This is a genomic window from Vibrio sp. PID23_8, assembly GCF_003584965.1.
In the GTDB taxonomy this organism is placed as follows: domain Bacteria; phylum Pseudomonadota; class Gammaproteobacteria; order Enterobacterales; family Vibrionaceae; genus Vibrio.
Genome location: NZ_LIXE01000007.1, coordinates 114,449 through 172,119 on the forward strand (window position 1 = coordinate 114,449; position 57,671 = coordinate 172,119).

Annotated in this window: 47 protein-coding genes and 9 pseudogenes (2 of these 56 running past the window's edge); 28 read left to right on the top strand and 28 right to left on the bottom strand. The window is 45.5% G+C overall.

Annotated elements, in window-relative coordinates:
• The 8 genes in view from AK966_RS13245 to AK966_RS13280 are tightly spaced (at most 30 nt apart) and all read right to left on the bottom strand, a layout consistent with a single transcriptional unit that may run on beyond the window.
• A protein-coding gene (locus tag AK966_RS13245) for an EAL domain-containing protein (protein WP_172438061.1) crosses the window boundary here: on the bottom strand, positions 1-584 show its 5' portion. It extends 187 nt beyond the left edge of the window; the window shows 584 of its 771 coding nt (coding positions 1-584); the start codon lies at positions 582-584; the stop codon falls past the left edge of the window.
• A gap of 19 nt (positions 585-603) precedes the next feature.
• A complete protein-coding gene (gene flhA / locus AK966_RS13250; RefSeq protein ID WP_099078242.1) occupies positions 604-2,694 on the bottom strand; it encodes a flagellar biosynthesis protein FlhA in 2,091 nt (696 codons plus the stop codon).
• A gap of 30 nt (positions 2,695-2,724) precedes the next feature.
• A complete protein-coding gene (gene flhB, locus AK966_RS13255) occupies positions 2,725-3,852 on the bottom strand; it encodes a flagellar biosynthesis protein FlhB (protein WP_119464317.1) in 1,128 nt (375 codons plus the stop codon).
• Positions 3,849-4,625 (bottom strand): flagellar biosynthetic protein FliR, encoded by a 777-nt coding sequence (fliR, locus tag AK966_RS13260; protein ID WP_099078240.1) that lies wholly within the window; start codon positions 4,623-4,625, stop codon positions 3,849-3,851. Before fliR ends, flhB begins: the two co-directional genes overlap by 4 nt.
• A complete protein-coding gene (fliQ, locus tag AK966_RS13265; RefSeq protein ID WP_099078239.1) occupies positions 4,625-4,894 on the bottom strand; it encodes a flagellar biosynthesis protein FliQ in 270 nt (89 codons plus the stop codon). Before fliQ ends, fliR begins: the two co-directional genes overlap by 1 nt.
• 12 nt (positions 4,895-4,906) lie before the next feature.
• On the bottom strand, positions 4,907-5,674 hold the full coding sequence (fliP, locus tag AK966_RS13270; RefSeq protein ID WP_099078238.1) for a flagellar type III secretion system pore protein FliP: 768 nt from the start codon (positions 5,672-5,674) through the stop codon (positions 4,907-4,909).
• Positions 5,675-5,692: 18 nt separating this feature from the next.
• A complete protein-coding gene (fliN, locus tag AK966_RS13275; RefSeq protein WP_099078237.1) occupies positions 5,693-6,061 on the bottom strand; it encodes a flagellar motor switch protein FliN in 369 nt (122 codons plus the stop codon).
• A complete protein-coding gene (locus tag AK966_RS13280; RefSeq protein WP_119464318.1) occupies positions 6,058-6,876 on the bottom strand; it encodes a FliM/FliN family flagellar motor switch protein in 819 nt (272 codons plus the stop codon). Before AK966_RS13280 ends, fliN begins: the two co-directional genes overlap by 4 nt.
• A gap of 370 nt (positions 6,877-7,246) precedes the next feature.
• On the opposite strand from AK966_RS13280, the gene AK966_RS13285 reads away from it, so the two are divergent.
• From AK966_RS13285 to fliJ, 8 genes are read left to right on the top strand one after another with little or no spacing between them, the layout of a single operon-like run.
• On the top strand, positions 7,247-8,257 hold the full coding sequence (locus AK966_RS13285; RefSeq protein WP_119464319.1) for an OmpA family protein: 1,011 nt from the start codon (positions 7,247-7,249) through the stop codon (positions 8,255-8,257).
• The gene (locus AK966_RS13290) at positions 8,257-9,588 is read left to right on the top strand and encodes a sigma-54 dependent transcriptional regulator (RefSeq protein ID WP_172438060.1); all 1,332 of its coding nucleotides are present in this window, start codon (positions 8,257-8,259) and stop codon (positions 9,586-9,588) included. Before AK966_RS13285 ends, AK966_RS13290 begins: the two co-directional genes overlap by 1 nt.
• A 15-nt stretch (positions 9,589-9,603) precedes the next feature.
• Entirely contained in the window at positions 9,604-9,960 is a 357-nt protein-coding gene (gene fliE / locus AK966_RS13295) for a flagellar hook-basal body complex protein FliE (protein WP_099078233.1), read from the top strand.
• A gap of 3 nt (positions 9,961-9,963) precedes the next feature.
• Positions 9,964-11,715, top strand: a complete 1,752-nt coding sequence (gene fliF, locus AK966_RS13300; RefSeq protein ID WP_099078232.1) for a flagellar basal-body MS-ring/collar protein FliF — start codon at positions 9,964-9,966, stop codon at positions 11,713-11,715.
• Positions 11,678-12,697 carry a flagellar motor switch protein FliG gene (locus tag AK966_RS13305; protein WP_099078231.1) on the top strand — a complete coding sequence of 340 codons (1,020 nt, stop codon included), beginning with the start codon at positions 11,678-11,680 and terminating at the stop codon, positions 12,695-12,697. The genes fliF and AK966_RS13305 overlap by 38 nt, the downstream gene beginning before the upstream one ends.
• Positions 12,698-12,701: 4 nt before the next feature.
• Positions 12,702-13,457, top strand: coding sequence for a flagellar assembly protein FliH (fliH, locus tag AK966_RS13310; RefSeq protein WP_119464320.1), 756 nt, complete (start codon positions 12,702-12,704; stop codon positions 13,455-13,457).
• Positions 13,450-14,799, top strand: coding sequence for a flagellar protein export ATPase FliI (fliI, locus tag AK966_RS13315; RefSeq protein ID WP_119464321.1), 1,350 nt, complete (start codon positions 13,450-13,452; stop codon positions 14,797-14,799). The genes fliH and fliI overlap by 8 nt, the downstream gene beginning before the upstream one ends.
• Before the next feature lie 3 nt (positions 14,800-14,802).
• Complete coding sequence (gene fliJ / locus AK966_RS13320; RefSeq protein WP_119464322.1) at positions 14,803-15,243, top strand: flagellar export protein FliJ; 441 nt, start codon at positions 14,803-14,805, stop codon at positions 15,241-15,243.
• A 53-nt stretch (positions 15,244-15,296) separates the two neighbouring features.
• Here the strand turns inward: fliJ and AK966_RS13325 are convergent, their stop codons facing one another.
• Together AK966_RS13325 and AK966_RS13330 are read right to left on the bottom strand one after the other, a co-directional pair.
• On the bottom strand, positions 15,297-17,468 hold the full coding sequence (locus AK966_RS13325) for an EAL domain-containing protein (RefSeq protein ID WP_119464323.1): 2,172 nt from the start codon (positions 17,466-17,468) through the stop codon (positions 15,297-15,299).
• A 115-nt stretch (positions 17,469-17,583) separates the two neighbouring features.
• Positions 17,584-18,621 carry a trypsin-like serine protease gene (locus AK966_RS13330; protein ID WP_119464324.1) on the bottom strand — a complete coding sequence of 346 codons (1,038 nt, stop codon included), beginning with the start codon at positions 18,619-18,621 and terminating at the stop codon, positions 17,584-17,586.
• 251 nt (positions 18,622-18,872) lie between these two features.
• On the opposite strand from AK966_RS13330, the gene AK966_RS13335 reads away from it, so the two are divergent.
• Both AK966_RS13335 and AK966_RS13340 read left to right on the top strand, forming a co-directional pair.
• On the top strand, positions 18,873-19,625 hold the full coding sequence (locus tag AK966_RS13335) for a phosphatase (protein WP_182852679.1): 753 nt from the start codon (positions 18,873-18,875) through the stop codon (positions 19,623-19,625).
• Between the two features lie 128 nt (positions 19,626-19,753).
• Positions 19,754-20,143: a cytochrome b562 gene (locus AK966_RS13340; protein ID WP_099078224.1), complete on the top strand. Its 390-nt coding sequence runs from the start codon at positions 19,754-19,756 to the stop codon at positions 20,141-20,143.
• Positions 20,144-20,283: 140 nt separating this feature from the next.
• Here AK966_RS13340 and AK966_RS13345 read toward each other — a convergent pair whose 3' ends face one another.
• Entirely contained in the window at positions 20,284-21,195 is a 912-nt protein-coding gene (locus AK966_RS13345) for a LysR family transcriptional regulator (protein ID WP_099078223.1), read from the bottom strand.
• A gap of 123 nt (positions 21,196-21,318) precedes the next feature.
• On the opposite strand from AK966_RS13345, the gene AK966_RS13350 reads away from it, so the two are divergent.
• Positions 21,319-23,337: an alkyl/aryl-sulfatase gene (locus AK966_RS13350; protein ID WP_119464326.1), complete on the top strand. Its 2,019-nt coding sequence runs from the start codon at positions 21,319-21,321 to the stop codon at positions 23,335-23,337.
• Positions 23,338-23,505: 168 nt separating this feature from the next.
• On the opposite strand, the pseudogene AK966_RS13355 reads toward AK966_RS13350, so the two are convergent.
• The 3 genes and pseudogenes from AK966_RS13355 to AK966_RS13365 all read right to left on the bottom strand — a co-directional run.
• Positions 23,506-23,679, bottom strand: a pseudogene (locus tag AK966_RS13355) (VOC family protein); the annotation flags it as partial.
• Positions 23,672-24,601: a LysR family transcriptional regulator gene (locus AK966_RS13360; protein ID WP_099078221.1), complete on the bottom strand. Its 930-nt coding sequence runs from the start codon at positions 24,599-24,601 to the stop codon at positions 23,672-23,674. The pseudogene AK966_RS13355 and the gene AK966_RS13360, both read right to left, overlap by 8 nt.
• A 77-nt stretch (positions 24,602-24,678) precedes the next feature.
• Positions 24,679-25,161: a hypothetical protein gene (locus AK966_RS13365; RefSeq protein WP_099078220.1), complete on the bottom strand. Its 483-nt coding sequence runs from the start codon at positions 25,159-25,161 to the stop codon at positions 24,679-24,681.
• Between the two features lie 213 nt (positions 25,162-25,374).
• Between AK966_RS13365 and AK966_RS20335 the strand changes: the two are divergent.
• From AK966_RS20335 to tdh (AK966_RS13395), 6 genes and pseudogenes are all read left to right on the top strand, one after another.
• Positions 25,375-25,772, top strand: a pseudogene (locus tag AK966_RS20335) (sensor histidine kinase); the annotation flags it as partial.
• Positions 25,773-26,352: 580 nt separating this feature from the next.
• Positions 26,353-27,759, top strand: a complete 1,407-nt coding sequence (locus AK966_RS13375; RefSeq protein ID WP_099078219.1) for an aminotransferase class V-fold PLP-dependent enzyme — start codon at positions 26,353-26,355, stop codon at positions 27,757-27,759.
• Positions 27,760-27,824: 65 nt separating this feature from the next.
• Positions 27,825-28,742 (top strand): transporter substrate-binding domain-containing protein, encoded by a 918-nt coding sequence (locus AK966_RS13380; protein ID WP_119464327.1) that lies wholly within the window; start codon positions 27,825-27,827, stop codon positions 28,740-28,742.
• A gap of 5 nt (positions 28,743-28,747) precedes the next feature.
• Positions 28,748-31,078 (top strand): bifunctional diguanylate cyclase/phosphodiesterase, encoded by a 2,331-nt coding sequence (locus AK966_RS13385; protein ID WP_119464328.1) that lies wholly within the window; start codon positions 28,748-28,750, stop codon positions 31,076-31,078.
• 214 nt (positions 31,079-31,292) lie between these two features.
• The gene (locus AK966_RS13390; RefSeq protein ID WP_099078216.1) at positions 31,293-32,486 is read left to right on the top strand and encodes a glycine C-acetyltransferase; all 1,194 of its coding nucleotides are present in this window, start codon (positions 31,293-31,295) and stop codon (positions 32,484-32,486) included.
• A 37-nt stretch (positions 32,487-32,523) separates the two neighbouring features.
• Positions 32,524-33,555: an L-threonine 3-dehydrogenase gene (gene tdh, locus AK966_RS13395; RefSeq protein ID WP_119464329.1), complete on the top strand. Its 1,032-nt coding sequence runs from the start codon at positions 32,524-32,526 to the stop codon at positions 33,553-33,555.
• 232 nt (positions 33,556-33,787) lie between these two features.
• Here the strand turns inward: tdh (AK966_RS13395) and AK966_RS20170 are convergent, their stop codons facing one another.
• Positions 33,788-33,919 carry a hypothetical protein gene (locus AK966_RS20170; RefSeq protein ID WP_259343771.1) on the bottom strand — a complete coding sequence of 44 codons (132 nt, stop codon included), beginning with the start codon at positions 33,917-33,919 and terminating at the stop codon, positions 33,788-33,790.
• 8 nt (positions 33,920-33,927) lie between these two features.
• On the bottom strand, positions 33,928-34,098 hold the full coding sequence (locus AK966_RS20175; protein WP_253252653.1) for a helix-turn-helix domain-containing protein: 171 nt from the start codon (positions 34,096-34,098) through the stop codon (positions 33,928-33,930).
• A 74-nt stretch (positions 34,099-34,172) separates the two neighbouring features.
• Between AK966_RS20175 and AK966_RS13405 the strand changes: the two are divergent.
• The 5 genes and pseudogenes from AK966_RS13405 to tdh (AK966_RS13420) all read left to right on the top strand — a co-directional run.
• Positions 34,173-34,565 (top strand): annotated as a pseudogene (locus AK966_RS13405) (ISAs1 family transposase); the annotation flags it as partial.
• Positions 34,566-34,586: 21 nt separating this feature from the next.
• Positions 34,587-34,790, top strand: a complete 204-nt coding sequence (locus tag AK966_RS19950; RefSeq protein ID WP_220473356.1) for a hypothetical protein — start codon at positions 34,587-34,589, stop codon at positions 34,788-34,790.
• Positions 34,791-34,840: 50 nt separating this feature from the next.
• Positions 34,841-37,078: a thiamine pyrophosphate-dependent enzyme gene (locus AK966_RS13410; protein WP_119464330.1), complete on the top strand. Its 2,238-nt coding sequence runs from the start codon at positions 34,841-34,843 to the stop codon at positions 37,076-37,078.
• A gap of 41 nt (positions 37,079-37,119) precedes the next feature.
• Positions 37,120-37,248 (top strand): annotated as a pseudogene (locus tag AK966_RS13415) (methyltransferase type 12); the annotation flags it as partial.
• Positions 37,249-37,398: 150 nt separating this feature from the next.
• Positions 37,399-37,556, top strand: a pseudogene (tdh, locus tag AK966_RS13420) (L-threonine 3-dehydrogenase); the annotation flags it as partial.
• A gap of 272 nt (positions 37,557-37,828) precedes the next feature.
• On the opposite strand, the pseudogene AK966_RS20180 reads toward tdh (AK966_RS13420), so the two are convergent.
• Positions 37,829-38,118 (bottom strand): annotated as a pseudogene (locus AK966_RS20180) (mechanosensitive ion channel family protein); the annotation flags it as partial.
• Between the two features lie 240 nt (positions 38,119-38,358).
• Between AK966_RS20180 and AK966_RS13430 the strand changes: the two are divergent.
• Entirely contained in the window at positions 38,359-38,706 is a 348-nt protein-coding gene (locus AK966_RS13430; protein ID WP_099078212.1) for a transcriptional regulator, read from the top strand.
• 73 nt (positions 38,707-38,779) lie between these two features.
• Here the strand turns inward: AK966_RS13430 and lldD are convergent, their stop codons facing one another.
• Entirely contained in the window at positions 38,780-39,919 is a 1,140-nt protein-coding gene (gene lldD, locus AK966_RS13435; RefSeq protein ID WP_099078211.1) for an FMN-dependent L-lactate dehydrogenase LldD, read from the bottom strand.
• Positions 39,920-40,106: 187 nt separating this feature from the next.
• Between lldD and AK966_RS13440 the strand changes: the two are divergent.
• From AK966_RS13440 to AK966_RS13455, 4 genes and pseudogenes are all read left to right on the top strand, one after another.
• Positions 40,107-40,502 (top strand): annotated as a pseudogene (locus tag AK966_RS13440) (LysR substrate-binding domain-containing protein); the annotation flags it as partial.
• 132 nt (positions 40,503-40,634) lie between these two features.
• Positions 40,635-42,668: a prolyl oligopeptidase family protein gene (locus tag AK966_RS13445; RefSeq protein ID WP_119464341.1), complete on the top strand. Its 2,034-nt coding sequence runs from the start codon at positions 40,635-40,637 to the stop codon at positions 42,666-42,668.
• Between the two features lie 290 nt (positions 42,669-42,958).
• Positions 42,959-45,319, top strand: a complete 2,361-nt coding sequence (locus AK966_RS13450; protein WP_119464331.1) for a Lon protease family protein — start codon at positions 42,959-42,961, stop codon at positions 45,317-45,319.
• 142 nt (positions 45,320-45,461) lie between these two features.
• Positions 45,462-45,759, top strand: a pseudogene (locus AK966_RS13455) (methyl-accepting chemotaxis protein); the annotation flags it as partial.
• Between the two features lie 89 nt (positions 45,760-45,848).
• On the opposite strand, the gene AK966_RS13460 reads toward AK966_RS13455, so the two are convergent.
• The 6 genes from AK966_RS13460 to AK966_RS13485 form a co-directional block, all read right to left on the bottom strand.
• Positions 45,849-46,610: a flagellar brake protein gene (locus tag AK966_RS13460; protein WP_099078209.1), complete on the bottom strand. Its 762-nt coding sequence runs from the start codon at positions 46,608-46,610 to the stop codon at positions 45,849-45,851.
• A 366-nt stretch (positions 46,611-46,976) separates the two neighbouring features.
• Entirely contained in the window at positions 46,977-47,816 is an 840-nt protein-coding gene (locus tag AK966_RS13465; protein WP_099078208.1) for an energy-coupling factor transporter transmembrane protein EcfT, read from the bottom strand.
• The gene (locus AK966_RS13470; RefSeq protein ID WP_119464332.1) at positions 47,813-49,567 is read right to left on the bottom strand and encodes an ABC transporter ATP-binding protein; all 1,755 of its coding nucleotides are present in this window, start codon (positions 49,565-49,567) and stop codon (positions 47,813-47,815) included. The genes AK966_RS13465 and AK966_RS13470 overlap by 4 nt, the downstream gene beginning before the upstream one ends.
• Before the next feature lie 6 nt (positions 49,568-49,573).
• Positions 49,574-50,122 carry an ECF-type riboflavin transporter substrate-binding protein gene (locus AK966_RS13475; RefSeq protein ID WP_099078206.1) on the bottom strand — a complete coding sequence of 183 codons (549 nt, stop codon included), beginning with the start codon at positions 50,120-50,122 and terminating at the stop codon, positions 49,574-49,576.
• A gap of 268 nt (positions 50,123-50,390) precedes the next feature.
• On the bottom strand, positions 50,391-51,521 hold the full coding sequence (locus tag AK966_RS13480) for an HlyD family secretion protein (RefSeq protein WP_099078205.1): 1,131 nt from the start codon (positions 51,519-51,521) through the stop codon (positions 50,391-50,393).
• The gene (locus AK966_RS13485) at positions 51,521-51,907 is read right to left on the bottom strand and encodes a DUF3302 domain-containing protein (RefSeq protein WP_099078204.1); all 387 of its coding nucleotides are present in this window, start codon (positions 51,905-51,907) and stop codon (positions 51,521-51,523) included. The genes AK966_RS13480 and AK966_RS13485 overlap by 1 nt, the downstream gene beginning before the upstream one ends.
• A 145-nt stretch (positions 51,908-52,052) precedes the next feature.
• Here AK966_RS13485 and AK966_RS13490 point away from each other — a divergent pair, with 145 nt between their 5' ends.
• The gene (locus AK966_RS13490; protein ID WP_099078203.1) at positions 52,053-52,946 is read left to right on the top strand and encodes a DMT family transporter; all 894 of its coding nucleotides are present in this window, start codon (positions 52,053-52,055) and stop codon (positions 52,944-52,946) included.
• Between the two features lie 51 nt (positions 52,947-52,997).
• Here the strand turns inward: AK966_RS13490 and AK966_RS13495 are convergent, their stop codons facing one another.
• The 4 genes and pseudogenes from AK966_RS13495 to deoD all read right to left on the bottom strand — a co-directional run.
• On the bottom strand, positions 52,998-54,581 hold the full coding sequence (locus AK966_RS13495) for a GGDEF domain-containing protein (RefSeq protein WP_119464333.1): 1,584 nt from the start codon (positions 54,579-54,581) through the stop codon (positions 52,998-53,000).
• Positions 54,562-56,049, bottom strand: a complete 1,488-nt coding sequence (locus AK966_RS13500; RefSeq protein ID WP_099078201.1) for a lipopolysaccharide assembly protein LapB — start codon at positions 56,047-56,049, stop codon at positions 54,562-54,564. The genes AK966_RS13495 and AK966_RS13500 overlap by 20 nt, the downstream gene beginning before the upstream one ends.
• A 163-nt stretch (positions 56,050-56,212) precedes the next feature.
• A pseudogene (locus AK966_RS13505) lies at positions 56,213-56,979 on the bottom strand (lactate dehydrogenase); the annotation flags it as partial.
• Between the two features lie 97 nt (positions 56,980-57,076).
• Positions 57,077-57,671, bottom strand: the 3' portion of a protein-coding gene (gene deoD, locus AK966_RS13510; RefSeq protein WP_099078200.1) for a purine-nucleoside phosphorylase. Its footprint extends 116 nt past the window's final position; only the last 595 of its 711 coding nucleotides appear in the window; its start codon lies off the right edge, out of view; the stop codon is at positions 57,077-57,079.

Below are 57,671 nucleotides of genomic sequence, written 5' to 3' on the forward strand. Positions count from 1 at the left end.
TTGTTTTCCATTGTCACGGATAGCTTAATCATATCAGGTTTAAACTCTGCTATGCGTTCGAAGTGCACTTGTCTGGTCGCGATTTCAAACCATAACGCATACGCGTTGTCTTTTAACAGCTCAACCAAAGTGGTGACTTGCTCGTGCAGGCAAAGGGATTCATCGGCTTGTAAAGAGGGCACGACATGTTGAAATGCTGCCTTGTGGAATTGAATCATCTGATTCAAAAAATGGCGGCCTGCTTGCCATAATAAGGCGTCGATCCGAATAGGCACAACGACATTGCTGATAAGATCCGGATGAAAGGTATCGAGCTGGAACTGAGTTTGGCGCAGGGCTAAATACAAGCTGTATAAATCTAAGCAATATTGCATTTGCTCAGACAATTCAAACTGATAAACACTCTGCTCGCCACGTACACCAAAGCGCAGGGTGAGGTGTTGGTATGCCACCTCACCGGTTTTGGTTTTACGGATGGCTTGACAGGCGTGTTGAATGTCATTGTGTTTGAGCGCATCAAACACCAGTTGGTCGTCGTCCGTGACAATATGTTGCAGTGCGAGGCCGCATAAATAATCGTACATCGCTGTTGTTGATATGAGATTAGCCAAGGTTTCCTACCACGTTGATCTGTTTATTTTCTGGAATTTCATTGTAAGACAGTACCGCCAATCCTTGGGTAAAGGTACGTGCGTAACGCGCCAGCAGTGGTCGCAATTGGGGCATCACCAGTAAGATGGGTGGCAAGCCTTGTTGTTTAAGTTGCTGACGAATCAAAGGCAAGTTCTGTTGGAACTGACTAAGGATGTTTGGCTCTATTGGGAAGCTATCGAGCATGACAGCGCCTGCTGTTTGGGCTTGTTGTAGAGAAGCCATCAGCATTTTCTCAAGTTCATCCGATAAAGCGTAGACATTCAGTTCGTTTTTTTGTCCTGCGACTAAGTTCACCAGAGTGCGTTTCAGCGCGCAGCGTACATCCGCCGCAAGCAAAATTGGCTCTTTGGTATTTTCAGAAGACTCCAACATGGTATTAGCGATGGTACGAATGTCTTTCAGTGGAACTTGGTCAAGCAGAAGCTGACGGTAGACCTTAAGTTGCTGTGCTGGGGTCAGTGCAGCGGCTAAGGCTTCGGCCAATTTGGGTGCTTGCGCAGTCAAACGTTGAGTCATGGCTTCAACGTCGTCATGGGTGAACAACTCAGCCAAATTGGTTTTCATGATTTTGCTGATGTGTGTCGCGATCACAGTACCATCGTCAACCACCTGATAGCCCATGTTGAGCGCTTTGGCTTTGTCTTGATGTTCAATCCAAACGGCAGGCAACTGGTAGGCAGGATCGCTGCCAAGAATACCATCGACTTCGCCATAGGTTTCACCAACGGCAATCGCCATGAGACGTTCTGGCTCGATAAAGCCTTGTTCAATAACTTCACCGTTCAACGCAATGGTGTATTGGTTTGGTTTTAAACTTAGGTTATCGCGAATACGCACTTCTGGTAGCAAGAAGCCCACTTGCTCAGAGAGGTTACGGCGCACGCCACGAATACGCTGTGCTAAAGGCGCACCTTGTTCTTTGTTGACCAAGTGAACCAAACGATAGCCCAACGCAAGAGACAGCGTGTGGACATGAGGAATATCGTCCCAAGTGAGTGCAGTTTCTTCTACCTGCATCGCATGAGAGAGCGCCTCCACTTGGTCGATTTGGGTATCTTGCACCGGCTTTTTGCTTTGTCGCCACCCTGCAAATGCCAACACGGCGGCAAAGGTGAAGAACGCAAGATGAGGCATACCCGGGACCATTCCAATGATTGCCATGATGGCCGCAACGGTATACAAGGTTGCTGATGTCGCGAGCAACTGCTTATGCATGGTTTCCGACATGCCGTCATCGCTGTCGTTAATGCGCGTCACGATAATGGCGGCCGCGGTTGCTAGCAATAGTGATGGAATTTGAGCAACTAAACCATCACCGATAGTCAACAGGGCATAAGTCTTGAAGGCTTCTGACGCTGGTAATCCGTGCTCGAACACACCAATGCTGATACCACCGATGATATTGATGAACAGGATAAGCAGACCCGCAACCGCATCACCACGAACAAATTTAGACGCACCATCCATTGAGCCATGGAAGTCGGCTTCGTTCGCGACTTCTTTACGGCGCTGACGGGCGGTTTCTTGGTCAATTAAGCCTGCGTTTAAATCGGCATCGATGGCCATTTGTTTGCCTGGTAGAGCATCCAAGGTAAAGCGTGCCGAGACTTCGGAAATACGCTCACCACCTTTGGTGATCACAACAAAGTTAATGATCATCAAGATGATGAACACCACCATACCGACCACGTAGTTACCGCCGATCACCACTTCACCGAAGGCTTGAATTACCTTACCAGCAGCATCGCTGCCGTTGTGACCTTCAAGCAATACGATACGCGTTGAAGCCACGTTTAGAGTGAGGCGAAGTAAGGTCGCGACCAGCAAAATGGTTGGGAAAATCGAAAAATCGAGAGGTCGCTTCGCTGTCGTGCTGACCAGTAATACCAAGATCGCTAACACGATATTGAAGGTGAACAGCGCGTCCAATAGCAATGGTGGTAAAGGCAAGATGACCATTGCCAATACCATCAACAAGACGATTGGAATACCAATGTAGCCTTTAGTGGAAGTTTGAAGGTGTTTTAACCGGTTAAACATACTCTGTGTCCTTGGGTAAACGCGGGTTAATCAGTGTTGCAAATGCTTTGGAATTGAAAAATGAGGCAAAGGCGTCGGTTCCTTTCCGTCCCCTTTACGAAAGGCTTTCAACTGCAAAACGTAAGTTAAAATATGGGCCACTGCGATATAGAGTTGGCTCGGAATGGCCTGCTCAATCGCTGTGGTGTGATAAATCGAACGAGTCAGCGGCGGCGAGTTGATGATCTCGACTTTGTTCTCGCGGGCGATGCGTTGAATGTGCATCGCGGTTTCATCGACGCCTTTTGCCACCACAAATGGTGCATCGGACAGCGACGGCTCGTACTTCAATGCCACGGCGTAGTGGGTCGGGTTGGTGATCACCACGTCTGCGGTTGGCACCATTTTGTCGATTTTACGGCGAGCAAACTGCTGCTGAATTTGGCGAATGCGTTGTTTAACTTCTGGTCGACCTTCGTTGTTCTTGAACTCCTCTTTGAGTTCTTGTTTGGTCATGCGCAGCTCTTTGAGGTGCTCCCAGCGTTGGTAAGGAATATCAAGTACCCCAAACAGCAATAGGGCGAACCCCATCAGCAGCAGACCTTCAAACAAAATCGACATGATCAGTGAGAAGCCTTGGCTGAGTGGTAAGTTTTGCATGCCAAGTAGCGGCTGTAGATGGTTGTCTAGGTAGCCATAAAGAATGCCGAAGATGACGAGTACTTTAAAAGTCGATTTGACCAATTCCACAAGTGAGCGAGTAGAGAAAATACGTTTAATGCCAGAGATAGGGTTCAGTTTGCTGAGTTTTGGCATGACGTTCGCAAGGCGGAACATCCACCCACCCAGCACCATGCTGCTGCCAAAGGTGACAATGATGATTACTGAGAAGAGGGGCAATAGCATCTCAATGATCACCGCCAAGCTCTGACCAAGGTGTTCCACCAATTGCTTTGGGTTTTCCAAGTCGGCTTTGGTTAGGGTCATGTTGTAACGGAATACGCCAGACATGCATTCCCAAATACTGTTGAGTTGGGAATAAAAAAACATCGCAACGGCTAGGAAGATAACGGCGGTAGTGAACTCTTTTGCGCGCGGAATTTGCCCTTCCTGACGGGCTTTTTTGACCTTCTGGGGCGAGGCTTTCTCGGTTTTGTCTTGAGACGACTGTTCGCTCATGCGCCCCCCAACATAAAGTTATTCAAGAAACGAATGGTGTCGTGAACTAACGCGGTATAGCGACTAGGCACGCCAGAGACAGAGATCAACACGCTGAACAAACCTAAGAGCATGGTCATGGGAAAGCCCAACGCATAAACGTTGAGTGATGGCGCTGCTCGGTTCATCACACCAAAGCTGATGTTGGCGAGCAGCATAGAAACGATCGCTGGTAACGCTAAGGCAAGCGCAGAAGCAAACATCCACCCAAAGATGTTCACAACGCCTTGCAAGGAAAGGGCGGAGATACCCGATCCCACAGGCCAAATGACAAAGCTTTGAATGACGATATCGATAACCAATAAATGCCCTTCAAGTGCAAGAAACAACAAGGTCGAGAAGATAAGGAACATGCGGCCTAGAATCGCCACAGACAAACCATTAACCGGATCGTTCATCATCGCCATACCCAAGCCCATTTGTAACGAGATAGTCTGGCCGAGCATGGTGAATACATTGAACAACATATGCAGGATTAAGCCGAACATCAGGCCCCATATCGCCTGTTCGAAGGCTAAGAAAAGCGAGGTCATCGAGAACAGTTCGACTTCTGGCATTGGTGGCATAAGTGGTGCGGTGATCACCACAATCGAGAGCGCAAGCAAGCTGCGAACCCAGACTGGAATCAGCGCGTCACCAAAAAATGGCATGGAAATGAATACGGCACCGATGCGAAAAAATGGCCACCACAGCTGACCTAGAATCACGGACAGTTCCGCAAACGTGATCGCCATTAGCCGATCATCCCTGGAATATTGTGGAACAAGAAATCAAACAATTCCATGATTTTACGTAGCATCCAGTGACCCGCAAAAATCACCATCAGCAGCGTGACTAACAAACGTGGCAGGAAGCTGAGGGTTTGCTCGTTAATTTGCGTGGCAGCCTGAAATACCGCAATGCAAAGACCAACAATCAACCCCGGCAAAACCAAGACGGCTACCATCAAGATGATCAGCCAGACGGCGTCAGAAAATAGTGTAACGGTGAGTTCTGGTGTCATATTGCGCTCCCATTACCCAAAGCTGGCGGATAGTGTGCCGACAGTCATCGCCCAGCCATCCACCAGAACAAACACGACAAGCTTGAATGGCAGCGAGATGATCAGTGGTGACAGCATCATCATACCCATTGCCATCAATACACTGGCAACGACAAGGTCGATGATCAGAAACGGGATAAACAACATGAAGCCGATTTGAAATGCGGTTTTCAGCTCACTGATGACGAAAGCAGGCAACACGACAGCAAATGAAATATCTTCGACGTTTTGGTCGATAGGCTCGTTGGCAATACGCAGCATTTGCTCCAACGAGCTTTGGTGGGTTTGTGCCAACATAAAGTGACGAACAGGTTTTTCTGCCACCGAAAACGCTTGCATCAAGGTAATTTCACCCTTGTCATACGGCTTGAAGGCGTTGTCGTAAATATCGGTCCAGACAGGGCGCATGATAAGCAGCGTCAACGTTAGTGCAATGCCGACCAAAACTCGGTTTGGCGGACTCTGCTGCAAGCCTAACGCCTGACGCAATATGGCTAATACTACGATAATGCGTGTAAAGCTTGTGGCCATCAAGATGAAGGCCGGCAAGAAGCTGAGTGCCGTCATTAGCAAGAGGATCTGTAGCTTAACACTGTATTCTTGCTGCGTGTCACCGTCGGAAACGGATAAGATGGTTAAGCCATTGTCTGCCGCCATGGTTGGCAGCGTAAACAACAGTAAACCAAGTAATGTAATCACCAGTAAAGGCAACCGACACTGACTGTCACTCAGAACATTCATCGCGCAACCCACCTGAATTTATCGGCCAACGCCGCTAAGCGCAGAGTCATGGACATCGATCAGGCGTAGGCCATATTTGTCGTTAATGACCACGACTTCTGCTTGTCCCATCAGAGAACCATTTACTTTCACATCAAGAGGTTCGCCATTGAGTTTGTCCAGTTCAATCACTGTGCCTTCACCCGCTTTCATCAAATCGCCTAGTGGGATTTCTTTACTCGCGACTTCTAAGGTAACGGTAACAGGAATGCTTTTAAAAAAGCTCAAATCGCGTTCTGTTACCGGTTCTGCTTGGAATGGTTGCTCTGGGGCAAAGTCTTCTAGCTGAAAATCGTCAAAGTTCAAATCATCGGCGTCGAATGCTGTGGTTGCTTGGGCTTCGCTCATCGCTGCGATTCCTTATCTGGGTTAAAAATCAAAACAAGTTGATCGTCTTGCTCGGCAATACGACCAGTGAAAAGTGACTGATTGCCAATACTGACTGGCACAGTATTGAGTAACTCTATCGGTAAAATATCATTCGGCTTCAGTCCGATAACATCACTCAATGCCATATTTTTTTTACTGAGTACGACATTGAGTCGAACAGGCGTTGACGCCAGAGAACGGCAAAATGGCTGATACAGGTCGACATCGGATTGTAATTTCAATTGATCTATTAAGGTTTGAATCAACTGACTATCCAATTTGAGATGAACCGCACCTTGGCAGTCATCGAACGCGATAGAAAGCTCGGCATGCAGTCCGATGCCTCTTGGCGTTTCGTACTCGCAGGCTTGCCACATTTCTTGAGGTGCTAGCCAGTTGATGATGATTCGACTAATACGCTCTTGAAGGCGCAAGTCACTCGCAGTCAAGCTTGTAGAGGCGCGCTCTGTTGCCGCACCGTAAAAACGGTCAGCAAGCTTGATTAATGCTTGTGCGTCTCCGTGGATATACACCATGCCGCCATCTTGATGCTGATAAATGGAGGTTTGGTCTTTATCCAAGAAAGTTGGTGAAAATCTGTGTAGCTCTACTGAAACTAAGTTTGCTTCGATTTTGTTGGTGCTGAGCCAATTTTGTAATTCATTGGTTAGGCTAGAACAAGATTCTGAAATCAAACTTTCGAGCTTTTCTCGAATGATATGAATAGGTTTGCCTAATAATTCTACATCAAGAAGTTTGATGTCGGAAATAGGCTCGTTGTCTCTGCTTTCCATTTATATTTTACCGTGCCTTAACATTCGAAGTTGTTTTAACTTAATAGCGTGTAGTCTACACAGAGTTTTTTACTAACCTTTAGTTTCAACTTTAAATAATGTGACTTTAGTTCATATGTTGATTTGCGGAGGCAATGAGGCACTTTTCATAAAAAATAAAAAGAGTTATTTTTGTCCTATAAATTCAAGATAAGAATATAAGTTCATGTGTTAATTATCTGGAATGATCGGTTAAATTCACAGCAATTCTTGAACACAAACATCATGCGTTACTTTCTGATCATGAAGCCATTCATTTATAGGTACGAGTGGAAATTCGTTCTTTGTACGCTTATTGACCACTTTCAATGTTTTAGAATAGGGAATCAATATGATTAACTATGCCAGACACCCTAATATGATGGCATATTTGAGAAATCTAACTAAGTCAAGGTTATGTAAGAAATACGTTTTAACAAAAATATCAAAACTTATATTTGTCATGATTATGACATGGTCAAAATTAACCTTGGCAGGTGAAAGTATCATTGTTCCTATGGATCTATCGAGTTGGGATTATAAAGGAAATCAACTTGAATGCAGATTAATTCATACGGACATTCCATATGGGAAGTTTTACTTCCGGGCGGAAACTGATAATCGCCTTTTTTTTATTTCAGAAGTAAAAGATGGCGATGAAAAATGGAATAGCGCTTCTCTTCAAACTCAAAGTGCCCCATGGAATGGTGAGCTGATAACGAATTTATTAGCGTCACAAACTGCTCCAGAAGCAACGCGTCGATTTGAATTCGTAAAAGGAAGTGAGTTACTTCTTGATGGTATTACTAAAGGAAGCTGGGTTACACTGTCACTTATGGGGGGTGATGCTTCCTCGCTTTCCGAGCTGACGTTGCCAACCATTCAAATTCAACCTGCTTTAGCGTCATTTAAAGCGTGTCGTGAGCGGTTACCTAAATTGTCTTTTTCGCAAGCACGTGATCTGGTCCTGCCTTTCCAATTTGGGCAAAAAACACTGACCCCATCTCAGTTAGAAACGATTGCTGCGTTATACAGTTATGTGTCTGCTGATAACCGAGTCACTAAAATCCTTGTAGATGGGCACACAGACAACGTTGGTTCCGATGTAGTTAACCTCACTATATCTCGTCAACGCGCTGAACAAGTTGCCAAAGCCCTTGTCGGCAAGGGAATCGATGCCAACCTCATTGAAGTGAGAGCGCATGGTTCTCGCTATCCGATTGCTAGTAATAACACCAGTGCAGGACAAATGAAAAATCGTCGGGTGACGTTGCGCCTTGTTCGAGACAACGAGCGCGTTATTGCTAAAAACCATAAAGAATTGAAACAACACACTCAACAAAAGAAGGTCAAGGTTCAATGATGACGAAAACGGATATTTTGTTGGTAGAGCCCAATGAAAGTCTTGCTCAACCCGTATTGGATGTACTTGAGAGTGCGGGTTATTCCGCTCGACATTCTCGTACAGGCCGAAGTGCACTATTAGAAGAGAGAGCAAGCATTACCTTGGTCAGTTCAACACTACCGGATATGTGTGTTCGTGAGTTTGTAGTGTGTCACCAGAGGCAACGAAACGTAGGTGTTGTGATTGCGATTGTCGATCAAGAACAAGGCCTTCTCGCGGCAGAAATCATGAATTCAGGGGCGACTGACTATCTATTGCGTCCATTTGAAACCAATCAACTACTGAATTTACTGAAACGTGTTGAAGCACTGGGTAAACCATTGGCTAATATAGTGGCCGAGTCTTGGCGTAGTAAGCAGGTACTTCAATTGGCACATCGCGCTGCCTGTACGAACGCGAGTGTATTGATAACGGGTGAGTCAGGCACCGGGAAAGAAGTGCTCGCACGTTATGTGCACGAGCACTCTCCGCGTTTGGATGGTCCTTTTGTTGCAGTGAACTGTGCGGCTATCCCAGAATCTATGCTTGAAGCGGTGTTGTTTGGTCATGTGAAAGGGGCATTTACTGGCGCGACTGGCTCCCAAAGCGGAAAATTTGAAGAGGCCAATGGTGGCACGATATTGCTCGATGAAATCGGTGAAATGTCTCCAGCAGTGCAGGCCAAACTATTGCGTGTTTTACAAGAGCGCGAAGTTGAGCGTGTCGGCAGCCATAAAGCGATTCAATTGGATATTCGCGTGATTACTGCGACAAACAAAGACCTACGTGAAGAAGTGCAAAAAGGCACATTCCGTGAGGACCTCTACTACCGTCTTGATGTTTTACCTTTGCACTGGCCTCCGTTGCGCGAGCGTAAAGAGGACATTCTACCTATCAGTCAATTCTTTATCGAAAAATACCAAGACAGCAGCCGTTGTCGTTTGTCTCAGGATGCGATCTCTGCGCTGTGTCAGTATCACTGGCCAGGGAACATTCGTGAACTCGAAAATGTCATTCAACGTGCGTTAGTGATGCGTCACGGTGACTACATCACTGCCCATGATCTGATGCTACCGATTGATTTTCTCGTTCGCGTGCCTTCTGCGGAGCCAACCTCAAGTTTTGGTCACGTTGAGGCAAAGAAGCAGGCGGAGTATCAATTTGTCTTGGAAAAATTACGTCAGTTTGGTGGAAACCGAACCAAAACCGCAAATGCTTTGGGCGTATCTACCCGAGCGTTGCGTTACAAGCTCGCAGCAATGCGTGAACACGGTATTGATTTACAGTCGGCGCTAGGCTCGGCTGCCTAAAAGGAGAAACAGTAAATGGCAAGTCAACCTACCAATGCGATCTCGGCAGAGCAATTAATGCTGTCGAAAATGGAGATCATGAGAACTCAGGTTCAGCAGCCAGAATTTGTCGTAAGTGCTAACCCGATCGACAAGCAATCTCTGAATGCACCGTTATCGTTTTCTCAAGCAATGACCAGTGTGTTGGATTCGGTGAACCAGCACCAATCGGTGGCCAGTCAGAAAATGACAGCGGTAGAAACGGGAAAAAGTGATGACTTGGTTGGAGCAATGGTGGCAAGTCAAAAAGCGAGCTTGTCTTTCAATGCACTGATGCAGGTACGCAACAAGGTTGTGGCCTCTTTTGACGATATTATGAAAATGCCGGTGTAATCTATGTCAGAAATTACTCCCCAAGTTGCCGGAAACACGGCAATGCCTATGAGTTCAACACAAACGCTATCCTCTTCAAAAGGGATGGATGATGTGAAATATAAAATCAGACAGTTGTGGTCAAGCAGCCAGCGTAACCTTGTGTTGTCCGCCGTATTGGCAGCCATTGTTGCCGCGATTATTGTGGTCGCGTTGTGGAGTTCTTCTCAGAGCTTCCGACCGCTATATAGTCAGCAAGAGCGTTTCGATATCGGTGAAATCATCTCAGTGCTTGAAAGCGAAGGCATTAGCTACCGCATGCAAGAACAAAACGGCCAAGTGTTGGTGTCGGAGGGTGAAGTTGCCCGCATCCGCATGCTGCTTGCTTCGAAGGGGGTGAAAGCGAAATTGCCAACGGGTCTGGATTCATTAAAAGAAGACAGCTCGCTAGGTACCAGCCAGTTTATGGAAACGGCACGTTATCGCCACGGTTTAGAAGGTGAGTTAGTGCGCACTATCATGTCGCTAAATGCAGTAGCGAATGCACGTGTCCACCTTGCGGTTCCTCGTCAAACCTTGTTTGTGCGCCAAAACACGGAAAACCCTTCGGCTTCTGTGATGTTAGAGCTTAAGCCGGGGGAAGATCTGAAGCCTGAGCAGGTCGAAGCCATCATCAACCTAGTGGTTGGCAGCGTGACAGCAATGAAGCCTGAATTTGTCTCGGTGATTGACCAATACGGTCGACTACTGAGTGCGGATGTGGCTTCTGCTGAAGCGGGCAAAGTGAATGCGAAATACCTTGAATACCAAAAGAGTGTTGAGAAGCAAATCATCCAGCGCGCGGCTGACATGCTGACGCCGATCGTGGGGCCAAGTAACTTCCGCGTACAAGTTGCGGCGGATATGAACTTTAGCCAAGTCGAAGAGACACAAGAGATCCTCGATAACGCACCGGTCGTTCGTAATGAACACACTATCCAAAACAACTCCGTTGACCAAATTGCATTAGGTATTCCGGGCTCTTTGAGCAATCAACCACCTGTAACCGGTGAAACGCCAACCAACGATAGCCAGAACACCAATGCACGTTCAGAAGTTAATCGCCAATATGCGGTAGGCAGCAGTGTGCGTCGAACTCAGTACCAACAAGGTCAAGTTGAAAAGCTCAGCGTGTCAGTTCTGCTTAACTCGCAAGCCGCACCGGATGGTGTCGCATGGAGTGAAGCGGATAAATCGCAAATCTCAACCATGATCATGGACGCGGTGGGTATCTCGAATGCACGTGGTGACAGCTTGAGTTTGATGAGCTTTAACTTCACCCCAATTGTGATCGACGCGCCGCCAGCACTGCCTTGGTGGCAAGATCCAACAGTTCAGCAGCCCTTACGTTACGTTATTGGTGGCATGTTGGGTCTGGCGATGATTATGTTCGTTCTTCGTCCACTGATCATGCACCTAACTGGCGCAGACAAGCGTTCTTCTGAGTTGGAGTTCGCCCCGCCGCAAGATGAACCAAGCTATGATAATTTACAGACTCGTGAAGAGTACGAGTATGAAGATGTACTTAATCGTCGCCTATCCGAGAAAGGTATAGCTCTGTCTTCTGGACTGGATGTCAACAGCGATATGTTGCCACCGCCAGGATCACCACTAGAGATCCAACTTAAACACCTACAGCTTATTGCAAATGAAGAGCCAGAGCGTGTAGCCGAGATATTGAAACAATGGGTAAACATCAATGAACACAGCACAGTCAACGTCGAAGCAGACGCTTAGTTATGTAGAACAAACCGCACTGGTGCTGCTCGGCATGGGTGAGGACGCGGCGGCGAAGGTGTTGCAACATTTTAGTCGAGACGAAACACAGTGTGTTACTCGTGCAATGGCGAAACTCAACGGCATCAAAAGTGAGTCTGCTCGTACGGTGATTCAGAACTTCTTTGAAGACTTTAGTGATCACAGTGGTATTCGCGGTGCTTCAAAAGAGTACTTGTCGAATACGCTGCGCAAAGCGTTGGGTAATGATTTAGCGAAAGGCTTACTTAATAACCTATACGGTGATGAAATTCGCAACAATATGAAACGTTTGCAATGGGTTGAAGCGGAAACATTGGCGCGGTTTATCGTCAATGAGCATCCGCAGATGCAGGCGATTTTCCTGGCTTACCTACCCGCGGATAGCTCTTCTGTGGTATTGAAGCATCTGCCTCAAGATTATCATGATGAGATCTTATTCCGCATTGCACAACTACAAGACATTGACCATCAAGTAGCGAATGATCTGCACGAATTGGTGGAACGTTGCATTGAGAAAGTGTCCGCTAATCAGAGCGTACCCCTGTCGGGCGTCAAACAGGCGGCCGACATCATTAACCGTTTTGAAGGTGATCGAGCGTCGTTGATGGAAATGCTTAAACTTCACGATGCCGATGTTGTCAATGAGATCGAACAGAACATGTTTGACTTCATGGTTCTCGGCCGTCAGCGCGAAGAAACGATGGATATTCTTGTGCAACAAATTCCACTCGAAATGTGGGCAGTGGCGCTAAAAGGATCTGAGATTACGTTGCTGCAAGCGATCAAACGCTCTATGCCACAGCGCATGGTAAAAGCACTAGAAGATGAGATGGAGTCACGTGGTGCGGTGGCATTAAGCCGCGTTCATCGTGCACGTAACGACATCATGCAGATGGTTCGCGAACTGGATGATGCAGGTGAAATCCAGCTGGTTCTTTATGAAGAGAAAACGGTGGAATAACACAATGGCAGAGAGAAGATCCACTATCATGCGTTTACCTCCGAATGGTTATCGTTTACATCGATTCCCTCCGTTAGCTAAGCCAGTTACGATTGAAGATGATTTTGTATCGGAAAGCCAGAACTGGCAAGAGACTCAAGTTGATATTCAGCAGCAATTAGAAGTTGGTTTTCAACAAGGCTTGCAGCAAGGTCACGAGGAAGGTCTACGTCAAGGCATTGAGCAAGGTAAGCAGAAAGGCCTTCTAGAAGGGCAGAAAGAAGGTTTTCAGAAAGGTTTCGTATCTGGAGAGCAATCGGGTAAACAAAGCTTTTTAGAGGCAGCAAAACCGGTCAACGAACTTTATCAAGCCTTGTCTCGTTGGCAAAGTGAGAAAGAGCAACAGCAGCGTCAAATGATCTGTGAACTTGTTCAGAAAGTCGCGCAACAAGTGATTCGAGCGGAACTCACACTCATGCCTCAGCAGATTTTGGCGTTGGTGGATGAAACCTTATCGGCTATGCCGGGCAAAGCAGAAACGGTGACGGTGCATTTGAATCCGCAAGATCTTGAACGGATCACGCAAATCAATAAAGAGTTGTCAGCGTCATGGAAGTTGGTTGCGAACAGCGAATTGCCGGTAGGTGGTTGTCACTTGGTGACGGATGATGCAGAGGCTGATGCGAGTTGTGATTCTCGATTACAAATTTGTATGGATAACGTAAAGCAGCATTTGCTGGACGAAGTTCCTCTCCCTTCGGTTGAAGTAGAAAATGAGTAGCACCTTAAGCCACGAACTATTGAATGAACGTTTGAGCGATGCATTAGCATCGCTCGATTCGATCCCTGTCGCCCGAGTTACCGGTCGCCTAATCAAGGTGAATGGGCTGATGCTACAAGCAGTGGGGTGCCGATTCAAACTAGAACAACGCTGTCTAGTCGAAACAGCGGAAGGCGATATGATTGAAGCGCAAGTGGTGGGCTTTGAACATACGGTTGCTTATTTGATGCCAATACGACGTTTAGGCGGGTTATTTGCTGGCGCAAAAGTGATCCCACTGGATGGCGACAGCACCGTACAACTTAGTTCGCAGTGGCTAGGGCGTGTGGTTAATGGGTTAGGCGAACCATTTGATGATGGTGCGCCACTTAAGGGCGGTGATAGAGTTTCACTTGAGCCAAAACCGATCAACCCGCTTAAGCGTAGGCCAGTTGATACGCCGCTAGACGTTGGTGTCCGTACTATTAATGGGCTACTGACTGTCGGTAAAGGCCAGCGCATTGGTCTGATGGCCGGCAGTGGTGTTGGTAAAAGTGTTTTAATGGGCATGATCACGAAAAACACCGAAGCGGATGTGATCGTCGTTGGTTTGATTGGTGAGCGAGGGCGAGAAGTTCGAGAATTTATCGAACGAAATTTAACCCCAGAAGCACGCCAAAAAGCGGTCATTATTGCGGCACCCGCCGATGAATCACCATTAATGCGTTTGCGAGCGACGTTACTTTGCCATCGCGTAGCAGAATACTTTCGTGATCAGGGCAAAGACGTTTTATTGTTGATGGACTCGCTTACTCGCTATGCCATGGCGCAACGAGAAATCGCGTTGTCACTTGGCGAGCCGCCAGCATCGCGTGGTTATCCGCCCTCGGTATTCAGTGTATTACCGCAACTTTTAGAGCGCGCAGGGAACAGTGAAAACCCTCACGGCAGTTTAACCGCAATTTATACAGTATTAGCTGAAGGGGACGACCAACAAGATCCAGTGGTGGACTCAGCTCGGGCAATATTAGATGGTCACGTTGTTCTTTCTCGTCAATTGGCAGAGCAGGGGCATTATCCCGCTATTGATATCAATGCATCGATCAGCCGCTGTATGAACGCATGTACTCATGAAGCGCACAGCGCTATTGCGAACAATTTCCGTCAGTACTATTCCAATTATCTGCAGGTGAAAGAGTTATTGCCGTTGGGAGGATATCAGCCGGGGCAAGATCCGGAGTTGGATCAGGCCGTTTCGATGTACCCGAAATTGCGTGCTTATTTGCAGCAATCAGCGAATGAAGCGGTAGACTATCCAACCAGTTTAACCGCGTTGGCACAGATGTTTCAAAGTGGGCAATAGTGCATGGAAGCCAAGTTAAAAGCCGTCGGCAAACTGCAACAAATGGAAGAAAAGCAGCGCGATAGAGTAGGTCAGAAGTTGGATGTCATGCGGCAGCGACACGCTCATTTATCGCTACAGTTGGCGCAGTTATCGGAACTGAAAGCGCATGCAGGGCATTCCGCATTGACGACGCCGACACTCAATAGCGCCACATTAATGAACCTTAATCGTGTCGATCACTTGCTGCAAAAGATGCTCCGTCACCATGAGCAAGAGGAAGCGCTGATGCAAGCAGAATGCGCCTCGGTACAAAATACACTAGAGAACAAGCATGCTCGCATTAAGGGACTGGAAAAAGTGCTTGAACGCTGGCGCCAAAAGCAGAATTACGAGAAAGCCAAAAAAGAACAAAAACTGATTGAAGATATTATTAACTCGCGGCTAAAGCGAAGAACGTTATAAACGCCCTTTTATGTTCATTTAAATTTCATCTAATCTCTAGCTTCTTTTCAGGCTCAAAATGTGTTTAAAAATGTAAGTAGTGGTCTAGGTTTCGCCACACCGTAGCCTTGCGCGTAGGTGATACCTAGGTTTTTCAATATCTCTATATGTTTTTCAGTTTCCACAAACTCAGCAACAGTCTCTAAATGCATGTCATCGGCGACATTACAAATGGAGTTCACGATCAATCGGTCGGTTTCGCTATTTGGTAGATCGATGACAAATGCACCATCAATTTTCAATATGTCTAATGGCAGTTTGCGCAGATAAGCGAAACTCGCATACCCGGTGCCGAAATCATCAATCGCGATTTTACAGCCCGCCGTTCTCATCGCGACTAACGTATCAATCGCCTGTTGCTCATTCTGGAATGCGGCAGATTCAGTAATTTCAAAACAGATACGGGAAAGTGGGATGTTAAACGCTTTAGCTTGGTTGATAATGCTATCCGCTAAGTGTTCAACCCCAAGCGTTTTTGCGGTTAAGTTAATCGCGCATTTTTCAATGTGGCTCCAATCGCGAACAGACCCGCTCAGCATTTTAAATGTGTTATCAATAACCCAGTGGTCAAGCTCAACTTCTAAGCCGAACTGATTGATAAGAGGAAAAATCTCTGCTGGGGAAAGGTAAGTGCCATCGATGTTTTTTATCCTCAACAACACTTCGAAACTGCATGCGTTGTCCTGTTTGCCATTTAACTTAGCATAAGGTTGGCAATAAAGTTCGAACATGCCTTTTTTAAACACTTGTTGAATAAAGCTTAGTTTGTCTAATCCTCTCACTGGTACGTGATGCGCATCTAACCAGCGTATTGACTGGCCGTAACTCGGTTGCTGATCGCAAAGTGCAGACACGGTTTTCTCTATGTCATCGTCCAGTGAAGCATGAGTACAGTGCAATGTTGGCAGCACCAGCGATATCGATGTGCCTTGCCAATAAAACTGGAATTCATCAAGGTATTTAGTGAGACGGTTTAAATTAGAGTTGATGCGGCTATCGCGCAAAGCGTAACCAAGAATACCGATAGAGAAAGGTGGACGGAAGCAATGTGGTAAGCTGGTAATGCCTTTACATAAGTAATCATGAAGTTGTTGAATAAGCTGGGTCTTCCCTTCATGGTCCAAGTCAGATATTTTCGAAATCGTTGGCGCTAAATCTAAGTACACTAATACCAATGAACCGTGGAGCTCTAAGTCTTCTTTTAGCTGTGCAATGTTGTACAGGCCAGTGTATGGGTCGATTCGCTCGTACTGGATCTGCTTCTGAGCAAGCTCGTAGCGACGAATGGATTGACTGCCTAACAGGTACGCCAACGTCGTTGTTACGGCGGCAATCACGATCCATTCTAAGAAGTTAGCATAGTGCCCGTAGTTGAGATTTACCCGATGTATCTCATTTTGGATGATAGTGAGAATGGCAACAGAACCGAGCAAAAGAGGGCGGATTAATCCGTGTCTGCCAAAGCCCGATACAATGACGATCAACAATAGAAAACAGAGTATATTGGCAAGCAGTGGGCTTGAATGAGAAACCGCCACGGCCATAATGACCACGCACATGCCAAGCCAAGCGATGTAGCCTAGTTCTCGGCTTGATGAGACGCGCAAGTTGTCATCCAATTGAGTTATCCCGTTAGTGCGATCTTTTAGTAAGGCGTTCAGTGCGACATGCAGAAGTGGAGTGACTAACAGTTGGGTAAGATACAGCCCTAACGCAGAATAGACGAAAAACGTGCTGCTGGTTGGTGCATCATTAAACCAGTACTTAAGTAATGAGAAGGTTATCGCCCCTAGGATGGGTAGCATGCAGCCGAAAACGATGAAATATAACTTCATCGCCGAAAATACCGTTGAATGCTCTTGTTTATTTAGTAGTAGCTTAAACAGTTTGCAGCAGATGAAATGTATGAGAATCGTTGTGGCAGCAATGACAGCTGAGGTGTCAAAGGCTCTATTGGTGTATAAGTAATAGACAAGAAGTCCCAGAAAAGTGGGGGCTAATGCTTTACTATCGTAGCGGAAAAAGCAAACCACTAAGATGGCGCTAACAAACGAAATAACTTGATAAGTATCATATGCGATGACGAAAAACGAAGACAGTGCAAAAGCGATCATTACACTGGTGAAGATCGCAATGTTAAATTTTACAGCATCCACCACGTGTTTGATTTTAAAAGTGTTAGTCATTTCATTTCTCGGAGCTCGTCTGCCTATATACCCAAGTGACTTCAAGATGCAGGATTCAGATCGTTGTCATTGATTCGAGTCCAAGGGAGCAATGCTATGAAATAGCCTGCTATTTCTAACGTGTTTGACTGACGTTTCGTTTGACTAGGAGAGAAATAGTAAGCAATAGCACTAACCAACTTGTCGAACCGCCACTGCTGTTTTGATCGCTATTGCTGATCGTGTCTTTTGGTTCAAAACCGGAATCACCTTGACTGTGGTAGTCTTCGGTCTTTGCTAGTGAGGCATCATAACTGGTCTTATTACCCGCACTCGTTTGTGCTTCAATCCAAGACGTATAATTAAGTATTTCGGTAAAGACACTTGGAATGTCAGGTGATTCACAGATGCTCGAGCCGTAGCTAACAATCCCGATTTGTTGGTAAGTTCCGTTAGCATCTTGGTAAGTTAATGGGCCGCCAGAATCACCACGACAGATACTGGTATAGGTTTGGTTTGGGAACCCATTGGCACATAAGCTTTCCTGAGCATTATAGCCAGACACTAATGAGGCGCATTGAGTGTCAGTGAGAGGTTTGACTTCTGCCCAGAGTAAGGCGTTTGGTCCGGTTTCATCATTTGTCGACGTTTGACCTAAACCGAATATCTGATATTTAGATTGGCTGCTGTAATCACCAAAGTCTTGAGGTAGAGTAATGGACTCGACATTGTCGGTGATTGGGTGACTAAGCTCCAAAATCGCAATATCGTTGAGCCATAAATCACTGGCATTGTAGTCTGGGTGAATGGTAATTGTCCGGACGTCTTTAAATTCTTCAATATATACGTTGTCCATTGTGGGGTTCTTAACCAAGACACGAAGGTCGTCGATAGTCCACCGGTCAGTAAAGACATCTGACGTCACACAGTGAGCGGCAGTCATGATATAGCGGTCGTTGATAATTGAACCGCCACAAAGGTTCGAGAACTGTTTTTCACCAGAACGATGGAGAATGATACGGGCGAAAAATGGGAGTTGATTCTTTGCGGCTGGCTGTCCACCGATAATAAAGGCTGAAACCCCCGGGTTGCGCTCCGTGGCATTTTGAACGGCTGTAGCGAGTGTGGGAACGAGTAAGCATACGGTACCGAGTAAGACATTGATAAGTTTCATAAGACCTTTCCTTGGAGCTTAGTGTATATGTTGTACTTTATACTAATTTTGGATTCAATTTGGTCAAACAAATGATTCTCTGTGTATACATTCGCAAAATTAGTGCATTTCATCGTCAAACCACTTGGAAAGCGCTTACTATTACGCCTCGCTGTTTTTCTTGTGCTTGCTCCTGTAACCCCACGTCATCCTGCACCTTAAACTCATTTGGGTATACAATGGTTGCAACTGTGCACTCAAGAGAATGAATGATGGAATTAAAAGTTGATACTCATACACATACCTATGCGAGTGGCCATGCATACAGTACGTTGATTGAAAACGCTAAATTGGCAAAAGTGAATGGTCTGGATATGTTTTGTACCACTGACCACGCGGAATCAATGCCGGGTGCGCCTCACTACTGGTTCTTCTCAAACCAAAAAACGCTTCCTCGCTTTTTAGATGGAGTGGCGATTATTCGCGGTGTGGAATCAAACATTCTGAATACAGAAGGGGATATTGATATCCCGTTTAGTGTTGATCTCAACCTTGATTGGGTGATTGCGAGCTTTCACGAACCCGTCTTTATTCCCGCAAATAGAGCCATTCATACCGAAGCCTTGATTAATGTGATTAAAAATGGTCGTGTAGATGCGCTTGGGCATTTGGGCAACCCGAATTTTGACTTTGATTTTGACGCCGTATTAACGTGTGCAAAACAGTATAATGTGGCGATTGAAATCAATAACACCACACTGAAAGGCAACAGCCGCGTTGGTAGTGTGGAGCGTTGTTATGAGATTGCGAAAATCGGGAAAGAACTCGGTGTGTACTTTACCACGGGCAGTGACGCACATTTCTGTCATGATGTCGGTAATTTAAGTTTAGTCAGTGAGTTGATGGATGGTGTTGGCATTGACAGCTCTAAGGTGATCACTCACTCGACTGATCAGTTTTTGTCATTTCTAGAACGACGTGGCCGTAATCCTATCGTAGAATTTGACGAGATTCGCACTGCATAAACCTGATTACATTTTTGCCTGTGCACCAGCGAATAGATTGCTTTACACTGCGACTCCAATACTTGAGTAACCTTGGTTATGGGTATAAAAAGCTGACTCAGAATACGGCACACAATGGAGAAGTAAAAATGTTACGTCCTGTAGTTTTAGGGTGTGTGGTTGCGTTAGGCTCAACATACGCAATGGCAGAAGCCGTCGATTTAAAACAAAATATGAAGCAGATGAAAATGGATTTTAAACAGGCAGCGGGAGCATCGGATGTCGAAACCATGAAGTCTGCCATTGATAGCTTGCAAGCAATCGTCGAAGAATCTAAACGTGGTAACTACCCACCAGAAAAGTTTGACCTTTACCTAGAAGGTTTTAATAAACTGTCTGTCACGTTAGATAATATTGAATCAGACCTCGACGCAGGTAAGCTAACTGAAGCGAAAGAGCAATTGCGTGAAATTGATGGGTTACGTGAAGAGTATCACGACAAGCGTAACCCAAGTATCTGGAGCAAGCTGTTCGGCTGAGCGCTCAGGCAATATTTAAATGAATACAAAAATCAGCCTGCCATTTGGTGGGCTTTTTGTTTCTTCGACGTCCAGCTCTTGCTTCCTCCCCTAAATCACTCTCAATACTATTGTGCGGTTATCGCCAACTTCTCTCGTTACTAAGTCGATGACTCGGTAGAGAAATATGACCTGAGCTTGTCTCTTAGCCAGATATTGGCAGGACTGTGTTTCATCCGGTTATGGGTGAGTAGCCGATATTTCACAGGAATGTTGGTGAAAGGAGCATCAAGCACTTGCAGATCGAGTCGCTCTGCAAATTGGTCAGCGATACTTCTTACCGTCGCTACTAAGTAATCACAGTTTGAGACCATCGTCATTTGAGACACCAATGAATCACATTCGGCAGCGACTTTGCGCTCCCCAATCGACTCTTTAGTAAAATAGTCAGCAAGATAAGCGTCCTCTCTTCGCAGTTTTAAGGTGACGTGCTTTTCAGCATAAAACTGCTCAAGCGTCAGTGAGTTTTGTATTCTCGGGTGCGCTTTTCGAGCAATGACGCAAATCTCATCATTTAAAAAAAACTCAGAGAAAAAAGAAGGTGCGGAGTAATTCGCGAAGTCGATCGCCAAGTCGGCTTTTTGTTGATTGAGGTTATGGATCAGTTTTTCTTCACTAGAAAGCGTAGGGTGTAACTCAATCTCAACCTGTCCTAGGCGAGTATCGGCCTCTATCTTCGGCAGTAGCATTAACATTACGGGTTCAGTGGTATAAACCACAAAACGACGTGAGTTCTCTGTGGAGAAACTGTCTATTCCTTCCAACGCATTTCGGATTTGATTGAGTGCGGGTTCAACTTGACGGGCTAACTCGTGAGCCTGATGCGTAGGCTCAATGCCTCGTCCTGAGCGAACGAAAAGTTGTACGCTTAGCTGCTGTTGAAGTCGTTTCAGCACCCCACTGACTCCGGGCTGAGTTAAACCCATGATGTCCGCTGCAACCGTGATTGAACGGTGCTGATAAACCGCAATAAACACGTGAAGTAAATTCAGGTCGATATTGGATCGTTGCACAAGCTCCTCCTCTTAAAACATAACAATATGTGATGTTTTAAATAAAGTTTCATGCATGTATTTTGATGTGTCAACGAATTAAAGTAGCCTCATATCGAAAAACGAGACACCACGAGGCTCACTATGACTAACCGTTTTGCACCTTCAGCGATTTCACTTGCACTACTCGTTTCTTTTTCTGCGATGGCGGATTACGCCAGCTTAGATACTTACCAAGGTAAGCCAGCGACGGAACATACTCAGCGTGCAAATGCGACGTTGGCGAAAGATCTACCTTGGCAAGACGTCAGTGCATTTGATCGTACGAAGAAAGGGCTCATTGCCGAGTTTGGCACTCATGAAGCGGGCGAGCTAAAGAACCGCTTTGAATACATGTCAGACATGAGTGTGGAGCAATTACCTGCATCGGTTAACCCATCGATTTGGCGCCAGGGAATGTTGAACTACGCCGCTGGTGGTTTGTATAAAGTGACGGATGGGGTGTATCAGATTCGCGGTGCAGACTTGTCTAACATGACCATCTATCGCACTGATAATGGCTATGTGATTCACGATCCTTTGCTATCGAAAGAAGCGGCAGCGGCGTCATGGGCATTTGCCAAATTGCATCTGCCAAAGATTAATGGCGAACACAAAATTACGGGCATGATTTACTCGCACATGCACGCAGATCATTTTGGTGGTTCACGCGGTATTTTTGAGTCGGGTGACTTTGTTGAAGGCGCACCAATCTATGCACCAAATGACTTTATCAAAGAGCTAGCGGACGAAAACGTGATTGCAGGTGCTGCAATGGGGCGTCGTGCCAATTACCAATACGGAACCACGTTGGATAACAATACTCAGGGCATCGTTGATAATGCGCTTGGTCTCGGCACTTCTCGTGGTGAAGTCACCTTGGTTACTCCGACACAAGAAATTGAAGAACGCGAAAAAGTCGTCACCATTGACGGGTTAGAGTTCCACGCGATCAATATGCCGGGGGCTGAGGCGCCTGCAGAAATCGTTCTTTATATTCCCGAATACCGCTCGTTGAATACTGCGGAATTAACCTATGACGGTATGCACAATATCTATACTTTCCGTGGTGCGAAAGTGCGTGATGCACTAGTTTGGACCAAGTATCTGACAGAGCTGAAGTTATGCTACGTTGATAGTGGCTTGGTTGATAACATTCATGCCGATCACTCTGCACCAGTGTGGAATGATGGCAAGACAGAAACCAACGAAATTGCGGATTACATGACGCTCCAACGTGATAACTATGGCTTTATCCATAACCAAGCGATGCGTTTAGCGAACCATGGTGTCACCATCCATGATGTTGGGCGTGAGATTGAAAAAATCGTTCCTCAATCTCAAAAAGACACTTGGCACACAAACGGCTATCATGGCTCATACAGTCATAATGCACGAGCAGTTGTGAACCTGTACCTTGGTTACCATGACATGAACCCAGTGAACACCAATCCACTGCAAACCAAAGCGAAGTCGTGTGTTTATGTTGAAGCCGCAGGTGCGGATACCTTATTCAATGCAGGACAAGCGCATTTCAAAAAGGGTGAGTACCAAGAGGCATCACAACTGTTTAATGACCTTGTTCAGTGTGAGCCAAGCAATATCGACTACCGTTTTGCGTTAGCGGATAGCTTTGAGCAACAAGGCTACCAGTCTGAAACCATGGCTTGGCGTAACTCTTACCTGCAAGGCGCCGTTGAGCTTCGTACTGGAGACATTCAGCCATCGATTAAACTGGCATCTCCAGATGTCATTGCGAATACGCCAACTGGCATGTTCTTGGACTTCCTTGCAGTTCGATTAAATGCGGAGAAAGCAGAGCAAGCAGGCCTCGATTTTAACTTTGGTATTCACCACCCAGACTTAAATGAGTCTTACTTTGGGGAAGTGTCTAACTCCAATATGGCGAACATCCAAGTTGATAAGCTGCCAACCACAGATGTCACGCTGCAAATCAGTAAAGCGGATATGACTGCGATGGTACTAGGACAAGCAACGTTGGATGAACTTGTGAAATCCGGTAAAGCGAAGTTAACGGGAAATGCAATCCTTATTACCCAGCTAGCTAACACATTGGACGATTTTGATGGGATGTTTGAAATTCTTCCTATGCCAGCAAAGTAATTAGCGCATAGTCGTAAAACAAAGCCTCGGTGCGCCGAGGCTTTTTGTTTTCTACTGGGGCGCACGTACCGTAGTGTTTTCCCCTTGTTTTATTCAGCGGTTAGCCAACAAAACCTGTGAGATAGCAGTCACTTATTAACCTTGTTTTTGAGTTCATACACAGAGTAAGCTAAACAGTTCGATTTGAACACCGTTAGGCAGAGCAAGGTCAAGCTTATAGGAGTCTCTGGCTTTGCGATAATTTTCAGCAATGACTTTTAGCCCCAACACTTGGGTGTAAAAGCGTTTCGAAGTTGGGTAATCACTGCAAATGATCGCGATGTGGTGAATGGCATTAAACATGACGCAGTTCCTTCGACCTCAAGTGTTCCTTCATAAAATCGATAAACACGCGTAGGCGGGCTGGCATGTATTTGGTTTGCGCGTACTGCATCGCAATAGCGCCGTGGTAGTTACTCTTAATCATCCAATCCGACAGCACTTCAACCACTTCGCCACACGCAAGTGCCTCTTTAATTACAAAATCGTGGAAGATGCCAATCCCCAACCCTGCCTTTACGCCGTTTAAACGCATTTGAGAATGATTAACGGCATAGCGACCACTGACGGCAATCGAGTGAAACGCTTCCTCTTTGAAGAATGACCAGATGTTGTCTTTGTCGTTCTCTGCAAGGTAAATACAGTCGTGCTGTTCAAGCTCAGTTGGATGCCCTGGCATACCGTGTTTGGCGAGATAATCTGGAGAAGCACACAAAACTAGATTGGTCTTGCTGATCTCTTTTAAAACCAAGTTTTCGTCCGGCTTATCCGTGAGTTTGAACGCCACATCAATACCTTGGCGGAACAGGTCAATCTCACCATCTGCGGCGCGTAACTTCAGCTGAACATTTGGGTAACGCTGCAAAAAAGGTAAAACAAACGGCTGAAGCACCGAATTAAGAAACGCTTCTGGTGCTGCGACGGTGAGAGCACCTGCTGGCTCAGTATGTTCTTCTGCAGAGAGCTCCACTGCTTGCTGCGCTGCGTTCACCATAGCAATGCTCTGGGCATACACTTTTTGGCCAGCTTGGGTGATGAGCAGTTTACGCGTGGTGCGTTCAAACAGTTTTACTGAAAGGGCTTGCTCTAATCGTGTGATCAGCTTACTTAAAGCAGAGGGCGTTACACCGAGCTTTTTGGCTGCGGCAGTAAAGCTGCCTTCGTTTACTACTAAGATAAACGAAGCAAGATCAGGAAGTAGAGCAATGAGCTTTGGGTTAACCATAATGATTCAGTTTTGCGTAGCGAAATGACGATATTGTCTGGCGCAACGTAGCTTGGTTCAAGTGTCGCCGTCTCGCATTAGCGATATTTTATTAGAAAAGCCGTTAGGATCGGCAAACCTGATTCACCAAAATGGTATTGCTGCCAGCAACGATAAATCGCGGTCTCGTGATCAGCGATTAACTCAAGTGCGGCTTTCAAAGTGGTGGACTCTTCTGTTGTGCTGGTCTGTACCTCAACTTGTTCATACCAGCGACGGTATTTCACTTCATAAGGTTCGACCCAAGTGAGTAAGGTTGAAACCAGTTCGTCCCATGGTAACGCGATCCACTTTTCTGCATCTGCGAGGCCTTTTTCAAGCATCTCTTTATGCCGACTCTCGATGTCCATTCCTCTGGTGGTCAGAATGGGTTTGAGCTTCTCTGCGGTCAGTTCTTCTACCTTCATCAAGGTTTCCCAAAGTTCATCTCGCTTGGCGCATGAGTAGTTATTTAAGTAGTGATTGAAAAATGCGATGCCATAAACTTCGCCATAGTAGGCAGAAAGCACGTGATGAATCATTGTGAGAGCCGTCATGAGAACCGTGAATCACGCATTTTAGGAGGGATTAGCACTTAGAGTAAATAGCTGAGTCGCACTATGACATTACTGGCTCAGATATTCGATAGAACTTGTGAGAATTTGATGAAGTTGCTGATAGATTTGATCGTCATTCTTAGAGTCAAGAACGCAAAATGTTCGAAGCGTAATACTTAACCTACACGAGTCACGGACAAAGAAGCCCCTATGACGAGTTATGAATATCGCCCAGTGAAGCTTGGTACGTTGATGGCTGAGTGTACCAAGACGATGTAATGCCAGTTTTCACATTAAGGAGTGGTGTTGAAAATTGATGCCGACAAAGGGATTCAAACGGTCTGTGATAAAGGTTTAGTGGAGCGCTTAACTATTAACCTATTGGAAATGCGTTGCGTCACAGCCCAATCGGAACAGAGGTGCATTACCAAGCTCACTTAATTGAGAGTGAGTCACGAATTTATTTCACTTTTACCAATCATATCGAGAAAAGTGCTCCCACAGGTTCATTGGGCATTGGAACGAAAATTGTCCAATCGATATTGATGCTACACCATAGCTATTTAGTAACGAGTACAATCAAATCTACCTGTTAGCAACAGTTCATCCTTAGATCGTTATGATGTTGGTGGTGAATCTCTAAGTAATCTCTGGCTGCGTGATTCAGTGACAGATCAGCTCTCTACATATTGATGTCGTTTGGGTATAACGACAGGTAGCTTTCTTTCCCATGTTGTTAACGTGTAAAAAACATTAATAAATTGCATTAAAACAACACAAAGGATGGGTCTAAATAAAATGCATATCATCACATATTTAATGTGACACACTGAATAATTAACTTTGGTGTCGATGTTGCCACTTTGAGTTAACAAAATTCAATTTAAGCTGTTGTTTACGGATTGTTAAATTATTGTTCGATATATTATTCGATGGGTGTTTGTGGGAGTATTTTAATGTGTGTTTAGTTGTTTATTTTATATGTGTTTAGTTGTTTATTTATTAAGGGGAAAATTGCTGCTTATCTCGCCATTATTAGTGAAAAGTGGAACCGAGGTCACTTAATTGCAGTGAAAATACCTAATTCATTGGGTGAATAGGTAATAATGTATTGGTAACAGATAGTTACGGTCTCATAATTAATAATATGGCTAAATTTCCGACAAGGACCGAAAAATGAGCGACAAGGAATCTATTCAGACTAATTACAGCCGACGCAATTTTCTTAAAGGCGCAACTGGCGCAGTTGTAGCTGGCGTCAGTGCTTCCGCATTTTCTGGCGCTGTTCAAGCAGCGGAACCGAAAATTGATTGGAACAGCGGCACACTAGGCAAAAAAAATGATAAGCACTTTTGGAATAAAGTACAAAAGCAGTTTGTTTTAGATAAACGAACGACTTACATGAATATCGGTACCACAGGGTCGATGCCAAAGCATGTTTTAGAAGGTTACGAGCACAATAATATGTTGGTTGCGAAATACCCTTGGGACATGAAAGGTGAATTTGGCGGTTTTCCTTATGTATCAGATATGATTGCCGACATTGCACCGGGCTTTGGTGCGAATGCGAATGAAATGGTACTATGCCGCAATACCACCGATGGTTTATGTTCGATTATTAACGGCCTACATTTCGAGCCAGGTGATGTTATTCTGACCACTCACCATGAGCATATTGCTGCGACATCTCCAATGAATGTGGCGAAACACCGCTTTGGTGTGGACGTGGTCGAGGTTCAACTTCCTGTCTTTACAGGTACAGAGAGTGTGACTGAAGAAGATTACGTTCAAGCTTTCCGTGATGCGATTGAAGCGCACCAAAATGTACGCTTGATGGTTTTTTCTCATATCACTTATAAAACGGGTACGACTCTGCCTGCTAAAGCGATCTGTTCTTTAGCGAAAGAATACCGTATTCCAACTTTAGTTGATGGTGCTCACACTGTTGGTATGTTTGACTTAGACTTCCACGATATGGATTGTGACTTCTATACAGGATCTGGTCATAAGTGGCAGTGTGGTCCGGGCGCAACAGGTATCTTGTATGTACGTGATAACGGCAACCGTTTGAATGAGTACTGGAGCGATCGTGAAAATCCATTGTGGTTGATCAACTCTTCTCTTTCTCACTCAGATTACTTAGGTAAGCAGTTACAAATGCAATACGTTGGTAATGATAACTACCCAGCAAAACAAGCGCTTGCGGATAGTTGTCAAATGTGGGATGAAATTGGTCGTGACCGCATCCAAGCGCGTGTACTAGAGTTGAGCGCTTTATGTAAGAGGCTGCTTAACGAAGCGTTACCACATGCTCAGATGTATTCGCCAAATGTGGAAGGCTTAACCAGTGGTCTAACAACGTTTAACCCATTAAACGATGTGACAGATAATGAGCGACTGACTCTGTTCCGCGACCGTCTTCGTGAAGAATATGGCTACATCATCCGCACGACAAGCTTCAAATTATACAAAGAGGACGCATACGAAACGCACGCACTGCGTATCTCGACCCACTTGTTCCATGATGAGAGCGATGTTGAAGGTCTGGTAAAAGCGATTGCAGATCTTTACTACTCTTTCTAATTCCATCTTAGGTTGGTATTCTGCGCCCTTAATTGGGCGCTTTGTAAATGAAAAGGTATTCATTTATGTTAGGTAATACACGCAAACGTAGCTTGGCTGCGATGGCAATGGTCGCATTGGCTTCACCTCCCGCTTACGCGAATGAGCTACAAGCGATCAAAGAGAGTGGTGTATTGCGCCATATAGGAGTGCCTTATGCCAATTTTGTGTCTTACATTAACCAAGGTGAAATGAAGACACTGACTGGTTTAGACGTTGAAATCATCAAGGGCTTTGCTGACTCTTTAGGCGTGAGCTATGAATATGTTCCGGCTCAGTGGAATAACATGATTGGTAAGCTAACTGGTCGCCAAGTGCATTATAAGGATAAGCAGTTGGTGGAGGGGGAACAGGTGCCAATTGAAGGTGATCTCATTGCGAATGGCGTTACGATTTTAGATTGGCGCACTGAAGTAATCGATTACTCATACGATTACTTTCCATCAGGCGTATGGCTTGTGGCGCGAACGGACTCTTCTTTAACACCAATCAAGCCAACAGGTAAAATCGAACGTGATGTCACTGCTGTTAGAGAGATGATTTCAGGTCGTGAAGTGCTGGCAATGGAGCACTCTTGCCTCGATCCTAACTTATATGATTTGTATGACACTGGCGCAAAAGTGATTCTGCCTGATGGAGCGCGACTTTTAAACGAAATGGTCCCGGCAATAATGAAAAACGACGCTGAGAGTACATTACTCGATGTCGCGGATACGCTCATTGCTTTAGAGAAGTGGCCTGGAGAAATCAAAGTGATTGGCCCGATTTCGGAAAAGCAGAAAATGGCGGTAGCATTTCGTAAAGATTCGTCAGAATTAAAAGAAGCTTTTAACCAATATTTAATCTCTATGAAGAGAGATGGATCGTACCAAGCTTTGGTCGAAAAATATTACCCATCGATTTATTATTTCTATAATGACTACTTCTTAGGAGGTAATAAGTAAGGCATATGATTAAGTCTGGAAATATATTATCAAGTAATAAAATAATCACAATCAGTGCGATACTGGTATCGCTCTATTTAGGCATGATTATTACGGTAACGAGCTTGGGGCAAAATAAGTTAAGAGAATCCCAGCATAGAGAATTAGAACTAAAAGTAAAGAGTTATGCAGGAACGCTTAATAATCTATTTACGATAGCGAGTGAAGATATTGATAATTTGTCGACAGACAAAACAGTACAAACGTTTTTTGCAAACTTAGCATCCGGCATGTCGATGGAATATGGTTTGGGGGCAAGCTTAGTTAATTTGGAACGTAAACTGAACAAAAAGACGGCAGCCAAAGCGATTAATGGTCTACCGATTTATACACAGTTAAAACTGGTTGGCCTAGATGGGAAAGTCATCGTGGCTTCTGGGCCAGATTTTAACCGGAATGTTTATAGCGTTCACCTTCTTGACAATCATCAGTGTGCGGACAATATCGTCGCGACCAGAGACAATGGTAAAATACTAATACAAGTTATTAAGCCCGTAATCCTATCCACCAAGACGGTAGGTTATCTAATTGCAGATATTAATGAAAACGTGGTTATTGATCAGCTGACAAACCAAGAGCACGAGCATAGTTATGGCCGAATGGTGCTGAGAATCAATGATCTCGACATGGATGTGTGGGATTCTCTGAACCAAAAGTTGAGGGAAGGTGATACCAGTGACAGTAATGAGAACTTACAAGAGTTACAAGAGAAAATCTATTTTGAAATTCCTGTTGGTAGCCACCGCGACTTCAAGCTCATGGCCTGGTTTGAATCTCTGACTGAACGTGAGTTATATACTTCGAAAATGTTTATTTCAGGGTTAAGTGTATTAGCGATCTTGATTGTCATTGGTTTGTTGTATGCGTTTAATCTTAATAACACTCGTGTTGAGTTGAATATAAAACTCGAAGAAGAGAAAAAGCGCCAAGATATTCTTGCGCAGAAAAATCAACGTTTGACGAGTGAAATTGAACGTCGTAAATCTTCAGAGTTAGAACTGGCTTATCAAGCGAAGCATGATGTGCTCACGGGGCTACCGAATCGAACGTCTGGTGCGGATCGTTTGGAACTTGAGCTTTCTCGAGCGCAGCGCAGTGATTCCAATGTATTAGTGATGTTCATTGACCTTGACCATTTTAAGCAGATCAATGACTCCATGGGACATTTTGTTGGTGACGAGATTCTAAAGTTAGCCTCAGAAAGACTCCAGCAAGCTGTGCGTAAAACGGATCTACTCGCACGTAACGGGGGCGATGAGTTCTTGTTGGTTATTCCGGATCTAAAAGACACCGACAGCGCTAAGCGTTTTGCGACAACGGTGTTGTCTGTGTTTAATGAGCCGTTTAGTTGGCAACATCATGAGTTCTTCCTGACGGCGAGTGTGGGCATGTCGGTTTTTCCGAAAGATGGTGACAATGCTGAACAATTGCTCGCTTGTGCTGATATGGCGATGTATCGTGTCAAACAGGATGGACGGAATGCGTTCTGTTTTTATGACCACAACATGAACCATGATTTACAGCGTTTCCTCGATTTAGAGAGTCGTTTACGTCACGCCATATCACATGATTTATTAGATCTTTATTACCAGCCAATTATCGACTTGGAAAAAGGCGCAATAGTGGGGGCTGAAGCATTGATGCGATGGAATGATGAACAATATGGTTTTGTGAGCCCTGAAGAGTTCATCGCTATCGCTGAGAAAAACGGCTTGATTCATCAATTAGGTGAATTTGCTATTCGCGAGGCGTGCCATCAAGCCGCACAGTGGCAAACGATTTCACCTGTCGTAGTCTCGGTGAATTTCTCTAGCGTGCAATTCCGATATTGTGATCGTTTGTTCGAGCAGATCAAACAGCACCTAGAGGAGTCCGGATTACCTGCCGAGAAATTTGATGTGGAAGTGACCGAAAGTTTGTTGTTCAACCACAGTCAGGAGCTCATTGATTTGCTTGATAACCTCAGAGCGCTGGGGGCGAAACTCACCATTGATGACTTTGGTACGGGTTACTCGGCTTTAAGTTATTTACAGAAGTTTCCGTTTGATCGCCTTAAGATTGACCGCAGTTTTCTGCAAAATATGTTTGAAAATGACTCCGATCGTGAATTAGTCAACGTGATCATTGCAATGGCGAAAGCGCTGAATCTGAAGATTGTTGCCGAAGGCATTGAAGAGCAGCGTCATGTGGACTATTTGAAAAACTTAAACTGTGAGTTTGGCCAAGGTTTCCACTATAGCCGACCAGTGCCTGCAGAGGAGTTTGAAGCACTTCTCAAACGACCAACTTGGTCATAACTCCTTTTATTACAGCCTGATAGGAAAGCATTAATCTAATTTGTTCCTCAAATTCATTAATGCTTTTCCACCTTAAGGGATAATCGTTTTTTCCTGCTTGAATTACACTACACTTAATTGACAAGTGAACGCCTGTGACCCCCCGTCATTCAAAGGCTCGCTCTCATTCTAATCGAGTAAAAACTCGACAAATTAAACAGGAAGGAATTGCCGAATGTCTTCTGCATTTTACCAACAGATTCAGCAGCAAATTGAAGAAGTGAAGGCGGAAGGCCTTTACAAAGCAGAGCGTATTATCACGTCCCAACAGAAGGCTGAAGTTAAAATTGCCAGCGGTGAAGAAGTACTTAACTTCTGTGCGAACAACTACTTAGGTCTAGCTAACCACCCTGCGCTTATCGAAGCGGCGAAAGAGGGTATGGACGAGCATGGTTTCGGTATGGCTTCGGTTCGTTTCATTTGTGGTACGCAAGACATCCACAAAGCGCTAGAGCAAAAGTTATCTAAGTTCCTCGGTAAAGAAGATACTATTCTTTACACTTCTTGTTTTGATGCGAACACCGGTCTGTTCGAGACGATTCTTGATAAAGAAGACGCAATTATCTCTGATGCACTGAACCACGCGTCAATCATCGACGGTGTACGTCTGTGTAAAGCCATGCGTTTCCGCTACTCAAACAACAACATGGAAGAGTTAGAGCAACAATTGATCGCTGCGAAAGAAGCGGGCGCTCGCCATACGCTAATCGTAACGGATGGCGTGTTCTCTATGGACGGTGTAGTCGCTAACCTTCCTGCTATCTGCGACCTTGCAGACAAGTATAGTGCGCTAGTCATGGTGGATGACTCACATGCCGTCGGCTTCATGGGTAAGAATGGTGCAGGAACGCATGAATACCATGATGTGATGGATCGTATCGATATCATCACTGGTACGCTGGGTAAAGCAATGGGCGGCGCATCAGGCGGTTACACTTCTGGTAAAGCAGAAGTGATAGACTGGTTACGTCAGCGCTCTCGTCCATACCTATTTTCTAACTCTGTTGCTCCTGCAATCGTAAGCGCTTCTATCCGCGTTTTAGACCTACTAGAAGAAAGCGGCGATCTGCGTGATCGCTTATGGGAAAACGCAGCACACTTCCGCGCACGTATGGAAGGTGCAGGCTTCACGATGGGTGGCGCAGACCACGCGATTATTCCTATCATGCTAGGTGATGCAAAAGTTGCTGCCGAGTTTGCTGAACGTGCCCTAGAAAAAGGCATCTACGTTATCGGTTTCTCATTCCCAGTGGTACCAAAAGGTCAAGCACGTATCCGTACTCAAATGTCAGCTGCGCACTCTCGTGAGCAACTAGACCGTGCAATTGATGCGTTTATCCAAGTTGGTCAGGACATGGGCATCATCTAAGATTCTAGGACCAAGGATCTTTAGTTAAGGTTATATTATGAAAATTAAAGCACTATCAAAGCTAAAGCCTGAAGAAGGCATTTGGATGACTGAGGTTGACAAGCCTGAAGTCGGCCACAACGACATTCTGATCAAAATTAAGAAAACGGCTATCTGTGGTACAGACGTACACATCTACAACTGGGACGAATGGTCGCAAAAGACCATTCCAGTACCTATGGTTGTCGGCCATGAATATGTGGGTGAAGTGGTTGCAATTGGTCAGGAAGTTCGTGGCTTTGAAATCGGTGACCGCGTATCTGGCGAAGGTCACATCACTTGTGGTCACTGCCGTAACTGTCGTGGCGGTCGCACTCACCTATGTCGCAACACAATCGGTGTAGGTGTAAACCGCGAAGGTGCATTTGCAGAATATCTAGTGATCCCAGCGTTCAACGCGTTCAAGATCCCTGAAGGGATCTCTGACGATCTAGCGTCTATCTTTGACCCGTTTGGTAACGCTGTACATACAGCGCTGTCTTTCGACCTCGTTGGCGAAGACGTGTTGATCACAGGCGCAGGCCCAATCGGTATCATGGCAGCAGCAGTAGCGAAACATGTTGGTGCTCGCCACGTAGTGATCACTGACGTAAACGAATACCGTTTAGATCTTGCTCGTAAGATGGGCGTAACGCGCGCGGTAAACGTCGCTGAAGAGAAACTAGAAGACGTAATGTCTGAGCTAGGCATGACAGAAGGCTTTGACGTAGGTCTAGAAATGTCTGGCAACCCTTCAGCATTCAACTCAATGCTGAAAACCATGAACCACGGTGGCCGTATTGCGCTACTAGGTATTCCACCATCAGACATGGGTATCGACTGGAACCAAGTGATCTTCAAAGGCCTGATCATCAAAGGTATCTATGGTCGTGAAATGTTCGAAACTTGGTACAAGATGGCTTCACTGATCCAATCAGGCCTCGATCTCACGCCAATCATCACTCACCACTACAAGATTGAAGACTTCCAAGAAGGCTTCGACGTTATGCGTAGCGGGGCTTCTGGCAAAGTTATCCTAGATTGGGAGTAGGGTGAAGTCAGGTGAATAAGGGCTTTTATTGTTTGCTTGAAAACAGGTTATCCGAACAGGTGAATGGTAAAAACAGCCCCATTTTTCACTTCGAAATGCCCCAAATTTGCCCCAAAACTGCCCACATTTACTGGGGCAAATTGGGGCATACTTAGTAGATAAAATATACTAGGTGACTATTTTAAAATCATCGTGTAATTCTCTCCAGTGAAGCATTAATGCAGATTTATGCTCAGCTTTCATTTCCAAACCAAAATTCAAGATCATCATTATCATCTTTTAGATCTGACAATTGTGGTTCGAGTTTAGCAGTGCTAGAAACATTATCCGCTTCCTGACGGTTAGCCTTTGGTGAGATCGTCATTTCGAGTCCTAGCCCTTCAAGCACCGAAGTAATGTTGATAGTCGTACGTCAGCACCACTTTCAATACGCTGGTATTGTTGCTGCTTCATTCCAATACGCATATACATATCTTTTTGCTCTAACTTAAGCTTCTTTCGTTGCTCAATTAGTAGAGTTGGAATTTCATCAATATTTTTCATTATGCAGCCTTAAATAGCACATTAATCAGCTTAACAACACTTTAGTCGTTTTGTTCTTGAAAGGAGATTAATGGTGGATGTGTAAACCATATCAATGGGGTGGTCTAAGAAGCATTATTAAAGTCACTTCTGAGGTTGAACATTCAATGACAGGAAAGGTGAGCAAAGAGACTCGTTGGTATACGAGTTCATTGGATTTAGATGCAGAGCAAGTACTTAAAGCCGTCCGAGGACACTGGCAAGTAGAGAGTATGCATTGGATGCTAGATATGACTTTCAGAGAAGATGAGTGCCGCATTCGGAAAGGAAATGGAGCCTTTGCTTTCAATGCGCTAAGGAAGATCGCTCTCAACTTATTTAAGTTCGATACGACGAAGAAGATAAGTATGGCACGGAAGAAAAAGAACGCAGCCATGAACGATGAATACCGCTCAGTGCTTTTAGAATCTGCGATTGAAATGCGCTAGCCTTGGGACAATATTCGCCAAATGAAGCTTCTTTTGTATACTGTCTATAATATGCTGCTAGAAGCCTACACGCCGCGACAACTCGAATACAAGACCGGCGGACCGCCCAACATCGATATGATGATGGATAGCACCAGCCTGCAACATGAATTGGCCGGGCTCGACATCGTGCAAATCGAAGAGACTGTCCGTGACATCCGCGAAGGCCAATTTCGTAATGAGTAAGGCGCAGTTGTGCAACTGCTGTCCCGAAAACTGGGAGGGGAAGATACATCATGAACAAACCGAAAATCGCTGACACTAAACCCATCGCCGTTGAGCTAGAGAAAGATAAAAAATATTACTGGTGCACCTGTGGTCTTTCATCCAACCAGCCCTTCTGTGACGGTTCTCATGCAGGCAGTGGATTCGAGCCACAGGCGTTCACCGCACAGCAGGATGGCAAGGCATTTCTGTGTCAATGCAAACGCTCGGCCAATCCCCCCTTCTGTGACGGCAGCCATAACGCCATTACCCAGGAGGAACTCGACGCCGACCAGGGACTCGATACGATTTGGTACAAAGTGGCCGGGCTGGATGAGCTCAAGGATGACGAGGTCCGTTCGGTACAGGCCGGCTCGAAAACCATCGCCCTGACCTTCCATCAGAGCCAGTACGGGGCACTGGACAATGCTTGTCCCCACCAGGGTGGCCCACTCGGCGAGGGCGGCATCGAATGCGACGAGAGCGGCGAATGCTGGCTGCGCTGCCCCTGGCATGGCTGGGACTTCCATCCGTTGAGCGGTAAATCCCCCGGTGGATTCGGGGATGGAGTGGATACCTACCCAGTCGAAGTGCGCGATGACGGAGTCTATGTCCAGGTCAAGGAGCATCGGGAACGTACCCGCACCATCTCCGACGTCATGGTGGAAACCATGGTGAACTGGGGTGTCACTCATGTCTTCGGCATGGTAGGGCATTCCAATCTGGGCTTGGCGGACGCGATTCGCGAACAGGAAGATGCTGGGAATCTCACCTACATTGGTATTCGCCACGAGGGCGCCGCGTCTTTTGCCTGCTCAGGCTTCGCCAAGCTATCCGGAAAACCTGCCGCCTGCCTGTCGATCGCCGGTCCCGGCGCGACCAATTTGATGACCGGCCTGTGGGATGCCAAGGTCGATCGCGCACCCGTACTCGCGTTGACCGGTCAGGTCAACACCCAGGTGTTCGGCCCGGGCGCTTTCCAGGAAATCGATCTGGCCTCGGCCTTTCAGGCGGTCAGCCGCTTCAGTCAGACTGTGCTGCCGGGCAGCCGACACGCGGAACTGATGACGTTGGCGCTCAAGCATGCCATCGTCGAACGGGATGTGGCGCACTTGATCTTCCCAGACGAGGTCCAGGTCTTTGCGGCGGCGAACGATGCGCAGAGTTCATCGCCCGATGGACGCCTGGCAGCGCAGCAAATTTCACCGGCCAACGACTCGCTAGGCATGGCGCTAGAGAAAATTGCGGCATCACAGCGTCCGGCTATCATCGTTGGCTACGGTGCAAGGGAGGCCATGGCGGACGTACTCGCGCTGGCGGAGCGACTCAGTGCCCCCGTTCTGACCACCTTCAAGGCCAAGGGTCAGGTCAGTGACCGACATCCATTGGCCGCAGGGGTACTTGGCCGCAGCGGCACCCCCATCGCCAGCGGCTGCATGAACGAAGCCGATCTCCTGATCGTGTTCGGTGCGTCATTTGCCAATCACACCGGGATCACCGAACACAAACCCATTATCCAAGTCGATTTCGAACAAATGGCTTTGGGTAAGTTCCACCCCGTCGATGTGCCGGTCTGGGGCGAGGTCGGCGTCACGGCCCGGCGCCTGCTGAACGACCTGCCGGCAATGCATTCGACCGTCGACCAGCGAGCCGAAGTGGCTGGGCGCTGGGACGCATGGCGTGAGGAAAAAACGCGCCGCGCGGCTCGCAATAACGACCACGGGCTCAATTCCGCCACCGTCTTTGACGCACTCTCAGCGGCCTGCCCGGAGGATGCCGTCATCGCGGTAGACGTGGGCAACAACACCTACTCTTTTGGCCGCTATTTCGAATGTACCAATCAGACAGTGCTGATGTCCGGCTACTTGGGTTCTATCGGCTTCGGTTTCCCCGCTGCCATGGGTGCCTGGGCCGCCACCCAGACGGTCGAGGCGCACAAGGGAAGGCCGGTGATCTCAATCAGTGGAGACGGCGGCTTCGGCCAGTATCTGGCGGAGTTTACCACCGCCGTCAAATACGGCATGAACCTGACCCATATCCTGCTCAACAACAGCGAACTGGGTAAGATTTCCAAGGAACAGCGTGCGGGCAACTGGCAGGTTTGGCAGACATCCCTGCACAATCCGGATTTTGCCGAATTCGCTAATTCCTGCGGCGGGCTTGGCATCCGCGTCGACACGAAAGACCAACTGGATGAAGCGATCCGAAAAGCCCTTGCCTTCGATGGTCCCGCACTGGTAGAAATCAAAACCGATGCAGAACTGATTTGACCTATCGATAAAGCGAGAACAGAACACACAACCAAGAGCGGTTCTTCACAGAGGCAATGCTTTCATTGCCTAATATATCAACTCAGTGCAGCGATTTTGAAGAAGTGTTTGAAGCAATGGGGTTGCAAGTCAGAGGCATCAAAAGCCGACTTTTAGTGTCGGAGTGGTAATGTCGGAGAAGGGAAAGGTTGCTATAATACGTAGCAGCTTTCCCTTTTCTTATATCAAAAATACAAAAGCGCATTGATTTGCCCCAAATCTGTCCCATAGATTATTGTAAATTTTTGATAATTAAAGGTATTTAGACTGTTATTCCTAACATGTTCGAAACTTGGTACAAGATGGCTTCACTGATCCCATCAGGCCTCGATCTAACGCCAATCATCACGCACCACTACAAGATTGATGACTTCCAAGAAGGCTTCGACGTTGTGCGTAGCGGGCAATCTAATCTGGCAAAGTTATCCTTGATTGGGAGTCGGGTAGTACAAGGTTAGATAGGCTTGTTGCTGTTACCCAAGCACTGGTTATCCGAACATGTGAATGGCAAAAATAGCCCTATTTAACGCCCTAAAATGTCCTATTTTTGTCCCTTAGACAGCGAAATAGTAATAAAAAGTGCCTCATACAGTATGAGGTACTTTTGTATCACTTGATGAAAAGTTTGGGTTTATTGTCCATCCTCAAAGTTTACTTATAGTGTTCAGCTCTCTTTTGCTTTCTCAAGCTCTCTCCACGCACGTTCTGACTCGTGCTTAGCCAGTTGAATTGATTGCCTAGTTCGCTGTGCAAAACGATGCCCAACGAGACGGTTGCAGGCCAGCACCAAATTAGCGTGCTGATGGGGGGGTTAATGCTTCTAAAAGCAAATCAACCCAATGGAAAGGGATTTTCTCTACAAGAATAGATTAGCGAGAGTGTAATACCCGCCATGCAATCCACGTGAAAAAGCTTGCAATAGTGATGAATAATACACTGCTGATCCATTCTTGATGGTGGACCATGATATCGTTTTGTAGTTCAGTAAGCCAAGGTGACATAGGTGTTGTTTCTTTCTAAATAGCAATGGCTAAAAGGTAACAAAGTCTGCGTCTTTACCCTAGTGGAATCATTGTTCTAGCGGGCTCAATGAAAGTGTTTAGGTAGCCATCGACGTTTTTTTGGGCGAGATGACTGTCAAGAGATTCAATGGATGAATTGTTTATTCTCTGACTCATCCCTAACATTTATCACACTCAAATATGAGACCGTAGGGCCACTTTGAATAGGGGAGGTGGATCATGGAATTTACAGAGCTAGATAGAAACGCGCTCTATGACATTTGGATGTCGCAAAAAGCAAAAATGCATATGACTCAAATGGAGATGGCGAAACGTATGGGTTTGGGATTGCACGAATTTACCGCCTTATTACGTGGAAATACGCCACTAACGCTAAGTTTTGTTAATCAGCTTTGTGAACAACTGCACGTGCGTCCAAATCAGGTTATTCCGTCTTTCACTGAGCGTGAATTTTCCACTTCAGGTTCGGTTTATTTACAAAACCGAGTGACAGTCGATGGGGACATACGCAATGTATTCATTGAAGGCAGCCAAGTCGTTATTGAGTATGAACACAAAATTGGCTGATCCAGTTTAGAGCAAATCCGAGCGCCAAGTACGAATGGTATTCGGCGCCTTATGTTTAAGTCAGTTATGCTGGTTATGGCATCCTTACCAAGGAGTTTTGTGACAGATCACCAATGCTCTTCGCGCCCGTAAGTGTCATTGCTACGCGCATCTCTTTGTTGTACAGATCGAGCAAATTTTCTACGCCTTCCGCCCCTTGAGCAGCCAGCGCGTACACGAATGAACGGCCAAGTAGCGTGCAATCTGCACCGAGTGCTAACATTCGAACCACATCCAAGCCCGTTCGAATGCCCGAGTCGACGAAGATCTTGAGATCCCCTTTCACTGCATTAGCAATACTGGGTAGCGCTTTTGTTGTTGAGAGCACGCCATCAAGTTGGCGACCGCCATGGTTAGAAACCACAATGCCATCAGCACCGAATCGAACCGCGTCTTTTGCGTCTTCTTCATCAAGAATGCCTTTGATGATCATCGGGCCATCCCAAAAGTCTCGTATCCACTCTAGATCTTTCCATGAGATTGAAGGATCAAAATTCGCGCCTAACCAACCGATGTAATCACCCAGCTTGGTCGGCTCACCACGGTACGTGGAAATGTTGCCCAAGTCGTGAGGTTTACCTAATAAGCCAACATCAAGTGCCCAACTAGGATGACGCATTGCTTGGAATACACGACGAATAGCGGCATTGGGGCCGCTCATACCCGAGTGCATGTCACGGTAACGAGCTCCTGGTACGGGCATATCTACGGTAAATACCAATGTTGTAACGCCTGCCGTTTTGGCACGTTCAAGGGCATTTTTCATAAAGCCACGGTCTTTAAGCACATAAAGCTGGAACCACATTGGGCGTTGAATTGCTGGCGCAACTTCTTCGATAGGACAAACCGAGACGGTAGACATAGTAAATGGAATACCTTTTTTTTCGGCTGCTTGCGCCGCTTGTACTTCACCGCGTCGAGCGTACATACCCGTTAGGCCTACCGGAGCGAGGGCGATCGGCATCGCCAGTTTTTCTCCAAAGATAGTCGTCTCTAGGCTTAGGTCGCTCATGTCACGCAGTACCCGTTGGCGCAGTGCGACATCACCTAAGTCATCGGTATTGCGCTTTAGTGTTCGTTCATCGTACGAGCCCCCATCAATATAATGAAAGAGAAAAGGAGGCAGCTTGGCTTTTGCGGCTGCACGGTAATCAGTAGAAGCAGAGATAATCATAATGGGATAGTCCTAGCAATGGTTCTATCGTTGCCTACTTCGCAAGAGGTAGATGCTCGCTATGCATAGCGTTCTTGCTCAAGGTTTACGCGCAACAGAAAACGATTTTTATGTGATACCTTGTTAAATTAATGTGAATTTACCTCTTTGCTTTTTATTAATATAGGGAAATAATGAAATCCTTTATTCCTACATCACAAAAAACGGCAAGCCTATCGTTCCTATCGACCTCACCAGTCATAATTGCCTGCAATATGCCTATCAAACCACAGGAGCAACGGATTGGCAGTTTAAGGAACAAGAAGGGGATTATATCGTGGAAGTATCGGGTTACTTCTTAACAGACAACGAAACGGCATTAAGAAAAGCCGCATTGGGCGGGCATGGTATCGCTTATGTGCCACGTTGCTTGGTTTATCATGATATTCACAGCGGTCAGTTGGTGGACATCTTTCCGGATTTGGTTGGTAAGAAGCTTGGTGTTTATGCGGTTTCCCCTTTTACTCGTCAGTCACCAAACAAAGTAAAATTGTTGATAGAGCACATGCGCGAACGCTACCTCGCGATAGCACATTATTTCTAGACGCTTCATAAATTCAATAAATGTTTCAATGTTTTGGTTGAAATTAGATGCCTACACCTTAAGGTAGATATTGAGAATACATCTCAATAAAAACTAAAATAATGAAACTTCAAACGGAGCCACATGGACGTTATGGATTACCCAAAAACACGTAAAGATTCTGTCGTGGATACCTATTTTGGACACGACATTGCAGACCCATATCGCTGGTTAGAAGACGATCGCAGTCAAGAAACCGCAGAGTGGGTGTCTGGGCAAAACGCCGTCACTTTCGATTTCCTTGGTCAAATACCATATCGCCAGCAAATTCGTGACTTAGTTGCAGACAGCCAAAACTACGAAAAGTATTCTCAGCCATTTGTGCATGGTGATTACACTTACTTCTACAAAAATGACGGTTTGCAAAACCAAAATGTACTTTATCGCCGCAAAGGAGTGGAGGAAGCAGAAGTATTCCTTGATCCAAATACTTTTTCTAAAGAGGGGAGCACTTCTCTGGGTGAAGTGAGTTTTTCTCAAGACAACCGCTTAGTCGCGTATTCGATTTCAGAAGGTGGCAGTGACTGGCGTAAGATCTTCGTGATTGACGTTGAAACCAAGCAGCAGCTTGAGCCTGAAATTGTCGATGCCAAGTTCACTGCGATTTCTTGGTTAGGCAATAAAGGTTTTTACTATTCAAGCTATGACAAGCCAGAAGGCAGTGAACTGTCTGCCCGCACTGAGCAACACAAGCTCTACTACCATGAGTTAGGTACACCTCAGTCAGAAGATGAGGTCATTTTTGGTGAGTTTGAGTCACAGATTCATCGTTATGTAACGGGTACAACAACCAAAGATGATCGTTTCTTGATCATTTCAGGTGCGGAGTCGACATCGGGCAATCGTCTGTTTTATGTTGATTTGGATTCCGAGTCTCAAGAGGTTGTGACACTTCGTGACACCACCCAAGGCGATACTTACCTAATTGATAACCAAGATGATACGCTGCTTTTCTACACCAACCTCGATGCACCAAATGGCAAAGTAATGAGCTACCACTGTCAGACGAAGCAATGGGCAGAGGTCATTGCTGAGCAAGCGCAGCCACTGGATGTAAGCAAAGGTGGCGGCTATTTGTTCGCGACTTACATGGTCGATGTGTTGTCCAAAATGCAACAGTTTAGTTACCAAGGAGAGCTGATCCGTGACCTGGCTTTACCAGGGGAAGGCACCGCATATGGACTGGCCGGCAAAGCAGAAGACAAAACACTTTATTACACCTTCACGAACTACACTACACCACCAACCATTTTCTCTTTTGACGTCGAAAGTGGTGAATCCACACTCTATCAAGAGTCGAAAGCGCAATTTGATCGTAACGGGTATGAGTCTAAGCAGGTGTTCTATCGCTCGAAAGATGGCACCAAAGTGCCGATGATCATTTCTTACAAAAAGGGGACTAAGCTTGATGGTACTGCTCCAACGATACTGTATGGTTACGGTGGTTTTAATATCAGTTTAACGCCGATATTCTCAGAAAACGTCGCAAACTGGCTAGAGCTTGGTGGCATCTATGCCGTAGCTAATATGCGTGGCGGCGGTGAATACGGCAAGGCTTGGCATATTGCCGGTACGCAGCAATTAAAACAGAACGTATTTGATGATTTTATCGCTGCTGCGGAATACTTGATTGAGTATGATTATACCAGTTCTGAGCGTCTTGCAATTCGCGGTGGATCGAATGGTGGTCTACTTGTTGGTGCGTGCATGACACAGCGGCCGGAGTTGTTTAAAGTCGCGCTGCCTGCGGTGGGCGTACTCGATATGCTGCGCTATCACACATTTACCTCTGGTGAAGGCTGGAAGTATGACTTTGGCACATCTGAGCAGAGTGCTGAAATGTTCCACTACTTGCTTGGTTATTCTCCAACCCACAATGTGAAGCCAGGCGTGGACTATCCTGCAACGCTTGTAACAACCGCTGATCACGACGATCGCGTAGTACCAGCTCACTCCTATAAGTTTATTGCTGAACTTCAGGATAAATACCAAGGTGATAACCCGGTGTTGATTCGTATCGATGTCAACGCAGGTCATGGTGCAGGAATGCCACTTAGCAAGCAAATTGACCTCACCACCGACATGTACGCCTTTACTCTTTATAACATGGGAATTAAAGCTCTGTAGTTCGCACCGCAGTGCTTTCACACTAAAAAACGCCGCAATTTATTCGCGGCATTTTTCCTACGCTATGTCTGATCACTTACTTATTGTGATTGGTATAATTGAAAAGCCTGTCTTATCTAATCTCTTTGTTTGTCAGTATCCATGTGAAATTGAATAAAGTGACGTGATTTTGTTTATGGTTTAGTTGCTCAAAAAGCATTCAATTGAACTGGGGTGGAAGATAAATCACTTAAACTTAAGCAAATAATCTCTACACTGAGTTAATGACAATAAGAAAAAAGGAGACGGATATGGCCATACAAAGATTGGAACCAAAACAGCTGTATTCTGTAGCTAATCTAGAGAATATGCCATGTAAGTCGACCAAGGAACTGCCTCCGATTGATGAAATCGTCGGCCAAGAACGCGCGCAAAAAGCGGTTGAGTTCGCGATGTCTATCAAGGAGAAAGGGTACAATATTTACGCTATTGGGCAGAATGGCCTAGGTAAGCGCACCATGATTTTGCGCTATTTGAATCGTCATAAACACGATGCGGTAGAGTTATTTGATTGGTGTTATGTGGCTAATTTTGAAGACACGCGAACGCCAAAAGTACTTAAGTTACCCTGTGGTATCGGTAGCAAGCTACGCGCCGATATCGAAAAGCTCATGAGCAAGTTAATGAATGCGATGCCACTCGCTTTCGACAACGAAATGTATTATAGCCGCGCCGATCGCTTGAAGAATCAACTTGCTGATAAACAGCAACTTGAATTGGACGGCATCAGCAAAGAAGCCAAGGAAAAGGGTGTTAGCTTAACGATCACCACTCAGGGCGATTATCAGTTTGTTGCGATGAATGGCGACGAGCTTCATACCGAAGAGTCATTTGATGCTTTGAGTAAAAAAGATCAAGAGTATTTCGCTAACAGTATCGATGAGCTAGAGGTCAGTTTGCGCGGTATGATACGTGAACTGACGGAGTGGGAAGAAAACTTTAGCGAGAAAATCAAAAAACTCAATGATGAAGTCACGTTGGATGTGATCACTCACTTCATCAAACAGCTCAAAGTAGACTATGCGGGTTACTCAGAAATCAAAAACTATCTGACGGAACTTCAGAGAGACATTGTCGAAAATGCCGAGATTTTCCTAGATCAAGATGGGGAGCAAGGTGAGATAGCGACCGCATCATTAGACAAGAAGCTACCACGTCGTTACAAAGTGAATGTATTGGTAAACCGTGCTGATTGTGATTTCCCTATCGTTGTAGAAGAGAACCCAAATTATCATACGCTGTTTGGTTCGATTGAGACGGCAACGTTCAAAGGCACGGTATTTACTGATTTTTCATTGATCCGCGCTGGTAGTTTACATAAAGCGAATGGTGGCGTATTACTCATTGATGCGCAAAAGGTACTGGAGCAACCTTATGTGTGGGATGGTTTAAAGCGTGCCTTGCGTTCTCGCCAATTGAGTTTTACATCGTTAGAAAAAGAGGTCACCCTCACGGGGGCGGTGTCATTAGATCCTGAGCCGATCCCACTGAGTATTAAAATTATCTTGTTTGGTGATTATCGTACTTATCAGCTCCTTCAGCATTACGATCAAGAATTTGGAGAGTTGTTCCGTGTGACTGCGGACTTTGAAGATGAGATGAAGCGCACACCCGATTCTGAATTGCAGTATGCGCGCTTTATTTCCAGCGTGGTAAACGATAACAACATGCTGCATTGTGATAAGAAAGCGATAGCGAGGGTTATCGAGTATAGTTCTCGCTTGTCTGGGGACCAAACCAAGTTATCTCTTCATTCGGCCAACATTGCAAACGTGTTGCGAGAATCAAACTACGTTGCGCGTCAAGCGAACTCCAATATGATTCGCATCGGTCATGTAGAAGAAGCGCTTAAGAATCAGGAAATGCGCGTAAGTCGGCTGCAAGACAGCGTAATCGAGACGTTTGTCAATGGCACCACTTTGATCCGTACCGAAGGCACGGCAATTGGGCAAGTGAACGCTTTATCGGTACTGAGTACAACGGATCATATGTTTGGCGCACCCAATCGAATTACCGCTACAACCTGTTATGGCGATGGTGGTGTAATTGATATTGAACGCAGCGTTGATTTAGGGGGCAGTATTCACTCCAAAGGCGTCATGATTTTGTCTGCCTACTTGTTATCAGTGTTTGGAAAAACGGCACGTGTACCGCTAACTACTACGATCACGTTTGAGCAGTCTTATGGTGGCGTTGATGGTGACAGCGCAAGTATGGCGGAACTATGCGCCGTGGTGTCGGCATTTTCTAAACAACCTAACCGTCAGGATATTGCGATTACCGGCTCTATGAACCAGTTTGGTGAAGCGCAACCAATTGGAGGAGTGAATGAAAAAATTGAAGGCTTCTATGACGTTTGCGTGATAAAAGGGCGTCACCCAGGGCAAGGGGTGATTATTCCGCGCTCCAATGCACACAATCTGATGCTTCGCCAGGATATTGTGAAAGCAGTAGAAAAAGGCGATTTCCACATTTGGGCGATCGATCATGTTACTGAAGCAATAGAACTTTTTACTGGCAAAGCCGCAGGAGAAGCGACAGATGAAGGTACCTATCCAATTGATACCACCTTCGGATTGGCGCAAGCCAAGCTCAACGCTTTGCGAAAGTAAGACAGTGTTGAATCGATGTGATCTTACACTAGCGGTTGTGGCGACAATATATTGTTGATATGACAAAATATTTTCGCCTAATTCCATGAACTTATTGCTGTTTTATAAAGACATTCTGGCGAAAATTGATGATCAAACCTATTCATTGCAAGTCAGCCTTGAAATGTTGTGCCGCAATAATGAGCTAACTCAACAAGCGAATGACGCCTTGATTGGCATAACGGAATCAGTTGCGAACATTAATGATTCAAATACTCAGGTCGCCACCGTTGCGAAAGAGCAATCTCGAGTGACACAGGACATCAACCGTAATGTGGTAAACATGTCTGAACTCGGAAATCAGAATCTAGTGGGTATTAGCCAAAGTGCGAGTGCGAGCACAGAGCTGTCACTGCTGGCAGAAAAGCAAAAAGAACAGCTAAGTGTTCTTTAAGCTATAAATAACAAAAGGCACCTCTGGGTGCCTTTGCTTTATAGTAAAATGTATCGGTATCTTGTTATTCCATTCAAGCTGAGCCTTTATTATTATCTATTGTGCTCGGCTTTGTTGTTTAAGTTTGAGTTTAATACCGTCAAATTTAAGCTGACTCAGTAAGTTTTTCGCATTGGCTTTTCCTATATCGTCAAATTCGACCCCATAGCGTGCATAGTGAGTAGATTTTTGTAAGTTACAGATGCGTCCCTTGAGAGAAGGCAACATGCGTCCATTTCCTGGGAGGACTAAATCTAATGAAACTTGTTCCCCGACGTGTAGTAGGCGGCTCATCGGCGAGGTAACAAAGCGACAACCACTACGGGATAAATCACGTATCTCACATTCACTACGGTACTCTTTCAGCTGAACACGTGAGCGTAAATTTACCTCATAGCGCACTTCTTTTCGTAGTTGATACACCTGCATGCTACTTGGCAAACTCAGTACCAATAGTGGGTATGGCTCACTGAGACGATGTTGCAGTTGTGCCCTGAACGGAATAATTGCACCTTCCCCCCGATGTGAAAAGGCTTTTACATTGATCCAAAATCCCGCCTGAAAATAGTATTTTAAATCTTCTTCAGAAATATTCGGAATTTCAATCAGTGCTGTTTTATTCGAGTGGCAGCCTACAAAAGTACTGGTGGTGATACATTTAGTTCCTACTGGTGTCGTCACATTGAGAGTGACTTCGCTGCCGTGCTCGACCATAGCCATTGCATCTGTGCTGTTTAACGTTGTTGCCTGACGTTCCGGTGCATTTTTGTGTGAATGAGGCGCATTACATTCTTTAGCGCTTGTCATCTTATCACTCATTATTATTTTTTACCTAGACTGAGAAGGTTTTATGCACATCAATACTTAGTACTAAGATCTTAAGTATCAAGTAGAGTGATAATTCTAATTAGTATGAAATAGTGTTTCAACAAACTGGCCATTGATTCAGTCAGTGGTAGGGAAAAGTGAGAGGTAAGTAATAGTTTGTGTTAAAAAAATGTAGTATTTGTGGTTTTGTGACTTGAAGGGCGATCGCAACAGCATGCAAAAGTAAGTGCTATGCCTAAGTGAAATCAGATGTAGGATTCAGACTCGCGTGTTGAGATGGAGCTAAGGTAAGACTTTATTGAGTGATATAAAAATGGGATGCATTGCCATCCCATTTTTGTTTGTGTTGCATTAGATTCAGTACGGATACCAGAAAAGGTGAGTATCCATAACCCGTTTACTGATCGCTGCAACAACAATCACCACAATACCAGCCATACATATCATGTCGGCTTTGGTCAGCGGCTTCAGGCTGTACCATGTACGAGATGAATGACGACCAAAACCGCGTAACGTCATCGCATTAGAGATTTGATCCGCGCGATCTAGGCTTGAGAAGATCAAAGGGCCAAGAATCTTCGCGACGTTCTTAATACGAGTGAACAATGGTGCTTTCTTACTTAGCTCAACGCCGCGTGCTTGTTGAGCATGCATAATGTTAACAAAGTCCTTTTTCACTTCTGGCAAATAGCGCAGTGTCAAACTGACCGCATAGGCGATTTTGTACGGCACGCCTAAACGGTTCAAGCTTGCTGCAAATTCGGTAGGATGCGTAGTGAACACAAACACCAAAGCGATCGGGAACATGCTGAAGTATTTTAAGGTGACAGTCACAAGATAGAACAAGGTTTCTTGGGTTAGCGAGTAGTGACCTGGCAACGACAGTAGTACCGTAGTTGAGCCCATGTATTCAGAGCCTTGCTGTGGTGCCAATGCAAACATAAACAAGGCGTTCATCATCAAGACACTGGCTGTACCGATCAATAGCGGCTTGTATACATGAAATGGAACCTTGGTCATTTTTAATAACCAAAGGCCAGTAATGATTAACACCGCAATGATGCGTAAATCAAAGGTGGTGAGTACCACCGTAACCCAAGCAATGAACATCAAAAACTTAGTAATGCCATTCAGTTGATGCAGTGGTGATTGGGTATCAATGTAGTTGATACCAAACTTCATCTTGTTGTCTTTCATGCCACTACGTTCTCAATGTTTTCATTCTCAACGCCTTTGATAGGCAGCGTTGTTTTTGCTCGGTTGGTTTTCTCTGCATCAATAAAATGTTGCATAAAGCCGTTTGTGTCTTCGATACCTAATTCAATGGCCAGTTCGTACAAGCTAGTTGTGGTTAGGTTAGCTTGATCTAATAACTCTGGGTTACTAAATACCTGAGTCATTGGCGCATCGGCAATCAGTTTGCTGTCTGCAATCACGATAGAGCGTGTGGTGTATTCCAATACCAAGTGCATGTCATGCGATATGATCATCACAGTGATACCTAACTCACGGTTAAGCTTCTCGATAAAACTAAGCATAGAGGTGTAGTTACGGTAATCCTGACCGGCGGTTAGCTCATCCAAAATAAGTAACTCAGGTTCCAGCGCAAGAATAGACGCAATCGTCACGCGCTTCTTCTGACCGTAGCTTAACGCTTCAATTGGCCAGTGGCGGTATTTGCTCAAACCACACAGATCAAGCACTTCAAGGACTTTAGCTTCAACGAGCTTCTCTTCGATACCACGATTACGCAGTCCGAATGCGACCTCATCGAAAATCATGTGATGAGAAATCATATGATTCGGGTTTTGCATGACTACGCCAACCTTTTGGCTGCGCTCAAAAATCGTCAGTTCACTAAGATCTTGACCGTTCAATGTCATCGAGCCGTTGTCTGGCTCAATCACGCCCATCACAAGCTTAGTAATGGTGGATTTTCCAGAACCATTTTTACCCAATACCGATACGAACTCACCACGTTGAATATCGAAACTGACGTTTTCCAGGGCGTTTTTCTCACCATCGTAGGAGTACGTCAGATTACGTACGCTTAATATTGTCTCTGTTTCTGGCTCTGTTGCTGGCGTTTTTGCTTCATCAAACCATCCTGTGACGGCAGACTTATACTGAGCGAGCGGCAGCGTATTTAAGTGTGATGGCTTTGCGTTACTTTGGATAGTGCATTCCGCTTGCTTTAAGGCAGAGAGGTATAACGGCTCACGAATGCCGTATTCCTCTAGCAGAAGCGAGGCTAAGAGCTCATCTGGGCTGCTATCCGCGATAATCTCACCGCTTTCCATTAGGATGATGCGATCAACTGAGCGGTGTAACACATCCTCAAGACGGTGCTCGATCATGACTATTGTTTTGCTCGTTTCGCGATGCAGTTCATCGATGATCTCGATGGTTTTTTTACCGGTTTTCGGGTCGAGCGCAGCAAGTGGTTCATCGAACAACAAAATGTCGACGTCATCCACCAGAATACCAGCCAAAGAAACGCGCTGTTTTTGTCCACCCGAAAGATCGTGTGGAGAGCGTTTTAACATCAGGTCTAAATCGACCATTTTTGCCGTGGCTTTGACCAACGGGTACATATCGATGTTAGACATAAGCTGGTTTTCCAGCGCGAAAGCAATGTCTTCACCAATACTTAAACCAACAAACTGACTATCGGTATCTTGTAATACGGTGCCAACTTGCTCGGTATATTGGTGCATATCAAAAGGAGCAGTATCGAGGCCGTTGATGGTCAACGTGCCTGTGACTTCCCCTTTGATTGCATGTGGAATCAGCCCGTTAAGACATTGGCCAAGGGTAGATTTGCCACTACCACTTGGACCGATGATGACGATTTTCTCTCCTTTCTCTATCCTTAGATTGATATTTTTTAGCGTCGGTTTATCCAGCGACTCATACCTAAAAGAGAAGTTAGAAAATTCGATTGTCATTCGATATTAAGCCTCTGTTAAGTTGCGGCTTTGCTTGTTACGTTTGGCGACAGATTTAAGAATGAAGAAGCCAACAATTGCAATAAGAATAGTGTTGCCCAGCGCGATGATTGACAGCTGAGTGAATACCTTAGTGAACGGTTCTGCGTACAAAATGGTATCTAGGAAAGCTGAGCAGCCATAACCAAACACATTGCCCAATAGAGCAAGTACGACGAACAACATAAAGTCCTTCATATTGAAATCTCCTTTCTCTAGACGGTTACGTGTCAGAGAAGGGAAAAGACCGATGATCAAACCGACAATACCTGAACCAAGCACCCAAGTTAACCATACGCCCCAACCTGCAAATAGATCGGTTACCCAGTGGCCGATAAAGCCGACCAAGAAGCCAACAAGAGGGCCGAATAAGACTGAGAACAGTGCCAACACCGCCATTGCTGGTTTTAGCGTCGTGTTTGCAAAGACTGGAATACCAAACATTGGCAGACCACCGATACCATAAAGGGCAGCACCGATTGCAATAACCACCACGGTTTTAGCAGAAAGATTCATAGATAACCTCAGTTCATTGTCGATTTTAAAGAACGTTCACTTGCTTTATTTTAGAAGCGTTTGGTTCATTGTTTGTTCTAATTTCTTTAGGGGGTGTGTCATTTGCTTCACACACGCCTTTGACTGGCTTAGTTTTTAGCAAGCATCAAAAATAAGGCGCGAATTATACAGAATAATAAAAAAATAGGGAATGCTATCTGTCTGGATGGCTAAAATGAAATCAGGGGCTAACTGTCAGCCCCTGATTACACTTTTTTTTACCGATAAATTAGTGATCTAGGTAGAGATAGTTTTGCCAGCTTTTCATCCGGATGAGTACCTTGCGCATGATAGATACGTGGGTGAAGCTGTCAGAGTAAACCGCGACCTCTACCGCTGTACCCATAGGCAAATGGTACGGTTCTAGATCGTCAGTGATTTCTAATTTAACAAATACTCGTCCACTTGTGCGTAGTGCATTGGTGTCAAGTAAATTACCACGCGCTTGGATTTGGCTTTCACCAATAGCGGGTAGTACTTCCATCACTTTGCCTTTGAAAACTTTTCCCGGTAGCGCTCGGAATATGAACTCCGCGTCGAAACCTGACTCTAGGCGTTGCAGTGAGTTTTGACGAAATGCGGCGGCGTAGATCTTTTCTTCTGTATGAACAAAGGTCATGACCGGAGCAAGGGGAAGAGGTACGGCCATGACGCCTGGACGTAACGCTAATTGAGTTACATAACCGTCGGTTGGTGCCGTCACTACAGTTTGATCTAGGTTGAATTCCGCTTTTCTCAGCTCGGCTAATAATGCTGCCACTTGGGTATTTTCACCGCCGACTTCAGAGTTTAACGCGATTTGTGCTTGATCTTGTTTAGATTGGGCCACTTCAAGTGCGGCTTGCGCTGCCTTGAAGGCTTGACGACGAGTATCCAATTGTTGTTCGGTAAACGCACCACGGTCAAAACCACGTTGGTATCGGTCAAATTCACGTTGTGCTTTATCGCGTTCAGCGAGCGCTTGTAGTACCGCAGCATCCGCTTCTTGCACACTCGATTCTAACCCTAACGCACCTTGACTGGCTTCTTTTACCTTAGCGCGTAGTCGGTCTACTTCGGCTTGAAAAGGAATAGGATCGATCCTAAACAGAATATCCCCTTTTTGAAGAGGTTGGTTTGGTTGAACCGGGACATCAATCACTCGACCACGCACCCCTGATACGACGGGCGTCGTCGAAAATACTTGGTTACCGACTTGGGTGAAGGGGTGGTTATAGTTCATTAATAGTATCAGTGTGCCGATTAACACCACACCACCAAGTACAGCGGTAGGCACTGTCCACTTATTGAGCGGGATATTGAATATTTTGAAAATTGCGATACAAAGCGCGGCGTAAGTTAGAACCAGTAGTAAATCCATTATTGATCCTCCTTACCTTGTTCTTGTTGTGATGAGACAGCTTGTGATGGTTTTTTCTGTTTTAATCTAGTGACTTCGTTTTTCAGCTCATTAACCTCATCAACCAGTTCTTCGAGACGATGGTGTATATCATGGGTTTCTCGCTCGAGTTGTTTGAAGCCCCATCCACGCTCTTTTCGCCATAATGTTGCCCAAATCCATAGAAAAGGCCAAAGTGCATGAAGTGTGAATAAGCTTACCCAGCCAGCGTAGTGAATCGCGTCTTGGTGTGGGTGCTCACGCTCTTTTGCTATTTCGTAAGGAATGTCGTGAATGACGATGATCCCGTAGAAGATAACTAAAGCAACGAAAATGAGTAACCCAAGTGCAAAATAGTCTAGAAACATCTTACTTCCCTGTATTGTTGCTAAAAATAAAACTTACGTAAATTAACTGTTTGAGTATTTGATAAAAATATCGATGAATCAAGAGTTTTATAGGTTATCTTACTGTAAATGATCGGTGCTACGTGGAATACGAAGGAGTAACACAGTGCAATATTTTGGTGAAATTGCCGCACTTTGTGCTGCGATAGTTTGGGCTGTCGCCACATTGATATATAGCCAATTTAGCCATCGATTTTCTGCAATGCAGTTGAACATTGTTAAAGGTGTTATCGCATCCATAATGATGTTAGCGGTAATGCCGTTTTTACCCCAAGGCTTACCAACGACTCAGATTGAACCTCTTTATCTGGTCGTGCTCGCACTTTCGGGAGTGATTGGTATTGCGATTGGGGACTCTGCATATTTTGCGGCATTAAAACGGATTGGCCCCAATAAAACGCTATTGTTGGAATCCCTTGCACCGCCGCTTTCTGGAGTGCTTGCTTTAGCGTTTCTTGGCTCTGAATTGAGCGCGCAAAGTTGGTTAGGGATTATGGCTACGATTGTCGCCGTGACCTTCGTGGTGTTTCAGCCATCCTCTTCAGGGCGGGCAATCAATCGGAGTGGTATTCTCTTTGGCTTACTTGCCAGTGTTTGTCAGGCTTCAGGTGTAGTGATTTCCCACTATGCACTGGTTGCAGGTGATTTACCGCCGCTACTTGGTGCGTTGATTCGATTGAGCATTGGCGTGTTGGCGGTATGTATGGTGATCAAAATGGTAGAGCCAGCTCCCTTTAGTACCGTCAAACAATACATTGCAGAAATGGGAAGCAAAGCGATGAGTTGGTTGCTGCTAGCGATTTTTGTCGGCACGTTCTTAGCGTTGTGGCTGCAGCAGGTTGCCGTAAAGTATGCCAATCCAGCTATTGCTCAGACGCTGATTGCTACGAGCCCGTTATTTATTTTGATTATTTGCGCGATGAGAGGAGAGAAGATCAGCCTAAAAAGTATACTTGGCACCTTATTCGCATTGGCGGGTATTTCTTTGTTCTTTTTGTAAAACGATTGCAAAGAAAGCGCCCCGTTTTTCAATAGAAAGTCGGGGCATTTGTTATAGTTCGGTACAAATTTGATTTCGGCCATTGGCTTTGGCTCGGTAGAGTGCTTTGTCAGCTCGGTAGAAAGTACGTTGGGTATTTTCGCCATCTCGATGAAGCGTAATGCCAATGGAAACGGTCAGTCCTCGCTCGCCAAGAATTTCATGCCAGCTGTATTGATAGATGCGCTCGCGGTAGTTTTCTGCATGCATTTCAGCACGCGCTAATTCTGTATTTTCCAATATCGCTAAGAATTCTTCACCGCCAAAGCGAACACAGGATGCGCCGTGGATCTTAAAGTAGCTTGTCAATTCTTTAGCGACATTTTGAATGGCTTTGTCTCCAACTAGGTGGCTGAGCTCATCGTTGATTGACTTGAAGTGGTCAATATCAATAACCATTAAGGCAAATGGCGTATCGTAGAGCAGCAGATCTTTCAACTTTACTTCTAGCCAACGACGGTTATGCAGGGAAGTCAGCGGATCGGTGAATACGTCTTGCTGCAACTGAGCAACGGTGTGTTTGTGCTGTTTGGTGGTCTCTTTGAGCTCTTTATTTTCAATCTCAGATAGGATTAATTTGAGCTGTAATTCAAAGCGAGAAAGGCGTTTAATCTGAGCAGAACCAAGTTCACTGATTGGAATGTGTTTGACCAAATCTGATTCTATTCGGAACGCCTTTCTTTCGTAGCTAAGCGCTTTTTTAAACTGTCCTTGAGAGGCACACACTTGGCTTACCGCATCGTAAAAGCGATAAGCGATCAGCGGCGAGGTGTGTTTATTGATTCGTTTGTCTCTTGAATCGAGTAATAAGTTTGCCAGTGACTGACGGCCAACACCATTTAAGCAATAGGCTGCTTCAATTTTGACCATGGTGGAAAACCATTGTGAGTAGGCCTTTCTCGGTCCATATTGAATGCGTGAGATGGCAGCAAGTGCTTGGTGGTATTCTTTTTGGAGACGATGGAATTTAGCACGATATAAGTGGATTTGATTGGCTAGGTCTTTATCACTTACGAGGATACTCAGTTCTTCACATTCGTGTATTAGGTCGGCGGCGACACCGATTCGCTGCAGTGTGATATAGCAGGCTAGCATGCAGAGTTTGTACCGCAATCGAAGAGAGCGACTGCCAATGGCATGGTCGATAGCATCAATCTTCTGGTAGAAACGCAGTGCACGGTTATGGTCGCCATAGGTATCACAAAGGTTCCCCATACCGATGAGAGCGAGGACATAATGATCTATATAACCGTATTCAACGGCCATATTGGTCGATAGCGCGTATTCCGTGAGAGCGTCATTGTAATCGCCCCTCTCTACCAAACGTTCACTGAGGCTGGCTTTGAGTAGCAAGATATCTTCAACGTCTTGTGGTAATTCGAGAAAGGTGGCGGCATGCCTCAGCTCTTCAATGCTTTCATTGAGTTGTTGAAGTTTATGGCGGTATTCAGCACTGATAATATGGCAATGTGCTTTCTCTTGGTTGGTTACAGCGACGTGGTTACGAATATACTCCCAAAAAATGAGCGCCTCTTCGCCTGCAACAGAAGAGGGATCCATTCCTGCATCGGTGATTTTACTGAGCAGTCGTTCCATTCTTCATTACCTCAATGTGGCTTTCTTCCAACTGCTCAAGAGTGAACGGGAAGGTTAGGATGTCTTGTAGATAGAGGGTGGGTTTTACAGTGACAAAACCACGCCGCTTCCAAGGGTAGATGTCCATCATGGAACAAACCGTGCGATATAGCTCCTGGGCGGCTTGGCCTTTTTCGGCAATGAGCAAAGCAAGTCGGGTACTGCTAATACGGGAAATTAAGTCGCTTGGCATGGCCAAAGAGTGTACCAGTTCAGTACAGGCATCTAGGACCGCAGGGTTATGGTGTTGGATCATGATCACGGCGTGATTTGAATGCTTAAGTTCTGTTTTAAATAGAACCAATTGTTCCCACCAATAGGTCTCAGAAACCACGTTAGAAAATTGTTTCTCCGGATCGTATTCATGTTGGACGCGAATACGGTTAATCTGTTTCTTGGCTCGCAGTTCTAACTGGCGCTTTGAGCCATGGGCTTTATCCATGGTCTCACGATGCGCTTGCTCTTTGAGCATTTTGATGGCGTGTTGACGGTATTTTTGAAAAGCTTTGAATGCAACCTCGTATTCGCCTTGCTCTTCTGCTACTCGAGATTGTTGAAAAAATATTTGGCTAAGCAACTCACCGTTGTCGAAGCTTAGGGCTGACTCTTCAGCCGCTTCCAATAGTTTTACCGCTCCTTGGGTGTTTTTACGTAGGAGTTCAAGTCGCGCTCGGCTAATGGATGAGTGTGCTTTCATCCAAGATAGGTTTTGCTCAATCGCCAGCTGGTGAGCTTTTTCTGTTGCTTCTTCGGCCGCATCTAGTCGCCCTAACCCAAGTAAGGCTAGGCCTCTAAAATCCCAAATTTCGGCTTGCCAAGTACAGTCGGTATGATCTTTTAGGGTTTCTGTTGCACCGTCCAAGACCGTCAGCATTTCAGCGAAGTTGTTCAGTAAATAGTAATCCCATGCTAGCAGTATACGAGCTTTCCCTTCCAGCCATGCAATACGGACATTGTTTGCGACTTTGACCGCAAGCTCATGTGTGGAAGCCGCAAGCTGATGTTCATTGGTGATCCGCCAGACATTGCCTAATCCAATTAAGGCTTCAATTTGGGTCTCAATATCATCAACAAGTGCGGATTTTTCTAGTGCATTGATCCAATATTGCTGAGCGGAATAATATTTTGCTAGTCCCCAGTACTGCAAAGCAAACAGGTGGAGAATTTCAGGCAGGTGATCATCGTTGTCTAAATGAGTCTGTTTGCGATGGGCACCTTTGACGAGTTTAAGCCCCTGTCGGTAATCCATTTGACACCAGCAGCTATGCGCCATAATGATCAGTGCTTTTATTTCACCGTCAATAAACAGGATTTGCTCAGCGCGAATAAGGCACTGTTCTGCGATACGGAAAGCCCGTTCAGGGTCGGCTTTAATTTGCCCTTTAACTTTATTGAGCTCGGTCTCTAGCTGAAATTGGCTTTTGTCCAACGTTGATATCCATAACTAACGATGTGGTAATGGCGTCTAAATGTGATGCGCATCTCACTTTGTGTATGGTGTCAATGCCACACACAATAAGGTATTGAGTACCGTAATATATACATTGTTCACTACCTATTTACCACATATTAATTAGAGAAGTGTTAGATAGTCATGACAGCAATGGTTTAATCGTCAGAGGTGCATACGTGACTTTACTTTCAGCCTCTGAGCTGCGGTAAGCCCTTACTTATCTTGATAGCACAAATTATGCCAAGCTCTGAATATATCTAACAGGGGTAAAATACCTGCAGGTCGTAATTTGCGACGTGGCTCGTTGATGAAACTCTCAAAAAGGAGCTGAAAGCGATTTTGGTAGAATTGAACGTGACGGGTCGTGCCAACATTGAACCATTCTTCAGACTTGTTTTTATCCCCGGCTAAGTAACAAATACCTTTGTGATTATTTCCTTGGCTAGAAATTGCCCAACGATCTCGCCACCAACTCATGTAGACGATATCAATCTTGCCAAATGGCGCAGCCATGTCCTAATTGGCATCTTCTTCTACATACATTAGATCGATGTTGCCCTGTTTAATCCTCTATAAACAGACACTCAGTGCGGTCGAACGAAGTAAATAGTCTTGAGGCATATAAATAGTGACTCGTTTCTCAGGATTGCACATATCAATCACGTGTAAATAGTTGGCATAAGACGTATACGGAGGACGAACTAATGCGCCTTTCGATGGGTAATGAAAAACAAAGAGGTTATTCAATGGAGCTTCAACATTCGCTCGCGCTAGCATGGTCTGATTTTTTTGATCGATCCGCTCACGCAGATTTTCCAATGGCTTGGGCGGCGCTTCACTTGCTTATGGCGTAAATTTTTCTGAAACAAAACGTGACACATCATCATAAGAGGTGTGATCCAGTGCGGCGATTTTGGCAGTTCGCCGTTAGACACAATCGCCCCCTCGGGATCATACGTGCAGCCGTTCAGGCTCCGGCTGCAATTTATTACTTAGGTGTTTCTTAGATGTTGATTGCTGTTTCTAGTGCAACTTTCATCATGTCGTTGAACGACTTTTGACGCTCTTCTGAGCTTAGTTTTTCACCACGGATGATGTGGTCAGAAACCGTTAGGATAGTTAGCGCTTTCGCACCTAGGTCTGCAGCTACGCCGTAGATACCAGCCGCTTCCATGTCTACACCTAGGATGCCGAGTTTTTCCATCTTCTCAAAGATGTCAGCTTCTGGTGTGTAGAACAGATCTGCAGAGAATACGTTACCAACTTTTACAGGTACATTTTGAGCACGCGCTTGGTTTACTGCTTCTTCTAGAAGACCGTAGTCAGCGATTGCTGCGAAGTCGTGGTTGTTGAAACGGATACGGTTAACTTTTGAGTCTGTAGATGCACCCATGCCGATAACAACGTCCATCAGTTTAACATCGTCACGTACTGCACCACAGCTACCTACACGGATAACGTTTTTTACGCCGTATTCAGCGATTAGCTCGTGTACGTAGATACAGCAAGATGGGATACCCATACCGTGGCCCATTACAGAAACTTTTTTGCCTTTGTAAGTGCCAGTAAAGCCGAACATGTTGCGCACGTCACAAACT

Excerpts from the sequence above, each read along its gene's own strand:
- AK966_RS13365 (WP_099078220.1), bottom strand. The coding sequence starts at position 25,161 with ATGATTCATCACGTGCTTTCTGCCTACTATGGCGAAGTTTATGGCATC.
- AK966_RS13475 (WP_099078206.1), bottom strand. The coding sequence starts at position 50,122 with ATGAATCTTTCTGCTAAAACCGTGGTGGTTATTGCAATCGGTGCTGCC.
- fliN (WP_099078237.1), bottom strand. The coding sequence starts at position 6,061 with ATGAGCGAAGCCCAAGCAACCACAGCATTCGACGCCGATGATTTGAAC.
- AK966_RS20170 (WP_259343771.1), bottom strand. The coding sequence starts at position 33,919 with ATGACGATCTCACCAAAGGCTAACCGTCAGGAAGCGGATAATGTTTCT.
- lldD (WP_099078211.1), bottom strand. The coding sequence starts at position 39,919 with ATGATTATCTCTGCTTCTACTGATTACCGTGCAGCCGCAAAAGCCAAG.
- AK966_RS13360 (WP_099078221.1), bottom strand. The coding sequence starts at position 24,601 with ATGGTTAACCCAAAGCTCATTGCTCTACTTCCTGATCTTGCTTCGTTT.
- AK966_RS13335 (WP_182852679.1), top strand. The coding sequence starts at position 18,873 with ATGGAATTAAAAGTTGATACTCATACACATACCTATGCGAGTGGCCAT.
- AK966_RS13325 (WP_119464323.1), bottom strand. The coding sequence starts at position 17,468 with ATGACTAACACTTTTAAAATCAAACACGTGGTGGATGCTGTAAAATTT.
- AK966_RS13460 (WP_099078209.1), bottom strand. The coding sequence starts at position 46,610 with ATGAGTGATAAGATGACAAGCGCTAAAGAATGTAATGCGCCTCATTCA.
- AK966_RS19950 (WP_220473356.1), top strand. The coding sequence starts at position 34,587 with ATGAAGCTTCTTTTGTATACTGTCTATAATATGCTGCTAGAAGCCTAC.
- AK966_RS13330 (WP_119464324.1), bottom strand. The coding sequence starts at position 18,621 with ATGAAACTTATCAATGTCTTACTCGGTACCGTATGCTTACTCGTTCCC.
- AK966_RS13290 (WP_172438060.1), top strand. The coding sequence starts at position 8,257 with ATGACGAAAACGGATATTTTGTTGGTAGAGCCCAATGAAAGTCTTGCT.
- fliF (WP_099078232.1), top strand. The coding sequence starts at position 9,964 with ATGTCAGAAATTACTCCCCAAGTTGCCGGAAACACGGCAATGCCTATG.
- fliQ (WP_099078239.1), bottom strand. The coding sequence starts at position 4,894 with ATGACACCAGAACTCACCGTTACACTATTTTCTGACGCCGTCTGGCTG.
- AK966_RS20175 (WP_253252653.1), bottom strand. The coding sequence starts at position 34,098 with ATGAAAAATATTGATGAAATTCCAACTCTACTAATTGAGCAACGAAAG.
- AK966_RS13480 (WP_099078205.1), bottom strand. The coding sequence starts at position 51,521 with ATGGATTTACTACTGGTTCTAACTTACGCCGCGCTTTGTATCGCAATT.
- AK966_RS13430 (WP_099078212.1), top strand. The coding sequence starts at position 38,359 with ATGGAATTTACAGAGCTAGATAGAAACGCGCTCTATGACATTTGGATG.
- fliP (WP_099078238.1), bottom strand. The coding sequence starts at position 5,674 with ATGAATGTTCTGAGTGACAGTCAGTGTCGGTTGCCTTTACTGGTGATT.
- AK966_RS13375 (WP_099078219.1), top strand. The coding sequence starts at position 26,353 with ATGAGCGACAAGGAATCTATTCAGACTAATTACAGCCGACGCAATTTT.
- AK966_RS13305 (WP_099078231.1), top strand. The coding sequence starts at position 11,678 with ATGAACACAGCACAGTCAACGTCGAAGCAGACGCTTAGTTATGTAGAA.
- flhB (WP_119464317.1), bottom strand. The coding sequence starts at position 3,852 with ATGAGCGAACAGTCGTCTCAAGACAAAACCGAGAAAGCCTCGCCCCAG.
- fliH (WP_119464320.1), top strand. The coding sequence starts at position 12,702 with ATGGCAGAGAGAAGATCCACTATCATGCGTTTACCTCCGAATGGTTAT.
- AK966_RS13380 (WP_119464327.1), top strand. The coding sequence starts at position 27,825 with ATGTTAGGTAATACACGCAAACGTAGCTTGGCTGCGATGGCAATGGTC.
- AK966_RS13445 (WP_119464341.1), top strand. The coding sequence starts at position 40,635 with ATGGATTACCCAAAAACACGTAAAGATTCTGTCGTGGATACCTATTTT.
- fliR (WP_099078240.1), bottom strand. The coding sequence starts at position 4,625 with ATGGCGATCACGTTTGCGGAACTGTCCGTGATTCTAGGTCAGCTGTGG.
- AK966_RS13385 (WP_119464328.1), top strand. The coding sequence starts at position 28,748 with ATGATTAAGTCTGGAAATATATTATCAAGTAATAAAATAATCACAATC.
- AK966_RS13280 (WP_119464318.1), bottom strand. The coding sequence starts at position 6,876 with ATGGAAAGCAGAGACAACGAGCCTATTTCCGACATCAAACTTCTTGAT.
- fliE (WP_099078233.1), top strand. The coding sequence starts at position 9,604 with ATGGCAAGTCAACCTACCAATGCGATCTCGGCAGAGCAATTAATGCTG.
- AK966_RS13390 (WP_099078216.1), top strand. The coding sequence starts at position 31,293 with ATGTCTTCTGCATTTTACCAACAGATTCAGCAGCAAATTGAAGAAGTG.
- AK966_RS13285 (WP_119464319.1), top strand. The coding sequence starts at position 7,247 with ATGATTAACTATGCCAGACACCCTAATATGATGGCATATTTGAGAAAT.
- AK966_RS13450 (WP_119464331.1), top strand. The coding sequence starts at position 42,959 with ATGGCCATACAAAGATTGGAACCAAAACAGCTGTATTCTGTAGCTAAT.
- fliI (WP_119464321.1), top strand. The coding sequence starts at position 13,450 with ATGAGTAGCACCTTAAGCCACGAACTATTGAATGAACGTTTGAGCGAT.
- flhA (WP_099078242.1), bottom strand. The coding sequence starts at position 2,694 with ATGTTTAACCGGTTAAAACACCTTCAAACTTCCACTAAAGGCTACATT.
- AK966_RS13340 (WP_099078224.1), top strand. The coding sequence starts at position 19,754 with ATGTTACGTCCTGTAGTTTTAGGGTGTGTGGTTGCGTTAGGCTCAACA.
- AK966_RS13465 (WP_099078208.1), bottom strand. The coding sequence starts at position 47,816 with ATGAAAGACAACAAGATGAAGTTTGGTATCAACTACATTGATACCCAA.
- AK966_RS13410 (WP_119464330.1), top strand. The coding sequence starts at position 34,841 with ATGAACAAACCGAAAATCGCTGACACTAAACCCATCGCCGTTGAGCTA.
- fliJ (WP_119464322.1), top strand. The coding sequence starts at position 14,803 with ATGGAAGCCAAGTTAAAAGCCGTCGGCAAACTGCAACAAATGGAAGAA.
- AK966_RS13470 (WP_119464332.1), bottom strand. The coding sequence starts at position 49,567 with ATGACAATCGAATTTTCTAACTTCTCTTTTAGGTATGAGTCGCTGGAT.
- AK966_RS13485 (WP_099078204.1), bottom strand. The coding sequence starts at position 51,907 with ATGTTTCTAGACTATTTTGCACTTGGGTTACTCATTTTCGTTGCTTTA.
- AK966_RS13350 (WP_119464326.1), top strand. The coding sequence starts at position 21,319 with ATGACTAACCGTTTTGCACCTTCAGCGATTTCACTTGCACTACTCGTT.
- AK966_RS13495 (WP_119464333.1), bottom strand. The coding sequence starts at position 54,581 with ATGGAACGACTGCTCAGTAAAATCACCGATGCAGGAATGGATCCCTCT.
- tdh (WP_119464329.1), top strand. The coding sequence starts at position 32,524 with ATGAAAATTAAAGCACTATCAAAGCTAAAGCCTGAAGAAGGCATTTGG.